The organism is Streptomyces sp. NPDC031445 (assembly GCF_055581365.1).
Window position 1 is genome coordinate 1 of sequence record NZ_JBVIJO010000022.1, and the last position, 57,037, is coordinate 57,037.

51 protein-coding genes (1 of these 51 cut by a window edge) are annotated in these 57,037 nt (G+C 71.1%); 36 read left to right on the plus strand and 15 right to left on the minus strand.

The genetic code is table 11. From position 1 onward, the window contains the following. Positions 1 to 119: 119 nt before the first annotated feature. Positions 120 to 554: a hypothetical protein gene (locus tag ACZ5DC_RS37645; RefSeq protein WP_468660485.1), complete on the minus strand. Its 435-nt coding sequence runs from the start codon at positions 552 to 554 to the stop codon at positions 120 to 122. A gap of 6 nt (positions 555 to 560) precedes the next feature. On the opposite strand from ACZ5DC_RS37645, the gene ACZ5DC_RS37650 reads away from it, so the two are divergent. The 11 genes from ACZ5DC_RS37650 (at position 561) to ACZ5DC_RS37700 (ending at position 12,221) form a co-directional block, all read left to right on the plus strand. Beyond that, positions 561 to 1,079, plus strand: a complete 519-nt coding sequence (locus ACZ5DC_RS37650; RefSeq protein ID WP_468660487.1) for a peptidylprolyl isomerase — start codon at positions 561 to 563, stop codon at positions 1,077 to 1,079. Positions 1,080 to 2,739: 1,660 nt separating this feature from the next. Continuing rightward, the gene (locus ACZ5DC_RS37655; protein WP_468660489.1) at positions 2,740 to 3,591 is read left to right on the plus strand and encodes an ABC transporter substrate-binding protein; all 852 of its coding nucleotides are present in this window, start codon (positions 2,740 to 2,742) and stop codon (positions 3,589 to 3,591) included. A 2-nt stretch (positions 3,592 to 3,593) separates the two neighbouring features. Next, a complete protein-coding gene (locus ACZ5DC_RS37660; protein ID WP_468660491.1) occupies positions 3,594 to 4,343 on the plus strand; it encodes an amino acid ABC transporter permease in 750 nt (249 codons plus the stop codon). Then, positions 4,340 to 5,110 (plus strand): amino acid ABC transporter ATP-binding protein, encoded by a 771-nt coding sequence (locus ACZ5DC_RS37665; RefSeq protein WP_468660493.1) that lies wholly within the window; start codon positions 4,340 to 4,342, stop codon positions 5,108 to 5,110. Before ACZ5DC_RS37660 ends, ACZ5DC_RS37665 begins: the two co-directional genes overlap by 4 nt. Further along, complete coding sequence (locus tag ACZ5DC_RS37670; protein WP_468660495.1) at positions 5,110 to 6,237, plus strand: LacI family DNA-binding transcriptional regulator; 1,128 nt, start codon at positions 5,110 to 5,112, stop codon at positions 6,235 to 6,237. Before ACZ5DC_RS37665 ends, ACZ5DC_RS37670 begins: the two co-directional genes overlap by 1 nt. 169 nt (positions 6,238 to 6,406) lie before the next feature. Beyond that, on the plus strand, positions 6,407 to 7,531 hold the full coding sequence (locus ACZ5DC_RS37675; RefSeq protein WP_468660497.1) for an NAD(P)/FAD-dependent oxidoreductase: 1,125 nt from the start codon (positions 6,407 to 6,409) through the stop codon (positions 7,529 to 7,531). Positions 7,532 to 7,560: 29 nt separating this feature from the next. Then, positions 7,561 to 8,571 carry a Gfo/Idh/MocA family protein gene (locus tag ACZ5DC_RS37680; protein WP_468660499.1) on the plus strand — a complete coding sequence of 337 codons (1,011 nt, stop codon included), beginning with the start codon at positions 7,561 to 7,563 and terminating at the stop codon, positions 8,569 to 8,571. 46 nt (positions 8,572 to 8,617) lie between these two features. After that, positions 8,618 to 10,654, plus strand: a complete 2,037-nt coding sequence (locus tag ACZ5DC_RS37685; protein ID WP_468660501.1) for an oxidoreductase — start codon at positions 8,618 to 8,620, stop codon at positions 10,652 to 10,654. Between the two features lie 91 nt (positions 10,655 to 10,745). After that, on the plus strand, positions 10,746 to 11,378 hold the full coding sequence (locus ACZ5DC_RS37690) for a M15 family metallopeptidase (protein ID WP_468660503.1): 633 nt from the start codon (positions 10,746 to 10,748) through the stop codon (positions 11,376 to 11,378). A gap of 51 nt (positions 11,379 to 11,429) precedes the next feature. Beyond that, positions 11,430 to 11,753, plus strand: a complete 324-nt coding sequence (locus ACZ5DC_RS37695; RefSeq protein ID WP_468660505.1) for a hypothetical protein — start codon at positions 11,430 to 11,432, stop codon at positions 11,751 to 11,753. A 69-nt stretch (positions 11,754 to 11,822) separates the two neighbouring features. Continuing rightward, positions 11,823 to 12,221, plus strand: a complete 399-nt coding sequence (locus tag ACZ5DC_RS37700; protein WP_468660507.1) for a DUF6234 family protein — start codon at positions 11,823 to 11,825, stop codon at positions 12,219 to 12,221. A 144-nt stretch (positions 12,222 to 12,365) separates the two neighbouring features. On the opposite strand, the gene ACZ5DC_RS37705 is transcribed toward ACZ5DC_RS37700, so the two are convergent. Continuing rightward, positions 12,366 to 12,554 carry a hypothetical protein gene (locus tag ACZ5DC_RS37705; protein ID WP_468660509.1) on the minus strand — a complete coding sequence of 63 codons (189 nt, stop codon included), beginning with the start codon at positions 12,552 to 12,554 and terminating at the stop codon, positions 12,366 to 12,368. After that, positions 12,551 to 12,817, minus strand: coding sequence for a hypothetical protein (locus tag ACZ5DC_RS37710; protein ID WP_468660511.1), 267 nt, complete (start codon positions 12,815 to 12,817; stop codon positions 12,551 to 12,553). The genes ACZ5DC_RS37705 and ACZ5DC_RS37710 overlap by 4 nt, the downstream gene beginning before the upstream one ends. Positions 12,818 to 13,440: 623 nt before the next feature. Between ACZ5DC_RS37710 and ACZ5DC_RS37715 the strand changes: the two genes are divergently transcribed. From ACZ5DC_RS37715 to ACZ5DC_RS37775, 13 genes are all read left to right on the plus strand, one after another. Continuing rightward, positions 13,441 to 15,585 (plus strand): DUF8189 domain-containing protein, encoded by a 2,145-nt coding sequence (locus ACZ5DC_RS37715; RefSeq protein WP_468660513.1) that lies wholly within the window; start codon positions 13,441 to 13,443, stop codon positions 15,583 to 15,585. Between the two features lie 113 nt (positions 15,586 to 15,698). Continuing rightward, positions 15,699 to 16,988, plus strand: a complete 1,290-nt coding sequence (locus ACZ5DC_RS37720) for an ABC transporter substrate-binding protein (RefSeq protein WP_468660517.1) — start codon at positions 15,699 to 15,701, stop codon at positions 16,986 to 16,988. A gap of 1 nt (position 16,989) precedes the next feature. Then, the gene (locus ACZ5DC_RS37725; RefSeq protein WP_468660521.1) at positions 16,990 to 17,925 is read left to right on the plus strand and encodes a carbohydrate ABC transporter permease; all 936 of its coding nucleotides are present in this window, start codon (positions 16,990 to 16,992) and stop codon (positions 17,923 to 17,925) included. After that, positions 17,925 to 18,788, plus strand: a complete 864-nt coding sequence (locus ACZ5DC_RS37730; RefSeq protein WP_468660523.1) for a carbohydrate ABC transporter permease — start codon at positions 17,925 to 17,927, stop codon at positions 18,786 to 18,788. The genes ACZ5DC_RS37725 and ACZ5DC_RS37730 overlap by 1 nt, the downstream gene beginning before the upstream one ends. Next, complete coding sequence (locus ACZ5DC_RS37735) at positions 18,785 to 20,884, plus strand: alpha-galactosidase (RefSeq protein WP_468660525.1); 2,100 nt, start codon at positions 18,785 to 18,787, stop codon at positions 20,882 to 20,884. Before ACZ5DC_RS37730 ends, ACZ5DC_RS37735 begins: the two co-directional genes overlap by 4 nt. Before the next feature lie 50 nt (positions 20,885 to 20,934). After that, on the plus strand, positions 20,935 to 21,705 hold the full coding sequence (locus tag ACZ5DC_RS37740; RefSeq protein ID WP_468660527.1) for an SDR family NAD(P)-dependent oxidoreductase: 771 nt from the start codon (positions 20,935 to 20,937) through the stop codon (positions 21,703 to 21,705). 109 nt (positions 21,706 to 21,814) lie between these two features. Next, a complete protein-coding gene (locus tag ACZ5DC_RS37745; RefSeq protein WP_468660529.1) occupies positions 21,815 to 22,549 on the plus strand; it encodes a FadR/GntR family transcriptional regulator in 735 nt (244 codons plus the stop codon). Next, entirely contained in the window at positions 22,546 to 23,691 is a 1,146-nt protein-coding gene (gene dgoD / locus ACZ5DC_RS37750) for a galactonate dehydratase (protein ID WP_468660531.1), read from the plus strand. The genes ACZ5DC_RS37745 and dgoD overlap by 4 nt, the downstream gene beginning before the upstream one ends. A gap of 5 nt (positions 23,692 to 23,696) precedes the next feature. After that, positions 23,697 to 24,581 (plus strand): hypothetical protein, encoded by an 885-nt coding sequence (locus ACZ5DC_RS37755; protein ID WP_468660533.1) that lies wholly within the window; start codon positions 23,697 to 23,699, stop codon positions 24,579 to 24,581. A 22-nt stretch (positions 24,582 to 24,603) separates the two neighbouring features. Further along, positions 24,604 to 25,236, plus strand: a complete 633-nt coding sequence (locus tag ACZ5DC_RS37760; protein ID WP_468660535.1) for a bifunctional 4-hydroxy-2-oxoglutarate aldolase/2-dehydro-3-deoxy-phosphogluconate aldolase — start codon at positions 24,604 to 24,606, stop codon at positions 25,234 to 25,236. Continuing rightward, complete coding sequence (locus tag ACZ5DC_RS37765) at positions 25,233 to 26,153, plus strand: SMP-30/gluconolactonase/LRE family protein (protein ID WP_468660537.1); 921 nt, start codon at positions 25,233 to 25,235, stop codon at positions 26,151 to 26,153. Before ACZ5DC_RS37760 ends, ACZ5DC_RS37765 begins: the two co-directional genes overlap by 4 nt. Beyond that, entirely contained in the window at positions 26,150 to 27,214 is a 1,065-nt protein-coding gene (locus tag ACZ5DC_RS37770) for a sugar kinase (protein WP_468660539.1), read from the plus strand. Before ACZ5DC_RS37765 ends, ACZ5DC_RS37770 begins: the two co-directional genes overlap by 4 nt. 1,295 nt (positions 27,215 to 28,509) lie before the next feature. Further along, entirely contained in the window at positions 28,510 to 28,734 is a 225-nt protein-coding gene (locus tag ACZ5DC_RS37775; protein ID WP_468660541.1) for a hypothetical protein, read from the plus strand. 285 nt (positions 28,735 to 29,019) lie between these two features. Here ACZ5DC_RS37775 and ACZ5DC_RS37780 read toward each other — a convergent pair whose 3' ends face one another. Then, the gene (locus tag ACZ5DC_RS37780; protein WP_468660543.1) at positions 29,020 to 29,529 is read right to left on the minus strand and encodes a winged helix-turn-helix transcriptional regulator; all 510 of its coding nucleotides are present in this window, start codon (positions 29,527 to 29,529) and stop codon (positions 29,020 to 29,022) included. A gap of 277 nt (positions 29,530 to 29,806) precedes the next feature. On the opposite strand from ACZ5DC_RS37780, the gene ACZ5DC_RS37785 reads away from it, so the two are divergent. From ACZ5DC_RS37785 to ACZ5DC_RS37830, 10 genes are all read left to right on the plus strand, one after another. Then, on the plus strand, positions 29,807 to 30,220 hold the full coding sequence (locus ACZ5DC_RS37785; protein WP_468660545.1) for an MFS transporter: 414 nt from the start codon (positions 29,807 to 29,809) through the stop codon (positions 30,218 to 30,220). Next, positions 30,217 to 30,831 (plus strand): NADPH-dependent FMN reductase, encoded by a 615-nt coding sequence (locus ACZ5DC_RS37790; RefSeq protein WP_468660547.1) that lies wholly within the window; start codon positions 30,217 to 30,219, stop codon positions 30,829 to 30,831. Before ACZ5DC_RS37785 ends, ACZ5DC_RS37790 begins: the two co-directional genes overlap by 4 nt. 502 nt (positions 30,832 to 31,333) lie before the next feature. Next, positions 31,334 to 33,253 (plus strand): WD40 repeat domain-containing protein, encoded by a 1,920-nt coding sequence (locus tag ACZ5DC_RS37795; RefSeq protein WP_468660549.1) that lies wholly within the window; start codon positions 31,334 to 31,336, stop codon positions 33,251 to 33,253. Next, the gene (locus tag ACZ5DC_RS37800; RefSeq protein ID WP_468660551.1) at positions 33,250 to 34,524 is read left to right on the plus strand and encodes an MFS transporter; all 1,275 of its coding nucleotides are present in this window, start codon (positions 33,250 to 33,252) and stop codon (positions 34,522 to 34,524) included. The genes ACZ5DC_RS37795 and ACZ5DC_RS37800 overlap by 4 nt, the downstream gene beginning before the upstream one ends. Before the next feature lie 12 nt (positions 34,525 to 34,536). Continuing rightward, entirely contained in the window at positions 34,537 to 35,241 is a 705-nt protein-coding gene (locus tag ACZ5DC_RS37805) for a GTP cyclohydrolase II (protein ID WP_468660553.1), read from the plus strand. Continuing rightward, positions 35,238 to 36,953 (plus strand): WD40 repeat domain-containing protein, encoded by a 1,716-nt coding sequence (locus tag ACZ5DC_RS37810; protein WP_468660555.1) that lies wholly within the window; start codon positions 35,238 to 35,240, stop codon positions 36,951 to 36,953. The genes ACZ5DC_RS37805 and ACZ5DC_RS37810 overlap by 4 nt, the downstream gene beginning before the upstream one ends. Beyond that, entirely contained in the window at positions 36,950 to 37,966 is a 1,017-nt protein-coding gene (locus ACZ5DC_RS37815) for a formylglycine-generating enzyme family protein (protein ID WP_468660557.1), read from the plus strand. The genes ACZ5DC_RS37810 and ACZ5DC_RS37815 overlap by 4 nt, the downstream gene beginning before the upstream one ends. A 94-nt stretch (positions 37,967 to 38,060) precedes the next feature. After that, positions 38,061 to 38,516: a luciferase domain-containing protein gene (locus ACZ5DC_RS37820; RefSeq protein ID WP_468660559.1), complete on the plus strand. Its 456-nt coding sequence runs from the start codon at positions 38,061 to 38,063 to the stop codon at positions 38,514 to 38,516. 537 nt (positions 38,517 to 39,053) lie between these two features. Beyond that, positions 39,054 to 39,197 (plus strand): hypothetical protein, encoded by a 144-nt coding sequence (locus tag ACZ5DC_RS37825; RefSeq protein WP_468660561.1) that lies wholly within the window; start codon positions 39,054 to 39,056, stop codon positions 39,195 to 39,197. 34 nt (positions 39,198 to 39,231) lie between these two features. Beyond that, the gene (locus ACZ5DC_RS37830; RefSeq protein WP_468660563.1) at positions 39,232 to 39,867 is read left to right on the plus strand and encodes a hypothetical protein; all 636 of its coding nucleotides are present in this window, start codon (positions 39,232 to 39,234) and stop codon (positions 39,865 to 39,867) included. Positions 39,868 to 39,919: 52 nt separating this feature from the next. Here ACZ5DC_RS37830 and ACZ5DC_RS37835 read toward each other — a convergent pair whose 3' ends face one another. Next, the gene (locus tag ACZ5DC_RS37835; protein WP_468660565.1) at positions 39,920 to 42,955 is read right to left on the minus strand and encodes an AfsR/SARP family transcriptional regulator; all 3,036 of its coding nucleotides are present in this window, start codon (positions 42,953 to 42,955) and stop codon (positions 39,920 to 39,922) included. A gap of 475 nt (positions 42,956 to 43,430) precedes the next feature. Between ACZ5DC_RS37835 and ACZ5DC_RS37840 the strand changes: the two genes are divergently transcribed. Beyond that, a complete protein-coding gene (locus ACZ5DC_RS37840) occupies positions 43,431 to 44,261 on the plus strand; it encodes a GNAT family N-acetyltransferase (protein ID WP_468660567.1) in 831 nt (276 codons plus the stop codon). Positions 44,262 to 44,876: 615 nt separating this feature from the next. Here ACZ5DC_RS37840 and ACZ5DC_RS37845 read toward each other — a convergent pair. The 7 genes from ACZ5DC_RS37845 to ACZ5DC_RS37875 form a co-directional block, all read right to left on the minus strand. Then, positions 44,877 to 45,902, minus strand: a complete 1,026-nt coding sequence (locus tag ACZ5DC_RS37845; RefSeq protein WP_468660569.1) for a JmjC domain-containing protein — start codon at positions 45,900 to 45,902, stop codon at positions 44,877 to 44,879. Positions 45,903 to 45,914: 12 nt separating this feature from the next. Further along, a complete protein-coding gene (locus tag ACZ5DC_RS37850) occupies positions 45,915 to 47,654 on the minus strand; it encodes an ABC transporter ATP-binding protein (protein ID WP_468660571.1) in 1,740 nt (579 codons plus the stop codon). Further along, on the minus strand, positions 47,651 to 49,420 hold the full coding sequence (locus ACZ5DC_RS37855) for an ABC transporter transmembrane domain-containing protein (protein ID WP_468660573.1): 1,770 nt from the start codon (positions 49,418 to 49,420) through the stop codon (positions 47,651 to 47,653). The genes ACZ5DC_RS37850 and ACZ5DC_RS37855 overlap by 4 nt, the downstream gene beginning before the upstream one ends. A 162-nt stretch (positions 49,421 to 49,582) precedes the next feature. Continuing rightward, a complete protein-coding gene (locus ACZ5DC_RS37860) occupies positions 49,583 to 50,842 on the minus strand; it encodes a lanthionine synthetase C family protein (RefSeq protein WP_468660575.1) in 1,260 nt (419 codons plus the stop codon). Beyond that, positions 50,839 to 53,976, minus strand: a complete 3,138-nt coding sequence (locus ACZ5DC_RS37865) for a lantibiotic dehydratase (protein ID WP_468660577.1) — start codon at positions 53,974 to 53,976, stop codon at positions 50,839 to 50,841. Before ACZ5DC_RS37865 ends, ACZ5DC_RS37860 begins: the two co-directional genes overlap by 4 nt. A gap of 69 nt (positions 53,977 to 54,045) precedes the next feature. Beyond that, positions 54,046 to 54,177 carry a hypothetical protein gene (locus tag ACZ5DC_RS37870; protein ID WP_468660579.1) on the minus strand — a complete coding sequence of 44 codons (132 nt, stop codon included), beginning with the start codon at positions 54,175 to 54,177 and terminating at the stop codon, positions 54,046 to 54,048. A gap of 361 nt (positions 54,178 to 54,538) precedes the next feature. Continuing rightward, entirely contained in the window at positions 54,539 to 55,312 is a 774-nt protein-coding gene (locus ACZ5DC_RS37875; RefSeq protein WP_468660581.1) for an ATP-dependent DNA ligase, read from the minus strand. Between the two features lie 131 nt (positions 55,313 to 55,443). Here ACZ5DC_RS37875 and ACZ5DC_RS37880 point away from each other — a divergent pair, with 131 nt between their 5' ends. Continuing rightward, positions 55,444 to 55,896 carry a hypothetical protein gene (locus tag ACZ5DC_RS37880; RefSeq protein ID WP_468660583.1) on the plus strand — a complete coding sequence of 151 codons (453 nt, stop codon included), beginning with the start codon at positions 55,444 to 55,446 and terminating at the stop codon, positions 55,894 to 55,896. On the opposite strand, the gene ACZ5DC_RS37885 is transcribed toward ACZ5DC_RS37880, so the two are convergent. The 3 genes from ACZ5DC_RS37885 to ACZ5DC_RS37895 all read right to left on the minus strand — a co-directional run. After that, positions 55,856 to 56,233, minus strand: a complete 378-nt coding sequence (locus tag ACZ5DC_RS37885) for a hypothetical protein (RefSeq protein ID WP_468660585.1) — start codon at positions 56,231 to 56,233, stop codon at positions 55,856 to 55,858. The genes ACZ5DC_RS37880 and ACZ5DC_RS37885 overlap by 41 nt on opposite strands. Continuing rightward, entirely contained in the window at positions 56,230 to 56,595 is a 366-nt protein-coding gene (locus tag ACZ5DC_RS37890) for a hypothetical protein (protein WP_468660587.1), read from the minus strand. Before ACZ5DC_RS37890 ends, ACZ5DC_RS37885 begins: the two co-directional genes overlap by 4 nt. A 281-nt stretch (positions 56,596 to 56,876) precedes the next feature. Then, positions 56,877 to 57,037, minus strand: the end of a protein-coding gene (locus ACZ5DC_RS37895; RefSeq protein WP_468660589.1) for an RNA polymerase sigma factor. The gene runs 430 nt beyond the window's last position; 161 of the gene's 591 nt are visible here — the last part of the coding sequence; its start codon lies beyond the right edge, outside the window; its stop codon occupies positions 56,877 to 56,879.

Below are 57,037 nucleotides of genomic sequence, written 5' to 3' on the forward strand. Positions count from 1 at the left end.
AGGCCCGCAGGTGAGGTGAGCGGCCGGCGAACGGTCCGCGCTCCCACGACCGCGGCGAAGGGCGGCCGCCGGTGCCCGTGGACGCGCGGCCGGACGGGCACATGCGGCTGTCGTCCAGGTCAGCTGAACCCGTGACCGATGTGGTCAGCCGAAGAGCCGGTGATGGTGATGTGGAACCGCCCCTGCCGGCCGAGGGCCTCCTCGACCGACGTTCCGTCGCGGGCCGCGGCCTGCGCCGCCTCTTCACCCAGCACGTCGCGGAACCAGCCGAGGACCGCGACCACTGTGCCGCTGCCGTCGGGGCCGGCAGCCCCCCGCCCTGGAAACCCGGCTGCCGGGTCGGCCCCGCCGGGTCGCGTGAGACGGGGTGAGGTGGCGATGACATACGGGCACCACCTCTGGTTGATCTTGCGGGTACCGTTCAACTCGGCGATGCCCGCACCACGCTGGTATCGCCGGCACGCACGCCGTGGGCATTCTGCCCGCCTGACCCGGAAGGACCTGCGACTGTGGAATTCCCCAGCATCGACGTGCCTGGAAGCGGACAGCTCCATGCCCGTATGATCACCTCTCTCGGCGAGATCGTGGTCCGCCTCGAGGAATACCGGGCCCCCAGCACGGTCAAGAACTTCGTCGGCCTGGCGACGGGCACCATCGACTGGAAGGATCCTGTCTCGGGTGAGTCGATGAAGGGCACGCCGCTGTACGACGGCACGCTTTTCCACCGGGTCATCCCCGGCTTCATGATCCAGGGCGGAGACCCCCTCACCCGTACGAAGGACACGGCCTCACGCTGGGGAACAGGCGGCCCGGGCTACACGTTCCCCGACGAGTTCCACCCCGAACTGCACCACAGCGGGGCGGGCGTGCTGGCCATGGCCAACTCCGGCCCCGCGACCAACGGCTCCCAGTGGTACATCACCGAGGGACCGGCCCCCCACCTGAACCGCAAGCACACCATCTTCGGTCAGGTCGTCAGTGGCCAGGACGTCGTCCACGCGATCGCCCACGTTCCCACCACGCAGGACCGCCCCAACTCGGACGTCGAGCTGCAGCGGGTGGAAGTCTTCCGGCAGTAGACCAGGCCACCGTGCTGCTTGGCGCCCCAGCGCGTCAGGCGGCTTCGCCAAGGCCACTCGGGCACAGCAGGCTGGAACCGGTGAGCCGACAGCTCCGACTCTGGGCTCCGGCGCCGCATCCGCCCCGGCCGCCCGGCCGGTCGTTCCGGGCGGCTTCCCCTCACCCGCCGCCGGCCCCGCCGACAGCGAGCACGAGCCCAGGTCCGCACGACGTTTCTCGCCGTGCCCCGCAGCGCACCCGCTCCCGATGCCAGAGGCAAGACCGCTGAGAGGGCCGGCGCACGCCTCTCGCAGCAGTCACGCTGCTGCTGTACGCCCTCGTGGGCGCCTTCGGAGATACGGGTGCGGGCCAGCGCCCGCGGGGTTCGGCGCACTGTGGACGACGTAGCCGTGGACCGCCCTGCCACCGGAGTACCGGGTCACCGTGCCGGGGTCCACCCAGAGGCGCCGGGGTGCGGGCGGGAAAGTCGCGGTGTGGAGCGTCAGAGCGACGGACAGCCCGCAGCGGCCGCAGCCGCTTGTTCACCGGGCCGATTGGCGGGCCGGGCTGTTACTCGCTTTCGGGTGAGTGCGCTCGTCACGATGGGGTGGCGCAGTCCGGCGATGCGTCGCTTGAAGGCCGGGGTTCCAGGGGCCCGGCATCTGATGCCTCACCGGTCCGCCCGATGCAGACGATCAATGTGCCCACCACCGGCCCGCCCCGACAATCCGGCCGCCGACGCACCGACATACGGCTCTCGAGGGGCGCTGCCGTTGCGGCTTGAGCGCGGGCAGACGGCCGCTCTTGTGACGTGCTTGTTCCCTGCGCTCTGCTGCTGGGAACGCCACGGCACCGACGGGCGTCTCCGGTGCGGCGGGCGCAGCGTGACGCTCTCGCAGACCGCGGGCCACGCCGCCGGGCTTTTCATCCCCACCGGGGACCACCCTGGCGCTGGCTGAGCGTTCAGCGCGGGTGGGGATCGCGCGAGAGTGCGCACGTCACCCTCGTGAGGTCGCCATGGTGGTGGAGGTTGGCGTTGACGTCGCTCGTGACAGGGCAGGTCGGTGGCGGCACCCCGCCCGGCGGCCCCGGGCGCGTCCGGGACTGTCACCCTCTGGCATCGTTCGGTCAGGTCGAGCGGCCGCCGCTCCGTGGCCGCGCCGCCGGGCGCGCCGGTACTCGGCTTGAGGGCAGGGCAGCTGCCGCGGTCTGCTGGGTTTGCCGCTCGGGAAAGGCCTCGGTGATCTTTCCCCGAGGGCGTGGAAGCGACGGACGCTTCCCTGCGGAGGGCGCTACCCGCGGGAAGTGCCGGGACCCGCCGACGAGTTCGCCGTGCCCGAGCGACTCTACGACGGCGCCTTGCGGCCGGGCACGTGCAGATCGAGGCCCACGGTTCCGGTTCGTACGGTCCAGAAACGGTCGGCGTGCCGGCCCTCCTCGAACAGGCCGCGCCCTCTGTCCCCAGGTTTCCGGACGAAGGTATTGACGCTCGCGACAGCCGGTGAGAACGTTCTCTCACTCCGCGATGAGAGAACGTTCTCTCGCGGCGTAGGGACGTGCTGCACGTGTCATCGCTTCGGCCCCGTCGGCATCCGTCCCACCTGTCCTCTCGTCCGGGTCGGCCAGTCGGATCCGGACCTCAAGCACACGCGCGAGTGTCTCGGCATGCATGGAGGAGTTATGGGGAAGGCCCGTCCAGCGAAGAGAGGGGTTGCCGCGGTGGCCCTGCTGCTGCTTGCGGTAACCGGCTGCGGTTCCGGGGAGACGCCCACGGGGGCGGGCTCCGGAGGGCAGGCACAAGGGGTCGGCCGAGCGGGCGTACTGAAGATCGGAACCTCGAACAACATGAAGCCATACGCCTACGAGGAGAACGGCAAGCTGACCGGCTTCGAGGTCGATCTCATCTCGGCAGCCGCGCGCGAGCTCAAGCTGGAGCCGCAGATCGTGTCCCTGGACTTCTCGGCGCTGCTGCCGGCGGTCAGCAACCGGCAGTTCGACGTGGCCGCCGCGGCGATCGGCATCACCGCGCCGCGCAAGAAGATGGTCGACTTCTCCGAAGGCTATCTCGCGGGCTACTTCGGCGTCCTGACCAAGCCGGACAGCGGGATCACCCCCTCCGTCGCGAGCGTGAAGGGCAAGCGGATCGCCGTACTGCAGGGGTCCATCGAGGATGCCAACGCCGGCACGTTCCTGCCGGGCGCGGACATCGTCCGGTTCCCCGACGACAACTCCGCCGACCTGGCGCTGAAGAACAACCGGGTCGCCGGATTCTTCAACGACTTCGGACCCAACCTCGGCATCGTCAAGAAGTACCCGGACCTGCACCTGAAGCAGCCCATCACCCTTCCGGCCACCGACTTCCCCGCCGGCTGGGCGGTCCGCAAGGGCAACACCGAGCTGGCCGGCGAACTCGACGGTGCGCTCCAGCAGTTGGTCGACGACGGCACCTGGCTGAAGCTGTACAAGGAGTACTTCCCGCAGGACCCGGTGCCCACCGGCAGTCAGCTGCCCCCCTACACCCCCAAGGGGTAGCCATGAACGCGTTCCTGCACAACTTCTTCGACTGGCGATTGATCGGCCAGGTGCTGCCGGACCTGCTCACCTACGGGCTGCGCAACACCCTGGTCCTCGCGGTGGCCTCCGCGCTGCTGGGCAGCGTCATCGGCATGGTCCTGGCGGTCATGGGCCTGTCGCACCGCTGGTGGCTGCGTCTGCCCGCCCGGATCTACACCGACCTCTTCCGGGGTCTTCCTGCGGCCCTGACCATCCTCATCGTCGGCGAAGGGGTGTTCTCCGCGCAGGTCAGCTGGCTGACCTCGCCGTACCCGGTGGCCATCGTGGCGATGAGCCTGATGTCGGGTGCGTACATCGGCGAGATCTTCCGCTCGGGCATCCAGAGCGTGGACAAGGGGCAGGGGGAGGCGTGCCGGGCCCTCGGGCTCACCCACGGCCAGGCGCTGCGCCTGGTGGTGGTCCCGCAGGGCGTGCGCAGGGTCCTGCCGGCCATGGTCAACCAGTTCATCGCCATCATCAAGGACTCCAGCCTGGTCTACTTCCTGGGCCTGGTCACCAGCCAGCGGGAGCTGTTCCGCATCGGTCAGGACGACGCGATGACGACCGGCAACCTCTCCCCGCTGCTGGCCACGGGACTGTGCTACCTGCTGCTGACCGTCCCGCTGACCCACTTGGTCAACTCCATCGACCGGCGGCTGCGCGAAGGCTCCCGCCCGGCCCCGGCAACCGACGAACCGTCGCTCGTGGACCCGAAAGAGGCGCTGGTATGACGACGCCGGATGTGGCGGCCCCCTCCCACTCGCACCGCTACGAGGGGACCTCGCTCGAAGCCCGCGACGTGCGGATGAGGTTCGGGCCGGTCGAGGTCCTGCGCGGCGCGGACCTCCTCGCCCCGGCCGGCGAGGTGGTGTGCGTCATCGGCCCGTCCGGTTCGGGCAAGTCGACGCTGCTGCGCTGCCTGAACGGGCTGGAGACCCGCTCGGCGGGCCGGATCCTGCTGGGCGGCGAGGACACCTCGACGATGGACGTCAACGTGCTGCGCCAGCGGGTCGGCATGGTCTTCCAGCACTTCAACCTGTTCCCGCACAAGACCGCGGCGCAGAACATCATGCTCGCGCTGCGGCACGTGAAGAAGATGCCGCAGGAACAGGCGGAGGCCATCGCCCGGCAGCGGTTGCGGGACGTGGGCCTGGCCGACCGCGCGGGACACCGTCCGACCCAGCTGTCCGGCGGTCAGCAGCAGCGGGTCGCCATCGCGCGGGCCCTGGCCATGGAGCCGCAGGTGATGCTCTTCGACGAGGTCACCAGCGCGCTCGACCCCGAACTGGTCAAGGGCATCCTCCAATTGATGGCAGACTTGGCCCGGGGCGGCATGACCATGGTCGTGGTGACCCATGAGATGGGGTTCGCCCGGAAGGTCGCCGATACGGTGGTGTTCATGGACGCGGGAGTCGTGGTGGAGTCCGGGCCGCCCGAGCAGATCTTCGACGCGCCCTCCTCGCCGCGGCTGAAGACGTTCCTGTCGCAGGTGCTGTGATGTCGGCCGGCACGGGAGCCGCACCGGGGCGCAGGCGTCCGACGGTGGCCGACGTGGCCCGCGAGGCGGGTGTCTCGGTGGCCACGGCCGGCCGTGCGCTGGGCAACTACGGTCGGGTCAGGGACGACCTGCGCGAGCAGGTGCAGGCGGCCGCAGAACGGCTCGGATACTCACCCAACGCCGTGGCGCGCAGCATGCGCTCCGGTGGCACGCGCAGCATCGGGTTCGTCGGCGCCGACATCTCCAACCCCTACTTCGCCACCGCGATGCGTGGCATCTGCGACGTCGCCCGCGAACAGGGCTACGAGCCGATCCTCGCCAACAGCGACGACCGGCTGGAGGTGGAGCGCGCCGCGGTCAGCGTCCTGCTGGACAAGCAGGTCGAGGGCATCGTCGTGGCGCCGACCTCGGTCACCGACGTCGCCCACCTGGAGCGGGCGAAGGAACTCGGCGTGCCGATCGTCCTGCTCGATCGGCACATCGGTGCGCTCGAAGCCGACAGCGTGGTGATCGACAACGAGGCGGCGGCGTATCAGGCGGTCGCGCACCTGCTCGGCCTCGGCCACCGCCGGGTCGGTCTGCTCGCGTGCGTCGACCCCGCGGAGGGCCCGGAACTGGTGGCGCGGACCGGCACCGGGCGGCTGACGGTCCGGGGCGCCGCCCGCCCGTCCATCGACCGTATCCGGGGCTACCTGGCGGCCGTGGACGACCATCGGGCGACCTCCTCGGCCGAGCTGATCCAGTACACGCCGCTCAGCGACGCGGCACAGGCCCAGCGGAGGGCGGAGGCCCTGCTGACGCAGCCGCAGCCGCCCACGGCCGTCTTCGCCACCGACAACGTCACCACGCAGGGCCTGTTCATGGCGGCACGCCGGCGTGGACTGGCGATCCCAGCGGACGTCTCCCTGGTCGGCTTCGACGACCTGGACTGGACCACGCTCGTCGATCCGCCGCTCACCGTGGTGGCCCAGTCACCGCTGGACATGGGCCGCGCCGCCGCGGTGCGCCTCTTCGAGCGGATCAAGGGCGACGACCGCCCGGCAGAGCGGATCGTGCTGCCGACCGAACTGGTCGTCCGCTCCAGCACCGCCGAGCACAGCCACGGCGTGCGCGAGCATTCCGGCTGAGCCGCTCCGGCCCCGGCTGATCGCGTAACGTACCGCGACCCCCGGCTGACATACGGCACCCGCGTCGTCGGCCGGAACACCTTCGGGGCACCGTACCCGACCCACGAGCAAGCGCCGTGCCCCGGGCGTCTCGTCCATGCCCTTCTCATGAACACCGAGAGGTCTCTCCATGCGTACTTCCCTTTCCCGCCCCCGCGTCGCCGTCCTGGGCGGCGGTGTCATCGGGGTGGCGACCGCGACGCGGCTCGCCCTCCGCGGAGCACAGGTCGTCCTGGTCACCGAGTCCGAACTGGCCGACGGGGCGTCGGGCCGCTCTCTGTCCTGGCTCAACTCCTTCGGCGGCATGCGCTCAGAGGCCTACCACCACCTGCGGGTCCTGGGCATCGACCGCTACCGCACCTTCGCCACCCGCGTGCCGTCCTCCGACTTCCTGAGGTTCGACGGCGGATTGACCTGGGCGGCGCCGGGTGAGGCTTCGCACCGCGTGGCGTTCGAGCACATGCGGCGCAACGGCTACGACGCCGTGTGGCTGACCCGGGAGGAGGTCCCGCGGTGGGCGCCCGGCGTGAACCCGGCCGCGGTCCCCGAGGAGGGCGCCATCTTCAACCCCGGTGAGGGCTGGGTGGATCTGGTCGCGCTCGTCCGGCACCTCGCCGGTGTGTTCACCGAGGCCGGCGGTGTGATCCGCGCCGGTGGCGGCGCCGCCGACGTGGTCGTCGAAGGCGGCCGGGCGGTCGCGGTGCGCACGGGCGCGGGGGAGCGGATCGACGTCGACGCGGTCCTGCTGGCGACGGGCGCCGACGTACCGCGCATGGTGCGCCCCTACGGGGCCCGGATCCCGGACGCGACGCCGCGAGCTCTGCTGGTACGCACCAAGCCGGTCGACACGGCCCTGCGCGCCACGCTGAACACCCCGCGTGTGGCGCTGCGGCCCGCGCCGGGCGGGGCGCTGGTGATGGACTCCGATGCCTCGGCGGCCGAGGTGGTCGACCACGGGGACGGCAGCTACGAGGTCGAGGACTCCACCGTCGAGCAATTGCTGCGCGAGGCGACGGCGGTGCTGGCCGGCGATCCGCGGCTGGAGCTGGACTCATACGGCGTGGGCCGCAAGCCGATTCCCGGCGACGGCGAGCCGGTCCTCGGTGAACTCGATGAGGTCCCGGGCCTGTTCGTCGCGTTCACGCACAGCGGCGCGACCCTCGCCCTCATCGCCGGCGAACTGCTCGCCGACGAGATCACCACCGGCGAGCGCAGCCCGCTGCTGGCCGCGTTCAGGCCCGGCCGCTTCCGCTGACCCCTGTCCCAGCACAGGAAGGACAACGCATGACCACGCCTGTGCGCATCGGCCTGGTCGGTTGCGGCTTCGGCGGCCGACACTTCCACGCGCCGCCGATCGACTCCGCGCGGGACTGTGCGTTCCTCGGGGTGGTCACTACTTCGCCCGAGCGCCGCGCCCAGGTCGCCCAGGACCTGGGCCGGCCGACGTACGCCTCGCTCGAGGAGCTGGCCCGGGCCGGCGCCGAGGCGGTCGCGATCTCCACTCCGGCGGCCACCCACGTGGCACTGGCGCGGCAGACGCTGAAGCTGGGCCTGGCGGTGGTCTGCGACAAGCCGTTCGCGCTCGACGCGGAGTCGGCGCGGGAGACCGTATGGTTGGTGGACCGGCTCGGTGTTCCGCTGACGGTCTATCAGAATCGGCGGCGGGACTCGGACTTCCGCACGCTGCGGCAGTCGGTCGACGACCGGAGGCTGGGCACGCTGATCCGGTTCGAGTCACGTTGCGAACGCTTCGAGCCCGAGCCGGGCCCGCCCGCCGCGGGCGGCGGCACCCTGCTCGACCAGGCGCTCGTACTGTCCGGGCCCGTTCAGCGGGTGTACGCGCGGACGCACCAACCGCGACGAGGCAGGCGGCCTCGACGACGACGTCTTCATCACGCTGACGCACCACAGCGGCGCGCCGTCACACCTGTGGGGAAGCTGGCGCCAGGGTGCCCCGGGCCCGCGCGTCCGGGCCACCGGCACCTCGGGCACCTACGTCGTGGACCGGATGGACGGGCAGGAGGCGTTGCTGGTCGCGGGCGCAGCCCGGCATCGGAGGGCGACCGCTGGGGTACCGAGCGCGAGGACCACTGGGGACAGGTGCTGCGCGGAGCGCACGCCGAGCCCGTGCCGTCCGCCCGTGGCGCGTGGGACCTGTTCTACCCCGCCTTCGCCGCGGTGGTCCGCGGCACCGGTGCGGTGCCCGTCGTTCCATGGGACGCGGTCGAGACCGCCACCGTGCTGGACGCCGCCCGTATCAGCGCCCACACCGGCCAGGCCGTACGCCTGCCCTGACCCCACACCCGTTGCCCCCATCGATCCGGCGAAGGAGTCCAGCCCCGTGCGTGTCAACGACCCCGTTCTGCAACCCCTGCGGATCAACAACCTGACCCTCAAGAACCGGATCTACAGCACCGGACACGCGCCGTCCGGCTACCTTGACGGCGGCGTGCCGGGCCTGCGGTACGAGCTGTACCACGAGGAGAAGGCCAAGGGCGGCATCGCCCTGACGATCATCGGGGGTTCGAGCAACGTCGCGGCGGACTCCGCCAACGTCTTCGACCAGATCAACGCCGGGGACGACGCCATTCTGCCGTTCTACCGCTCCATCGCCGGCCGGGTGCACCGGCACGGGACCGCCATCATGATCCAGCTCACCCACCTAGGCCGGCGCTCCAAGTGGGACATCGACCAGTGGCTGCCCGCCCTCGCCCCGTCCCCGGTGCGCGAGCGGGCCCACCGCAGCTTCCCCAAGCAGATCGAGCGCTTCGACATCGACCGGATCGTCACGGCTTACGGCACGGCCGCGCGAAAGGCACGCGAGGGCGGCCTGGACGGCATCGAGATCGCGGCCATGGCCGGCCACCTGATCGACCAGTTCTGGTCGCCGCGGACCAACCACCGCACGGACGAGTTCGGCGGAACCCTGCGGAACCGGCTGCGCTTCGGCCACATGGTGCTCGAAGAGGTCCGCAGACAGGTCGGCGACGACTTCGTCGTCGGCATGCGTGTCCCCGGCGACGAGGGCGTGGCCGACGGCCTCACAGCCGCCGACTGCGCCGACATCGCGATGGCCATGGCCGGTACCGGCAAGCTCGACTTCCTGTCCGTCGTCTACGGCTCCGGCAGCACCGACCGCGAACTGGCCGAGGTCATCCCCGTCTTCGGTCGGCCGCTGGGCGCCCACCTCCCGGTGGCGGCCGCGATCCGCGAGGCGGCCGGCGGCATCCCGATCTTCCACGCCGGCCGGATCGCCGACCTGCCCACCGCCCGGCACGCCATCGACGGCGGTCACGCCGACATGGTCGGCATGACCCGGGCGCACATCGCCGACCCGCACATCGTGGCCAAACTCCTCGCCGGACAGGAGGAGCGCATCCGCCCCTGCGTCGGCGCCACCTACTGCGCCTCCCGCGTGGAGACCTTCTGCCTGCACAACCCCGCCACCGGCCGGGAAGAGGTGATCCCACAGCTGGTCGGCCCCGCACCGGCCGCCAGACGGGTGGTCGTGGTCGGCGGCGGTCCGGCGGGACTGGAGGCCGCCCGCGTCTGCGCGGCACGCGGTCACCAGGTCACGCTGCTGGAGGCCGCCGACCGGCTCGGCGGCCAGGTGATCCTCGCCGCGCGCACCCCACGGCACGCCGAAAAGGCCGGCATCGTCCACTGGCTGGCCAAGGAGGTGGAGCACCTGGGAGTGACCGTCCGACGCGGCTGTCTCGCGGAACCCGCCGACGTCCTCGCCCTGCGGCCCGACGTCGTGGTGGTGGCCACCGGCGGGCTCCCCGACACCGCCGTGGTCCAGAACGGGGAGGAACTGGTCGACTCGACGTGGGATGTACTCGGCCGCAGGCCCCGGCCGGGCCACCGGGTACTGATCTTCGACGACCACGGCGGGGAGCAGGCCCTGACCGCGGCTGAGCACCTGACCACCGCCGGCGCGCACGTGGAGCTCGTCACCCCCGACCGGACGGTCGGCGCCGATGTGACCGGTACCCTCTACCCGGACTACCTGCGTGCCCTGTACGCACACGGCACGGTGCTGACCCCGGACCATCTCCTGCGCGCGGTCCGCCGCGAGGGCGGCGCGCTGGTGGCCACGCTGGCCAACGCCTACACCGACGCGGTGTGCGAGCGGACCGTCGACCAGGTCGTCGTCGAACACGGCACCACCCCGGCCGACGACCTCTACCACCAGCTGCGGGCGTGCTCCCGCAACCTCGGCGAGACCGACGTGACCGCACTGGCCGCGGGCCGGCCACAGGACCGGGTGACCCATGAGGGCGGTGCCTACCAGCCGTTCCGCATCGGTGACGCGGTGGCCCACCGCAACGTCCACGCCGCGCTCCTCGACGCCCGTCGGCTGTGCGGGTCCCTGTGATGGCCCCCTCGCACCGGGGCGTACCGACCGGCGTCCGGGGACGGCCAGCCGGGACTGCCGAGGACGTGTCGCGCGGCTAGTCTCACTCGGCATGATCTTGCTGAGCGATTCGCGAGTGATCGGCATCCCGGTGGCAGAGTGCGGTGAGCCCCTGGCGGAGATCGCCACGGCTACGACAGTCATGCTGGATTCGCGAGAACGCGACGAGCACGGAGCGTACGGACGTGTCAGGACGGGCGTGCTCCAACGCCTGCGCGCAGCCTCCGAGAGACTCCCTGCCGGTATCGGGCTCCTTGTGATCGAGGGCCATCGCAGTCCGGCCGAGCAGGCCCGTCGGTTCGCACTCTATGAGGACCGCCTGCGCCGCACGGGCATCAGTGACCAAGCAGAACTGCGGTGCCGGGCCAGCGCGTTCGTCTCTCCGGTGGAGGTGGCACCGCACTGCGCGGGCGCGGCAGTGGACCTCACGCTCATCGACGCCGATGGCGCGGAACTGGACATGGGCGGCGCGGTGAACGGACACCGCACGGGCGACGAGCGGTGGTGTCCCTTCGATGCTCCGGGCCTGTCGTCGACCGCGCGCGACAACCGCGACCTGCTGGCCTGGTGTCTGCGGGAGGAGGGCTTCGTCAACTATCCGAGCGAGTGGTGGCACTGGTCCTACGGGGACCGCTACTGGGCACTTCTCACTGGAGCCCCCGCTGCCGTCTACGGACCCGTATGACTCCCAACCGGACGCCCTCCGACGACGCTGCGGCATATGCTCTGGCGCACCATGACCGATCACCACACCTACGGCACCACTACCCACACCGTGAGCGAGCTGGTCCGGCTCGTCGGCGACCGCCTCGGGCTGGTCTTCACCGAGCGCGACAGCGACTACCGGGGCGTCTACCACCTCGCCGGCACCCGCAACGAGCGGATCGAGATCCAGCCCAACCCGATCCCCGGCGACGACGAGGAAGACAACCTCTACGCCCCGCAACACCCCTCGGTGCCAGTGCTGTTGTTCACCACCACACCCGCGCCCAGCCCAGCCCTGCAGGCCCGCCTGGACTCCATCGAAGGGCTCACCCGCCTGGACCACGAGACAGCGTGACCCGCCACCGAAGAAGAGCTGAGTACAGGTACTCATGCGTATCCCCGCCGGCGACGGCACTCTCCACCCATGACCGACACTTCTCCAGTCGCGGAACGTCGGCGCCCTTGGTCGCGCCGAACACGCCCTGGCGTGGATCTCGCCTTGGCCATCCCGCTGTTCCTGCTCGAGACCGCGTGGATGGTGCTGGACTGGATATACGGCCACGGTCTTCAGGTATGGGCAGCGCAAGGCGAGCGAGCACGGATCGACGCCGCCGATCTCGCTCACATCGGACGGTTACGGGTGCTGCTGATCGTCGTACTCACCCTGGCAGTCCTCGCTGCGATCTTCCGTGCCCGCTGGGCGGGGATCGCCCACCTGCTGGTTGCCCTCCTGGCGGCCGGATCGCTGACGGCCGCGCAGCACGAGTGGGACCACAGGCACACCCCGCCACCCGGATGCATCCGCTACAGCGCGAACTGCTGAGACCGCCGCAGGCCGATTGAGCCACCCTCGCGGGGGTGGGCCAGGAATCCTGGACCGACGGCACGCCGACGGCCTGCCGACTGCTGCGAAGCCCTGCCAGACGCACGGCTCACGCGTCGTGCTTACCGTTTTCGGCGGTGGATGTCAGGGGTTGGGGTGTGAGGCGGTCTTCAGTTTCCAGCCGCTGCCGCTGCAACTGTCGTGCAGGGGCCGGAAGCGGTGGCCCGTGACGTCGGCGCTGTTCTCGTGGCGTTGCCCGCCGTCGCACTCGTAGATCCCGGACCGGGGGACGATCTCGCCGGGATGGTAGGTCTTCGCGGTGCTCTCGCTCATGCCGTCCAGGGTCCACGACCGCACGGAAGGCGGCGGTGGTGATGCTGTCGGTGCCTCTTCGCCGGGCTTGTGCGCCATGCGCGCGAAGAATCCTGGCGGGTGGTGCGGGTGGTCAGGTAGAGCGCCGAGGCAGCCATCAGGATCGCCATCACGGCGAGCATGAAGCGGTAGTCCACCAGTGCGATCAAGCCGGCTCCGGCGGCGATGGCTGCGGTCTGCGGTGCCCCTATCAGCACGTTCAACGCGGCGTCGGTGCGTCCCATCAAAGCGGCCGGGGTGCGCCGCTGAACCGCCGCACCGCCGGGACGGTCGAGTCCAACAGCCCAACGGGCGCGCGTCAGCTCGCTGGTGTCATCGACTCCAGGGACGGGGACGAGTTCCCCGTGCGGTCCTCGTTGACCGGGCATCCGGGCAGTGTTTTCGCCGCCCGGTGGATACCGTCGCTCCTGGCCCGGGTGTGTCAGGACTGCGAGGTTGGGGGCGGCGGCCCCTTCTTGCTGTGCGCCCTGGGGCGGAGGCCCGCCCCGCCGGGTGCGCGCCGGTGGTTACCGGCCGGGGTGGACGGCTTGGACGTAGAGCGCGGCGACCGCCTCGTTGAACGGGTCCTTCGGGTCGTACAGCGCCGCGGCGGTCGTGTGGTCCAGAGCGACCGCGATCGCCGCCACTGCGCGGCCGCCTGCGGGTTGTGCGCAGTGGCGCCCAGGCGCTCCAGCAGGGTGCGGGCCTTCGCCTCTGCCTCCTCACTCGGCGCGCTGCGTGATACTAAATTAGTAATTAATATTGACAGGGTTTCGGTCACGGGCCACAGTCTTCGCCGTGACGTCGGCCTCCCGCAGGGACGCGCCCGGCGCACGTCTTCCCGCTTCCCAACCCCTGGGAGAGGCAAGTGACTTCCCAGTCGCCCACGCACAGCCCCCCGCGCCACCGGTCCGCGAAGCTGGCCCTCGCCGCCGCGATCACCGTCGTCCTCACCACGGCAGCGATCCCCCCGGCCACGGCTGACCCCGCGGTGGACCAGGGGGCGCCCGACTACTACGACAGCGGTCTCGCCCCCTCGCCCTACATGGGCTGGAACACGTACTACGGCCTCGGCGCCCCCACCGAGAAGGAGGTGCGCGCGGTCGCCGACAAGCTGGTCAGCAGCGGTCTGCGCGACAGCGGTTACGACATCGTCTGGCTCGACGGCGGCTGGCAGGCCGACAACCCCCGTGACGCGCAGGGCCGCTTGGTGGCCAACCCGGATCGCTTCCCGTCGGGCATCCCTGCCCTCGTCACCTACCTCCATCAGCGTGGCCTGCGGGCCGGCATCTACACCGACGCCGGTACCTACGACGGCGGCAAGAGCTGCGGGCTCGGCAGCCGGGGCCACTACGCCGAGGACGCACGGCAGTTCGCCGGCTGGAAGATCGACGCGATCAAGGTCGACTTCCTGTGCGGCATCGGCGAGAAGCTCGATCCGGGGCCGGCGTTCAAGGAGTTCAGCGACGCCGTCGCCAAGTCGGGCCGGAAGATGCTGCTGAACCTGTGCAATCCGCTCACCGACGACTGGGGCCTGCCGCATACGCCCGAGCAGGACGCGCACAACACGTACGCCTACGCCCCGACGATCGCGGACTCCTGGCGCACCGGCACCGACATCGCCTGGGGCACCCCGAGTCCGGGGCAGTGGCCCAACATCCTGCGCAACATGGACGCCAACGCCTGGCACCCGGAGGCCCAGGGACCCGGTCACTACAACGACCCGGACTACCTGATCCCCATGCGCCGCATGACCGACGGCTCCCTGGAGCTGACGCAGGAGGAGTCCACCACCCAGTTCGTGATGTGGGCCGAGATGGCCTCCCCGCTCGTCCTCGGTTCCGATCCGCGTACCCTGACGCCGCCGATGATCGAGACGCTGCGCAACCCGGAGATCGTCGCCGTCGACCAAGACCCGCTCGGCATCCAGGGCGTCCGGGTCGCCACGGACTCCGTAGGTGACGTCTACAGCAAGGTCCTGGCCGGACGCGGCGAGCGCGCGGTCGTCCTGCTCAACCGCTCCGGCCGGCCGGCCGAGCGCACGGTGCGCTTCACCGACGTCGCCCTCGGCGGATCCGTCGAGGTACGCGACCTGCGGGCACGCGCCGACCGTGGCGCGCACACCGGGTCGTACACCGTCGAGGTCCCCGCCCACGGCACCGCGTTCCTCAGGCTCACCGGGCAGGACGCGCTGCCCGGCACCAGCCTCGGGCGGAAGGCCTCGGCGAGCCCGGCCGTGGTGCGCGACGGCGACGCGCTGACCACCTTCTTCCGCGGACCGGGTGGCACACTCGTCCAGCACACGGCGGACGGCACGCGTCCGTCGCGGACCAGGGACCTCGCGGGCCCGGCCGGCGGACGGATCCTCGGCCAGCCGGCAGCCTACGCCTCCGCCGGCGGCCGTATCGACGTCTTCGTCCGCGGAACCGACGACCGCGCCTACCGCAGGATCTTCTCCGGCGGGCGCTGGGGCGACTGGCAGGACCTGGGCGGACGCCTGACCGACGCGCCGACCGTGGCCTTCACCGATCCCGCGCACTGGACCCTCGTCGCGCGCGGCGGCGACGGGAGCGTCGTGCAGCGCGGACCCTCGTCCGACTGGTCGTCACTCGGCGCGCCCGACGACCGGCCGGTGTACGGCAGGCCGTCCGCGGTCGTCGACGCGGACGGGCGTGTCCACGTCGCCGTACGCACCGCCGCGGACGACGTCTGGACCAGTTCGCGGGACGGGTCGGGACGGTGGTCGCCGTGGAGTTCGCTCGGCGGCACGGTGAGCGGCAGCCCAACGCTCGTCGCCGTGGGGGACGCCGTGGTGCTGTACGCGCGGGCGGGTGACTACACCCTGTGGCAGCAGCGGTACGACGGCGGCGCGTGGCGGGGCTGGACCAAGCGCGAGGAGTTCCCCAGCGCGGCCTTCGAGGGCTCGCTCGGCGCGGTCTCGGGCCCGGACGGGTCGGTTGACGCGGTGTTCCGCGGCGTGGACGGCTACGTCCACAGAACCCAGTTCAAATAAATTAGTAATTAATATTGACGTGGCGGGATCGCCACGCGACTCTGGATCCGCCGCGTACGGGGCCCGGCCGTCAGAGGGGCCGGCCCCGCCGCGCGGATCCACAGGGAGCCTGAATGACGAACCACCTGACCGGCCGTCGGCACTTCCTCGCCGGACTCGGAGCCGCCGGAGCGACAGCGCTGCTCAGCGGCTGCGTCACCTCCGCCTCCTCCGCCAAGACCTCCTCCAAGGGCCCGGTGACCCTCCAGTCCAACCTGTCCGCACCGCAGGCCAAGGCCGCGATGGAGGACCTTGTCGCTGCCTACGCCAAGAAGGGCGAGGGCCGCGCCCATCTGAACACGGTGGCCGCGGAGACCTTCCGCACCCAGCTGCCGACCTACCTGACCTCGGCCAATCCGCCGGACGTGTACACCTGGTACCCCGGTTCCGTGGCGGACACCTACGCCAAGAAGAACCTGCTCCTGGACCTTGACGACGTCTGGAACGCGTCGCCCGACCTCAAGCGGTACTCGAAGGCGCTGGACAGCCTGTGCACCGCGAGTTCCGGCAAGAAGGTCTTCGTCCCCACCACCTACTACTGGTGGGGCATGTTCTACCGGAAGTCGAAGTTCGCCACGTGGGGCGTGAGCGCGCCGGCCTCCTGGGACGAGTTCCTCGACCTGTGCGACAAGCTCAAGTCCAAGGGCGTGACACCGATCGGACTCGGCGCGGGGGGCAACACCCCCTGGGTGGCCTCGGCGTGGTTCGACTATCTCGACATCCGCATCAACGGCGCCGCCTACCACCGCCAACTCCTCGCGGGCAAGCGCCGCTTCGACGACCCCGAGGTGCGCAAGGTCTTCGACCGCTGGCAGGAGGTGCTGCCGTACTTCGACCCCGACGGCACGGCCGTGGCCTTCCAGGACGCCAGCACCGCCCTGCTCAACGGCCGCACCGGCATGATGCTCATCGGCACCTTCTTCGCCGACGCCGCCCCCAGGAACGCCCTCGACGACATCGACTTCTTCCCCTTCCCCGTCATCGACCCCAAGATCCCTCTCGCCGAAGAGGCCCCGACCGACGGCTACTTCGCCAGCGCCCGCAGCGGACGCCGCGACCAGGTCTTCGACCTGATGAAGTACCTCGCCACCGCCGAGGCGCAGGAGATCTACGTCAAGGGCTCGTCCGGAACCGTCCTGCCCTGCAACCCCGAGGCGGAGGACGCGGGCACGGCGCTGGTGAAGAAGGGCCGCGAGCACATCGGGCGGGCGGCCGAGCTGACCCAGTTCTTCAACCGCGACTCCAGCGACGCCCTCCAGCCCACCGCCGACACCGCGCTCACGAAGTTCATCGCCAGGCCGAAGGAGATCGGCGGCATCCTCCGGGACTGGCAGCGCGACGCCGAGAAGATCTGGAACGCCTGACATGGCCGTCCTGACCGCCCCGCACCGCGAGTCCCCGGTCCCGGCGCCGCCCCGGGGCAGCCGGGCCCGGGGCCCTCGCCGCACACCCCCGCTGGTCCTCGCCTTCGTCCTCGTCCCCCTGCTCGTCGAGGCCGTCTGGGTCTTCTGGCCCGCGCTGCAAGGCTTCTACCTCGCCCTGACCAGCTGGGACGGCGTCTCCGCGCCGACGTTCGTCGGCCTGGGCAACTTCCGCGAGATGGCGGGCGACGACGTCTTCCGCAGCGCCGCCGGCCACACCGTCCTGTGGCTGGTCCTCTTCGGCGGCCTGTCCGCGCTACTGGGCCTGGCCGCCGCCCTGCTGCTCCAGCAGGAACGCCGGGGCATCGGCTTCTACCGCGCGGCCCTCTTCCTGCCCGTCGTCTTCTCCCTGGTGGCCACCGCCCTGGTCTGGCAGGCCATCTACCAGCCCGACGGTGTGCTCAACCGCGTCCTGGAGGCCGCCGGCCTGGACAGCCTGCGCCACGCCTGGCTCGCCGACCAGGACACCGCCCTGTACGCGGTGATCGTGCCCGCCCTGTGGCGGCAGATCGGCTACGTGATGGTCCTCTACCTCGCCGGCCTGAAAGGCATCGACCCGGCACTCTACGAGGCGGCCAAGGTCGACGGCGCCGGCCGCTGGCAGCGCCTCCGTCATGTGACACTCCCGCAGCTGCGCAGCGTCAACGCCGTCGTGCTGTCCGTCATCGTCATCGACTCGCTGCGCTCCTTCGACGTGGTCTGGTCCCTGACCCGCGGCGGCCCCTACCACTCCTCCGAACTGCTGAGCACGTACATGTACTCCACCGCCTTCCAGTCCCTGCGCCTCGGATACGGCTCCGCCCTGGCCGTCGTCATCTTCCTGCTGGCCTTCGGGGTCATCGCCTCCTACCTGGTCCGAGCCTTCCGGGAGGCCGACTGATGTCCGCCGTGGACCCGCACACATCAGCCCGCGCGCTGCGCCGCCGGCGGGCCGCCACCGCCGGCTTCCACCTGGGCGCCGGAGCCCTGGCCGTCCTGTGGCTGCTGCCCATCCTGCTGGTCGTGGTCACCAGCCTGCGGTCCTTCAACGACATCGCCGCGCACGGCCTCGGCAGCCGGCCCCGCTCCTTCACGCTGGACAACTTCCGGCAGGCCTGGGTCGACGGCGGCCAGCAACGCGCCCTGATCAACAGTCTGATCGTCACCGTCCCCTGCGTCCTGGCGACCCTCGCCCTGGCCGCCATGGCGGCGTTCGCCCTCAGCCGCTACGAGATGCCCTTCCGCCGCTCCCTGTTGCTGCTCATGCTCGGCGGCAACCTGCTGCCCCCGCAGATCCTCCTCATCCCGGTCTCCAGGCTCAGCGAGATGATGGGCATCTACGACACCCTGCCCGCTCTGATCGGCGTACAGATCGGCTTCGGCGTCGGCTTCTACGTGTTCGTCCTGCACGGCTTCATGCGCGCGATCCCCGCCGAGATCCAGCAGGCCGCCGTCGTCGACGGCGCCGGCCCCTGGCAGATCTTCTGGCGCGTCATCCTCCCGCTCACCCGGCCCGCGCTCGCCGCGCTCAGCGCGCTGTCCTTCACCTGGATCTTCAACGACCTGCTGTGGGCGATCACCGTCCTGCGCAACGACAGCAAGATGCCGATCACCGCCGCGCTGATCGGCCTCCAGGGCCAGTACGTGTCCATGTGGAACGTGATCGCCGCCGGATCCGTCATCGCCGCCGCACCGACCGTAACCGTCTTCCTCCGCTTCCAGCGCCACTTCGTGGCCGGCCTCAACCTCGGAGCGGTGAAGTGACCCCGCACCAGCGCTGGACGCTGCGCACCGAGCACACCAGCTACACCGTCCGGCTCTCCCCGGACGGCCCCTGGGCGGAACTCCACGCCTGGGGACCGCACGGCGTCGAGGACGGGCCGTCGGCACTGGACTGGTCCCACCGCACCCACTTCATCACCCCGGCGGACGCCGCCCCCGCGGAGTACGTGCCGCACGGACTGCGCCCGTTCACCGGCGCCGATCTCGTCGCCGCCCGGCCCGGCTCCGAGCGCGGCGTGTGGTGGAGCTTCGAGGGCGCCGACGAGGAGCCCGGCACGCTCCGGCTCACCTTCACCGACGACCTCCTCGGCCTGCGCACCACCCTGTGCTACGCCACCGTGCCCGGCACCGACGTCCTGCACCGCTGGACCGAACTGACCTGCACGGGCGAGGAGGAACTGCGGCTGGAACGGCTGGACTCCGCCGCCGTGAACATCCCGGTCACCGCAGCCGCCCGGCTGACGTACCTGACCGGCCAGTGGTCCCAGGAGTTCCAGCACACCCAACTCGACCTGACCCGGGGCACGTTCACGATGGGCAGCACCCAGGGTGTGCCCGGCCACGCATACGCTCCCTGGCTCGCCGTCCAGGACGCGACGGCACCCCCCGACGCCCCCGCCCCCGCCTACGGCATCGCCCTGGAATGGCCCGGCAACTGGCACATCACCGCGCAGGCCGAGCCCGGCGGCACCGTACGCGTCCGTGCCGGACGCGTACCGCACGAGGGCGCGGTACACCTGTCTCCCGGCGACACGCTGACCACCCCCCGCCTCGCCTGCGCCTTCAGCCCGGACGGACTCGACGGACTCTCCCGCGTCTGGCACCGCTACGAGCGCCGCCTCGCCGGCGAGCGCCTGGACCGCCCCCGCAAGGTCCTGTACAACTCCTGGGAGGCCACCGGATTCGACGTCGGCGCCGAGAGCCAGCTGGAGCTGGCCAAGGCGGCGGCGGACCTCGGCGCGGAGCTGTTCGTGGTGGACGACGGCTGGTTCACCGGCCGGGCCGACGACACCGGGGGACTGGGCGACTGGCACCCCGACCCGGTGGCCTTCCCGCACGGCTTCGACCGGTTCGTCGACGACGTCCGCGCCCTCGGGCTGGACTTCGGCCTGTGGATCGAACCCGAAGCCGTCAGCCCCGGCAGCCGCCTGCACGCCGAACACCCCGAGTGGGTCTACCGGATCGAGGGCCGCCCGGCCCGCCGCGTGCGCAACCAGCTCCTGCTCGACCTCGGCCGCGGCGACGTGCAGGACTTCGTCCTCGCCACCCTCGACCGGCTGCTGACCGGCCACGCCATCGACTACCTGAAGTGGGACATGAACCGCCCGCCGACCGAGCGCGGCCGGCCGGGCGCCGGCCCCGCGGACCGGCTGGACCTCGACGCCGAGCACGTCCACGGCTACCTCCGCGTCCTGGACCACCTGCGCACCGCGCACCCCCACGTCACCGTCGAGGGCTGCGCGGGCGGCGGCGGCCGGATCGAGCACGCCACCCTCGCGCGCACCGACGTCGTCTGGCCCAGCGACAACACCGCGCCCCTGGACCGGCTCCGCGTCCAGTACGGCTTCCTGCACGCCCACGCCCCGCACGTGCTGAGCTCCTGGGTCACCGACGCCCCGGGCGTCTTCGACCCCCGCCCGCGCAGCCTCGCCTTCCGGTTCGTCACCGCCATGTGCGGCGTCCTCGGCATCGGCGCCGACCTGCGGACCTGGACGCCCGGACAGCGCGCCGAGGCAGCCGGATGGATCACCCGGTACAAGGAGGTCCGGGACGTCATCCACCACGGCGACACCCGCCTGCTCGGCTCCCTCGGGGACGCCACCTGCGGAGTGCAGTACGACGCCCCAGACGGACGCCGTACCGTCGTAGCCGCCTTCAACACCGGCCCGCTCGACGGCGCCCCGCTCGTACCGGGCCGCCCCGCCCGGCTGCGACTGCGCGGCCTGAACCCCACGGCGGCCTACCGGGACGCCGCCACCGCGACCACGTACAGCGGCGCCCATCTGCTGCACTACGGGCTGCCCTGCGCGTGGACCGCCGACCACGACGCCGACCTGGTCGTCCTGACACGGCACTAGCCCTCCAACCGCACGCCGCAAGCCACCCAGACGACAAGGAGCCCCGCCCCATGGATCCCGCACGACGGCACGGCGCCCGCTTCACCGGCCGCACGGCCGTGATCACCGGAGCCGCCTCCGGCATCGGGGCCGCCACAGCCGAACGCCTCGCTCAGGAGGGCGCCGCCGTGATCCTGGCCGACATCGCCGAGGAACCCGGCGAGGCCGTGGCCGCACGCATCGCCCAGGATGGTGGCCGGGCTCACTTCGTGCCCGCCGACGTCTCGGCCGAGCGGGACTGGCAGCGGATCGTCTCCGCCGCCCACGCCTACGGGCCCGTCGACGTGCTGGTCAGCAACGCCTACACCGTCGACGTCACCCCGGCCCACGAGATGACCCTCGCCTCCTGGCAGCGACAGCTGTCCGTCAACGTCACCGCCGCCTTCCTCGGCTTCCGGGCGGCCCTGCCCGACCTCCGCTCCCGTCGGGGAGCCGTCGTGCTCACCTCCTCCGTCCACGCCCACGCCGGCATCCCTGGCCATCCCGCCTACGCCGCCTCCAAGGGCGCGCTGCTCTCCCTGTGCGGCCAACTCGCCGTCGAGTACGGTCCCGAGGTGCGCGTCAACGCCGTCCTGCCGGGACCGGTGCTGACGGCGGCCTGGGACCGGGTGCCGCCCGAGGAACGCGAGCTGAGCGTCGCCGCGACCGCCGCCCGCCGCTTCGGCGCCCCCGAGGAGGTCGCCGCGGCCATCGCCTTCCTCGGCGCCGACGAGGCCTCCTTCATCACCGGCGCGCACCTCGTCGTCGACGGGGGCTGGAGCGTCACCAAGGCGTCCGCATGACCACCGCCGTCCGCTCACGCGACCCGTGCGCACCCGGTCATACTCGTCCGACACGTGCGCATCCGGACCCGTCCGACCCGTGCGCATCCCGAGAGAAAGGCTGTACGACATGACGCCCTACGCCCGCCGCGGCGTGCACGGCCAGACGGTGGAGGCGCTGGCCCGCCGCATCCTGGGCGGCGAGATCCCCGAGGGGGCCACGCTCGACCTGGTGGCGTTGCAGAGCGAACTGGACGTCAGCCTCACCGCCCTGCGCGAGTCCCTGAAGGTGCTGGCCGCCAAAGGCATGGTCGACGCCCGGCAGAAGCGCGGCACCTTCGTCCGGGCCCGCGCGGACTGGAACCTTCTCGACGCCGACGTCCTGCGCTGGCAGTTCGAGGGCGGCGCCGGCGAGACCGACCGGGCGCTGCTGCGCAACCTCGCCGAGGTGCGGGCCATCATCGAGCCGGCCGCCGTCCGCCTCGCCGCCGAGCGCCGCACCGACGACGACCTCGCGGCCCTGGACGCCGCCCTCGCGGCGATGGGGGAGCACGACACCGACCCGGTCCACGCCGTCGAGGCCGACCTCGCCTTCCACCGTGCCCTGCTCGCCGCCACCCACAACGAGCTGCTGGAACGCATGGAGATGGTGATCGAGTCCGGCCTCGCCCACCGCGACCGCCTGGTCCACAGCTCCCCGCACAGCGAGGACCCGGTTCCCGCCCACCGCGCCGTCCTGGACGCCGTACGCGACCAGGACCCGCGGGCCGCCGAAGCCGCCATGCACGCCCTCCTCGAACAGGCCGGGCGCGACGTGGACCGGATCGACGGCCCCGACGACACGAAAGGCACCGGCGGCAAGTGAAGATCGCCCGCATTGAGACGTTCCTGGTACCGCCGCGCTGGCTGTTCTGCCGGATCGAGACCGACGACGGCGTGGTCGGCTGGGGCGAACCCGTCGTGGAGGGACGCGCCGAGGTGGTCCGCGCCGCCGTCGACGTCCTGGCCGAACACCTTCTCGGAAAGGACCCGCTGCGCATCCAGGACCACTGGCAGGTGCTCACCAAGGGCAGCTTCTACCGCGGCGGCCCCGTGCTCTCCAGCGCGGTCGCCGGCCTCGACCAGGCCCTGTGGGACATCGCCGGCAAGACCTACGGCGCCCCCGTGCACGCGCTGCTCGGCGGGCCCGTCCGCGAACGCGTCCGGGTCTACGCCTGGGTCGGAGGTGACGAGCCCGCCGAGCTGACCGACCAGATAGCGGCCCAGGTGGAGGCCGGGTTCACGGCGGTGAAGATGAACGCCGCCGGGGCCACCTCACCGATCACCACCCCGGCCGAGACGGCGGCCGTCGTCGCCCGGGTCGCGGTGGCCCGGGAGGTGCTCGGCCCCGACCGGGACGTCGCCGTCGACTTCCACGGCCGCTTCACCGCCGCCAGCGCCCGCCGCGCCCTCGCCGAGGTGACGCCGTTGCACCCCTTGTTCGTGGAGGAGCCGGTCCTCCCCGAGCACAACCACCTGCTGCCCGGCCTCGTGACCGCCGGCCCGGTGCCGCTGGCCACCGGCGAACGCCTCTACTCCCGCGGTGAGTTCCTGCCCGTCCTCACCGCAGGGATCGCCGTCGCCCAGCCCGACCTGTCGCACGCGGGCGGCATCTCCGAGGTGCACCGGATCGCCGCACTGGCCGACACCTTCGGCGCCCAGCTCGCCCCGCACTGCCCCCTCGGTCCCATCGCCCTCGCCGCCAGCCTCCAGATCGCCTTCGCCACCCCGAACTTCCTCATCCAGGAGCAGAGCCGCGGCATCCACTACAACAAGGACGCCGACCTCCTCTCCTACCTCGCCGACCCCGAACCGTTCCGGTTCGTCGACGGTCACGCCCGCCGCAACGACGCCCCCGGCCTCGGCATCACCCTGGACGAGGCGGCCGTACGCGCGGCCGACCGGAGCGGGCACGCCTGGCGTAACCCCGTGTGGCGGCACCCCGACGGCTCTTTCGCGGAATGGTGACCCGCATGCTCGACGTCGCCACCGACCCGGACCGCGGCGGCCGTTGGACGTCGTTGCGCGCGGACGGCCGTGAATGGCTCTGGCACCGGCACGCACCGGAGCGGGACGACGCCGTCCCCGGCGACGCGTTCGTCGACGCGGGCGGACTCGAGGAATGCGTGCCCACCGTCCGGGGCCGCCCCGACCACGGCGACGCCTGGTCCCGCCCGTGGACCCGGGACGGACACACCGAACGGGTTGACTGCGCCGCCTTCACCCTGACCCGCACCCTCCGCGCCACGCCCGACGGAGCGGAAGCCGACTACACGCTGACCGCCGAACCCGGCTTCCGCTTCCTCTGGGCGGCGCACGCCCTGCTCGACCTCTCGGAGCACGCCACCCTCCACATGACCGGCGGCGCGACCACCCGCCTGTTCCCCGAAGCCGCCCCCCTGCTGAAGGAACCGTGGCCCGACGGCGCGCCCTGGGTCGCGGGTTCCTGGCCCGCTCCGCGCGGACTGGCCCTCGACCGGCTCGGCCCCGACGACGGCACCGCGGTGGGAGCCGTCGTGGACACACACCTGTGCTGCGTGCACGACGACCACGACCGGCTGTCCCTGAGCGTACGGGTGACCACGGACACCGTGGCCGGACACCCGGTGGCCGATCAGCACGCGGTCGCTCGACCGGCGGGCCGGCACTCCGGAGCCGGGCAACCCGTGTCGATCGCCCTGTGGCGCAACCTCGGCGGTTTCCCCGAAGCGAACCCCTACCGCAGCACGGGCGTCGAGCCGATGCTCGGCCGCGTCTTCGACCTCGCCGACGCCGGCCCCGGGGACGCCGCCGAGGTGCCCGCCACGGGAGAGGTGCACTGGCGACTGACGCTCAGCACCGCCTGCCGCTGCCCCTGACCCCCAGCAAGGAGACCCGTTCGTGGATCTGCCCGCCGCCCTCGCGGCCCACCGTCTGCTGGCCATCGTCCGCGGACGCGACGCCGACGCCGCGCTGCGCACCGTACTGACCCTGGCCGAGGAGGGCATCGACCTCATAGAGGTGTCGCTCACCGGCACGGACGCCCTCACCGTCATCGCGCGGGCCCGGGAACTCCTCGGCCCCGACCGCGCCGTGGGCGCGGGCACCGTCCTGACCGCCGACGACGCGCGTGCCGCCCACCGCGCGGGAGCGGCGTTCGTGGTCACGCCCGGCCTGGGCGAAGCCGTACCCGCCGCACACGACCTGGGCCTGCCCACGCTCGCCGGTGTGTTCACCCCCACCGACGTGATCGCCGCCCGGAGCATGGGCGCGGTCGCGCTGAAGGTCTTCCCCATCGCCCAGGCCGGGGGGGCCGCGTATCTGAAGGCCCTGCGCGGCCCGTTCCCCGACGCCGCGTTCGTCCCCGTGGGCGGAGTCGACGAGGCTGTGGCCCGCGCCTGCCTCGCCGCGGGGGCGACGGCGGTCGGTGTCGGTTCCCCGCTCGTCGGCGACGCCGCCGACGGCGGCAGCGTCGACGCGCTCAGGACCCGCGCCCGCGCCTTCCGCACCGTCGTACGGGGGGTGGCGCCGTGACCGCGGAGCCCCGCCCCACCCGCCCCGACCGCCTTGAACTCGGTGAGGGCATCCGCTGGACCGGTACCGGTGTCGTCCTCGTGGACCTCCTCGCCGGTCGCCTCCTCGCGGCCCCGGACGACCCCACGGCCCCGCTGCGGACCGTCGCGCACCTCCCGGTTCCGCTGGGGGCGGTCGCCCCCGTGGCCGGTCTCCCGGGCACCTGGATCGCGGCTGCGGGAACCGGCGTCTGCCTCCTCCACCCCGACGGCGCCACCCGCTGGCTGGCCCGCCCGGAGGACGGCTCCGTACCGCGCAGGCGCATGAACGACGCCGCGGCCGACCCCTCGGGCCGGTTCTGGGCGGGCAGCATGGGCTACGACGCCGACGAGGACGCCGGTGCCCTCTACCGCGTCGACCACGACGGCACGGTCGAACGGGTCCTGGACGGCATCACCGTGCCCAACGGCCCGGTGTTCACCCCGGACGGGCGCTTGATGTACCTGGCCGACAGCGCCCGGGGCGTCGTCCGCCGCTACCCGGTCGACCCGCGGACCGCCCGGCTCGGCACCCCCGAGGTCTTCGTCACCGTGGACGACGGCAGCCCCGACGGGATGGCGATCGATGCGGAAGGCGCCGTGTGGATCGCCGTCTGGGGCAGTGGAACGGTACGCCGTCACCTTCCTGACGGCACGCTGGACCGCACCCTGCGGCTGCCCGCGAGCCGGCCGGCCGGCGTGTGCCTGGAAGGAGACGTCCTGCACATCACCACCGCCCGGCTGGGCCTCGACCCGGCCGGGCCGTACGACGGCGCCGTGTTCAGTGTCCGGGTCGAGGTGCCGGGCGGCCCGGCCTCGTCCTACCGGCCGACCGTCTCCGCCCTGCCGGTGACACCGGCGGAGGCCCGGGGCGAGGCATCCGGAAGGGGACCCGCATGACCGGAGCCGGCACGGAAACCGCGACGGGACAGCCGTGGCGCCCCGCCGCCGGGCACGTGGTGTGCGTCGGCGAGACGATGGCGGCCTTGGTGCCCGATCCGCCCGGACCGCTGGAGGGGGCCCGGCGGTTGGGACTGTCGGTGGCGGGCGCGGAGTCGAACGTGGCCATGTACCTGGCCGACCACGGCATCCCGGTCGCCTGGATCTCGGCCCTGGGGGACGATCCGCTGGGCAGACGCGTGCGCGCCACGGTGTCCGCCGCCGGGGTCGACGTCTCCCGCGTGCGCACCGACGCCCGGCACCCAACGGGTCTGCTGGTGAAGAACCCGGACCCCGCCACCGGCACGCGCGTGCACTACTACCGAGCGGGTTCGGCGGCTTCCACACTCGGTCCGGAACTGCTGGACGAGGAGTCCGTCCGCTCGGCGGCGCTGCTGCACTTCACCGGCATCACCCCGGCCCTGTCGCCCTCCTGCCGGGAACTGGTCACCAAGGCACTGACCACTCCCGTGGAGGCGCGCTCCCACGCGGTCAGCTTCGACGTCAACCACCGACCCGCTCTGTGGCCCGACGGCACCGCGGCCCCCGTGCTGCGCCGACTGGCCGACCGGGCGGATATCGTCTTCGTCGGCCTCGACGAGGCGCAGGGCCTGTGGGGCGAGGACCTGACGGTGACCGACGTACGGCACTTGCTCCCGCATCCCCGCATCCTCGTGGTCAAGGACGGCGCCCACGCCGCCACCGCCCTCACCGACCACGGCGTGTACGCCGTGCCGGCGCTACGGACGGCCGTGGTCGAACCCGTGGGCGCCGGCGACGCCTTCGCCGCGGGCTTCCTCGCGGGCCTGCTGAGGGGCCTCACGACGACGCGGGCGCTCAGACTGGGACACATCACGGCGGTGTCGGCGCTGCGGGTGACAGGGGACCACGGCCCATTGCCCGCCCCGGCCCACATCGAACGGCTCCTCGCCCTGCCGGGCCCGGAGTGGGAGGCAGCCGGCCTGATGCGGGAGGGAACTCCTCCCTGTACGGGGTACGCGCCAGGCGGAGCCGCCCGCTAACCGGCGCGCCGCCGCTGCCCCGGAGAAGACGGACGCACCGGCCCGCAACGCCCTGGCGGGCCTGCTGCACCGCGACATCACCGCCCCTGTCAGGCAGTCCTGGCACGCCTCCGGCTCCGTCGATCCGGACGAGGTCCGCGTCCTGGACGAGAGGGTCTTCCTGGGCCCGGTCCTCGAGATGGGCCCGCTCTTGGCCCGCACGGTCCTCGACGTCGCCGCGGCGGACGCCGCGGCCGGCCTGCCGCTCGCCGCCGGCACCCACGTCGCGGACGTGGGGGAGTGGTGCAGCGCTCACCTGCTTCAACGGACGCCCACGACTTCCTACGGTCGTTCTCATCCCTGGGAACCGAGCCTACGCGGGAGGCCGGCACAGATGGGCTCCATCCAGCATGTTCCACCTCCCGACGGTGTCACCGCCGGCTCGCCCTGCTGCGCTGCGGCGGCGTGTTCAGCGCCATCCGCCTCAGCGCCCACCTCATCCATGCCGCGGCCGCGACCGACGACCTCCACGCCGTCGACCGGTTCCTCCCCCAGGCCCTGCAGGACGGCCCGGTGCTCATGGACCAGGTGACCCGCCGCCACCATCTGGCAGTCCCGGGCCGTCGACGCCACCCACCCGGGCGGCGCCCGCAGATACTGGTGTGTGCGGATGGGCAGCCCCGGTGAGCTGGCCGAGCCGGGCCCCGTCTCACAGCCCGTCCAGCTGGGCCGCCCATCGGCTGAATCCCCGCCTGCTCGGGTGTGATGCGCGCCCGCCGGGTCCGCAGAAACTCTCGAAGATCAGCCTGAGGCCCACGCTCACTCATGAGCACCACGCTCTCCGCGCCACCACGGCACGCCGCTCAAGACCGAACCTCGCGGTTCGCTGGCCTGCGTCGCCGACGCCGCGTGGCGAAGGGCCTTTCCTCCTTAGTGCAGTGCAGCACGGGTGGTGCACCGCGAGGTGGTGCGGAACAAGTTCCCTCGCGGGACCGGCCCCGGCGGCTGCGGCCTGCACGGTGACAGCCGCCTGCACCTTCTCGGACACCTCGCGCCAGCAGCGCCACTGGGCCTCGTAGTCGTCGCCGGTCAGACCGGCGAGCTTCCGCGCGCTCTTCTTCAGCGGATCGCTCCAGTTTGATCAACTCATCGGGGACCTGGACCACGGCACGGATCGTCAGCGGCGCGCGCCGTGCGTCGTTGATCGCACTTACCGCCCGATCGGGTTGAGCCGCTGCCGGTTGCCGGGCGGGTCGTCTGTGGGAGCCGCTACGAAGATCACGGGCTGTCCGTGATCTTTCGAGAGGATCCCCCTCGTGCGCTTCTCCCGTACGGCTGCCGTGGTCGCCGTGTTCGCCGCCCTGATCGTCCCGACGACCGCGCACGCCGCCCCGGCCGCCACCGCGCCGGGGGACACCGTCACCCTGCCCCTCCAGGATGCCCTTGCCCGGCTGCCGGTGCGCAGCGAGGACCGCACCGGGTATGAGCGCACGAAGTCAGAAAGACCGGCGTCACACGAGAGCCGAAGACCTCACCTGTAGGCGGTGAACGGCGGCAGGGGCCCGCCCCACCTTCCAGGAGCATCCTGTGGCGAGCACCGCGGACGAGCCCGAGCGGCCCCACCGGACCGGACAGGCTCCCTCTGCGGACCCCTCCGTCACCCCCCGTCGCAGGTCCGACAACCCTCATGTCCCAAGGCATCCTCCTCACAGGAAGAACTCGACAGAGCCTCGGCGGAGGGAGCTGCTGCAAGCGCTGGGGATTTCCCGGAGGGCGACGCCCGCGCGAGGCCTCCGCTCGCGACCGGGCACGCGAAACCTGACCCCTCACGCCTGCCGCTCGCCCGCGTGGCCGGGTGAGCCCGCGACCGGCCCCGTCAGCGTCCAGCCCTCCGCGGTCACTTCTGCGTGCACCTCACCCTCGGTGACCGGCTCGCCGCAGTGGGTGCAGATCGGACGGGGGGTGAAGTCGTGGTCGTGGTGCCGTAGCTTCATCGGCGGGGAGGGCGTCAGCCAGCGGTCCCCCCAGCGCAGCAGTTCGCACATGACGCCGAGCAGGTCGCGGCCGGCCTCGGTGAGGTAGTAGCCGTCGTGGCGCGGCTCGTCGGGCAGCGGACGGCGCTCCAGGATGCCGTCGGCGACCAGGCTCTTGAGCCGGGCGGAAAGGCGATCGGTGGGAGCGCCGGTGTTCTTGGCGATCTGGCGGAAGCGGTGGTTGCCGAACGTGACCTCGCGGACGGCGAGCAGCGACCAGCGGTCGCCCACCGCCTGCAGGGCGGCGGCGATCGAGCAGGGGCGGCCGGGGATCTCGTACGGGTCGGTGCGTCGTGTGGTCATGATCCGAGTGTCGCGTGTGGACTTTGATTGCCAAAGCTTGGGCGATGCCGAGGCTCCCACATCCGTTGTGGTTCGAATCTCGAAACGCGTCGCGCTTCGCTGGTCCCATGAGCCCATCGGTTCGGTTTTAAGGAACATTGCTCGGCGTCGACCGTCATCCTCCTGGCGGTCTTCATGACGAACCTCGATCCGTGGATCGTCAACGTGGCGCTCCCGCCATGGACTCGTCCTTCGCCTCCTCCTCCGCCGGGCGGCCACGCTGGGCTCCTCGTCCTGGGTGCTCAACGCCTGCGCCATCGCCCTCGCGGCCCTCCTCGTCGTCGCGAGCCGCATAGGCGACCGGATCGGACAACGGCCGGTGTTCCTCACCGGCGTCACCGTCTTCGCCCTCGCCTCGTTCGCCTGCGCGCTGACACCGGACCTAGCGACCCTCGCGGCCGCCCGAGCCCTGCAAGCGGTCGGCGCCGCCGCCCGGTTGCCCACTCCTGTCGAACGTCCTGTGGTGCCGGGAGATCTGGCATCGGAGCGCCCTGCGCACCGGCGTGGCCGCAGCCTTCGGCAGGTGTGTGCACCCGTACCAGCCCGCCGGTATCGGATCGGGATCGCGTCGGGAACCCACTGCGGCACTCTGAGGTCATCGGAAGGCGGGGCCCGGTGGGGAACCGTCCGAAGGACAGGGAGTCCGGGGTGACCACGATCGTACTGATGTCGGGCAGTCTGCGGCGCGGCTCGGTGAACAGCACCGCCGTCGTGACGATCGGCCGGCTGCTGGCGCGGCGGGGTGCACAGGTGCGCACGCCGCTGCTGGATCTGCGGACTGTGCCGTACTACGACCAGGACCTCGACACGGCCGACGGCCCGCCCGCGGTGGTACGGGCGCGGCGGCTGCTCGGATCGGCGGACGCCCTGGTGATCAGCACCCCTTCCTACAACGGAGGTGCTCCAGGTGTCCTGAAGAACGCTCTGGACTGGCTTTCCCGGCCCTGGGGCGACAGTGCCCTGACCGGCTTGCCGACGGCGCTGATGAGTGCTTCACCCGGGCCCCGCGGTGCGGCGGACGCGCAGCCGGGACTGCGGGTGAACCTCGAACGCTCCGGAGCGGTCCTCATCGACCACCGGCCCCTGGCGCTCGGGGACGCTGAAGCCGTGCCGCGTACGGGTCAGGGGTTCACCGATCCGTCGGTCCTGGCCCTGCTGGAGGAACTGGCCGACGCCGTATGGGCGGCACGGCGCGGCGCGGCCGACGCCGAAGTGATCCGCCCGGCCGGTGACGGTGGGCTGCACCCCGCAGGCGTCGCCTGAGACCTCCGCTCCCGGCGCGGTGCCGTGATGCGCCGCGTCCTTCACAGACTTGCCCCCGTGCATGGTGCCTACAAGGTACGCGTCGGTGGCAGGAACGCCCGTCCGGCCATGGACGGCACTTCGCTTCGGCTCCACGCCACGTGGAGCCCGGATTCAGGAAAGGGGGTGCCCCTCATGACGAAGCTCGTCCGCCGCGTGACCCGCCCCGCCATCTGAGGCGCCCTGTCAGTTCCCCAGCCATGAGGTACGAATGCGAAGGAGGTGCAGTCCCATGACGAAGCTCGTCCGCCGTGTGACCCGCCCCGCCATCTGAGGCGTCCTCACCCTGTAGCGCTGTGAGGAATCGCCCCCTGGGGCCGGGGTCACCCCAGCCCCGGGGGGCACGTCCACGTTCATGCGGCGCGGCTCGTGACCCGCCGGCGCGTTCTTCTTTCTTGCTTCTCATTTCCTTGCTCACTTTGTGTTGCCGCTTCAGCCCGTCCGACAGGAGTGGAGTCTCACCATGGAGATCCCCGAGATCCCCGAACGGATCACACGGATCGTCAGCCTGCCCGGCCGCGGGCTCTTGGCCTGTGACGTCCGAGGCGGCCTGCACCGCCTCGACCACGACCTGACCCTGCGCCGGTCGTCCGGTCTGCCCGCCGTGGCGCAGGACCCGGCCGGCTGCCCGGTGTACGGCGTCGCCCTCGCCGGCGACTGGATCATCACCCGGGACAAGACCGGCACCATCTGCCGCTGGCACGCCGACACGCTGCGCCTGGCCGACCGCCTGGACGCCCGCGCCACCGCCGACCGCTCCCTGCTGCTGGAGGGCGAACAGCCGTCTCCCACGATGCTGCGCGGCATCGGCGTGTGGAACGGCAAGGCGTACGTGGACAACGGGTACTTCCAGGTCGCCGTACTGGACGTCGAGACCTTCGCCGTCGAGCGCATCGTCCCCTGGCCCCACGGCTACGAGATGCTCGAATGGTTTTGCACCGACGCCCCGGGCGTACACGCCGTCGCCGACCGGCACGGGTGCGTGCACCTCGGCTCGCTGGAGGAGTTGTCGTTCCCCACCACGGTGCGCATCGACACCTCCAACGTGCACCGCGTCGTCTACGACGCCCGGCACCACCGCTTCTGGGCCATCGGCGACGCCGGCATCGGTGACACCCGCAACGTCTCCAACGGCGTGGTCACCATCGGGCTCGACGGCACGGTCGACCAGCGCATGCACTTCGCCCGCAACGACGTCGAAGGACTCGTCTTCTCACCGGACTTCGCCACCGCCTACATCGGCGGCTTCGACGGGGAACTGCTCCTGTTCGACAACACCACCCCCGAACTGACCGTCCGCAAGCGGGTCACCGGCTTCAGCCACCAGATCATCGACGTCACCATCGACGAGGAGGGGCGCGTCTACACCCTCACCCAGGACGGCGAGATCACGGCGCTGTCCCCGGAGGGCGAGATGCTGCACCGGCTCGACTACTCCCGCCAGTGCGTGTGGGATCTGCGTCCGCTGCCCGGCGACCCCGCCACCGTCCTGGCCGCCACCGACGACGGAACCGCCGTGGTGCGCCTTGAGACCCGCGGCGACCACGCCCGGCTGGACCTGGTCGAGGAGTATCACGGCGCGCCGGGCTTCGCCCGCCGGGCCGAGCCGTGTGGCGACGACCGTGTGGCGATCTTCTGGCCCGACACGGTGCGCCGGTTCACCCCCGACGGCACCACCGTGTGGGAGGCCCGCCTGCCCGGCATCGTCCACACCGTATCGGTCTCGCCGGACCACGGCCGTGTCCTGGTGGCCTGCAATGCCGGCGGCTTCGAGTTCGACGCGGCCACCGGCCGGCAGCTGCTGCACGTGGACGGGCTGCCCGCGAGCGCGTGGGCGTCGGCCTATCTGCCGGACGGCCGGCGGGTGCTGGGCTGCCGTACCGGCCGGCTCGCGGCCTACGACGAGAGCGGTCGCGTCTCCTGGGAGACGGAACTGGAGAGCTACCCCAAGCGACTGCTGGCCGACGGCGACCGGCTGCGCGTCACCGGGGGCGGCGGCGTCAAGGAACTGGTCGTCGGCGAGGACAAGCCGCGGCAGCAGTTTGTGGAACTGCTCGACAACACGGCCGAGAACTGCGCGCTGATCGACGGCACGATGTGCGTGGTCACCTACGGCATGCAGATCGCCGCATACGACCACGACAGCGGCGAACTGCTCGCCCTGCACGAGGACCTGCCCGACTTCCCCAAGGGGATGACCGCGCTGCGCGGCGACGACGGCCGGGCGTACGTGGTGGTCGGCGGCCGGGGCGGCTATCTGCGCCTGTACCGGCTGGACCGGAGCGGCGAGGGTCCGGTGCTGACCGTGCTGCGCGACCTGTGGCTGCCGCGCTCCTGCGGCGCCCGTCCCTTCCCCGCCGCGGCCGGCGCGGCCCGGCCGTGACCACGGCCGGCCGGGTGCGCGCCGGGCGCGGCACCGCCCGCGGCGACGAGGTGGTGGAGCCCTCCCCGTTCACCGAGCGCCCCTTCCTCGTCTTCGCCGCCGGGAACGCCGTCAACAACGTCGGCGAGGCCCTCTACGCGACCGCGCTGCCGCTGCTGGCGTACCGGCTGACCGGGTCGCTGACGGTGATGGCGTGGCTGGCCGCCGCCGTGCCGATGAGCATGCTCCTCGCCCCCTGGTTCGGCTCGGTGGCCGACCGGCGCGGCACGTCGGGCCTCGTCCTGTACGGGCTGCTCGCGCAGGCGTCGGCGGCCCTGGCGATGAACCTGCTGCTGTGGAAGGGCCATCTGCAGACCTGGACGCTGTTCGTGTGTGCCCTGGTGGTGGCGGCCGGCGGGGTCGCCTACCGGACCGGCTGGATGACGGACGTACCCATGATGTTCCCGCGCTGCCCGGCGCGGGCCCGCGGCACCCTCAACAGCCTGTTCCTCGCCACCACCCTGGCCGGGCCGGTCCTGGTCGCGGCGACCCTGCCGTGGCTCGGCTACCTGGGCGTGCTGTGGCTGAACCTGCCGACGTTCTTCGCACCGCTGGCGGTGTGGGCGGTGGGCGTGCGCCCGCTGCGCCGCGCCGCCGCGGGCGCCGGGCGGCGCGAACCGGCGGGACTGCGCAAGGTCTGGCACGACGTCACCGCCGACCGGCGCATCGCCGTCACGCTCGTCCTGCAGATGGTGCTGGAAGCCGTCTGCGGCACCGGCCTGACGTCGCTGGTCCTCTTCGAACTGCGCCACTCCTGGCGGTTGTCCGGGCAGCAGGCCGGCTGGGTCGTCGCCGCCGTCAACCTGAGCCTGCTGACCGGCAACCTGCTCGTCTCGCAGCGCCGACGGCTACGCCCCACAACGCTGCTGCCCGTGGCCCTCGCCGCCCGCGCGGTGTCCCTGGCCCTGCTGGCGTTGCCGGTGTGGCCGCTGTTCCTCACCGCACTGGTCCTCGGAGCCGTCGCCCAGGGCGCGCTGCTGGCCGCCGTGGTCATGCTGCGGGTGCGCTACCTGCCGCAGGCCGTCATGGGCCGTGCCTCGGGCCTGATGTGGCTTTTGACCGGATCCGCCGCGCTGCTGTCCCCTGTTGTGATCCCCCCGCTCGACCATGTTGCGGGCCCGCACGCCACGTTCCTGGCGCTCGGCGCCGTCTCGTCGGTGGTGATGGTCCACCTCTACCGCGCCCGCACCGCCTGGACCCCGACGAACCCGGCGACGACCGAGCCGGCCTAGGAGGAGGAAGACATGCCCCACATATCCGGCGACACCCGCACCACCGGCCTCCGGGCCCCCTCCGCGCCCGCCCTGCGGCACCGCGACGGCGCCGGTGACCCGCCGCCGCGGGCGGAGGTGCGCCAGAGCGTGCGTATCCCCCTCTACCCGGCGACGGGAGAGCCGATCACCGCCCGAGTCATGACCTTCCGCGGACTGGTGGACGGGCGTGAGCACCTGGCGCTGCGCCTGGGGACCGTCCAGGACGGCGTGCCGCTGGTGCGGGTGCACTCCGAGTGCCTGACCGGCGACGTGTTCGGCTCCGCCCGCTGCGACTGCGGCCCCCAGCTGCGCGAGGCCCTGCGCATGATCGACACCACCGGCGGGCTGCTGCTGTACCTGCGTCAGGAAGGGCGCGGCATCGGCCTGTACAACAAGCTCGACGCGTACGGATTGCAGGACCGCGGCCTGGACACCTACGAGGCCAACCGGGCCCTGGGACTGGGCGAGGACATGCGCGACTACGCGGCGGCCGCGCAGATGCTGCTCGCTGTGGGCCACGAAGAGATCGACCTGCTCACCAACAACCCCAACAAGTGCGAGCAGCTGCGCCGTTACGGCATCCGGGTGCGGCGCACCGTCGCCACGGGCGTCTTCGTCAATCCGCACAACACCGGCTACCTGACGGCGAAGGTCGCCCGCACCTCGCACACCATCCGACTGGAGGAGTCAGCGTGATACGCCATCACGGGCCGATCAGCGGCGTCGCGGCCTTCGGCGGCGCGTACGTGGCCACGGCCGGCTACGACAACCAGGTCATCCTGTGGGACGTGGCGGCACGGGTGCCGCTCGCCCGCGCGGTCCACGACCACCTGGCCAACCAGGTCGCCTTCAGCCCCGACGGGACGCTGCTGTTGACCTCGTCGAGCGACTACACCGCCCGGCTGTGGTCGGTGCCCGACCTGAAGCTGCGGGCCGTCCTGAGCGACCACAAGGACGACGTGGAGATGTCCGTCTTCCACCCCACCCGGGACCTGGTCGCCACCGCCTCCCGGGATCATCTGGTGCGGGTGTACGACCTCACGGGCACGCTGGTGGCCCGGTTCGAGGGACACACTGCCGACGTCATCTCCGTCGCCTGGCTGGGGGAGGGCGACGAGCTGCTGACCTCCAGCGACGACGGCACCGTCAAGCGCTGGTCCCTGGCGGCCGGCGGCATGGTCGGCGAGGTCGACCTCGGCGGTGTGGAGACCGACACCATCGCGATCACCCGGGCCGGCGTGGTCTACGCGGGCAATGACGACGGCGAGATCATCACCATCGCCGACGGCCGCACCGGCAAGGCGCCCGCCCACGAGGCCGGCATCAAGCGTCTGGTGTACAACGCGGCCACGGAGTCCCTGGTCAGCCTCAGCTACGACCGCACCCTGCGGGTGTGGGACGCCTCCGACGCGGAGGCCGGGCTCCGGCTCACGCACACCGCCGAGTTCCCCGCCGAGGTGTGGGCCCGCTCGTGCGCCTTCCTCGACGACTCCACGCTCGTCTTCGGCACCTTCGGCTCGTCCTACGCCGTGTACAGCGTCACCGACGGCACGTGGGACCTGACGGCAGTGGAGCCCACCGCGTGTGTCAACGCCGTCGTCACCACCGCCGATGGCGCGGTCTGGACGACCGGCGACGCCGGAATCGTATGGGTCGACGGACAGCAGCGCGCCGCCACCGCAAGCCTGTGCAACTTCCTCGTGGAGGTCGGCGACCGTGTCCTGACCGGCGGCCAGCTCGGCCGGGTCTTCGACGCCCGCGACGGCCGCGTCCTGCACCAGCACCGCTCACCGCTGAACTGCGCGGCCGCCTTCGCCCGCGACGGCGTGCCGCACGTGGTGGTCGGCGCCTACACGGGAGAGGGCCTGGTGTTCGCCGTCCGCGAGGGACAGGACCCCGAGCACGTCGCGACGCTGCCGCTGCACACCAACGCGGTCAAGGGCGTCGCGGTCTGCGGTGACACGCTGTTCGCCGTGTGCGCGGACGCCTCGGTGTCCTGGTTCTCCCTGGAGACGTTCACCGAGACCGGCCGCGTCGACGAGGCCCACGCGCGCATCGTGAACGGCTGCGCCCCGCTGTCGGGCGGCCGCTTCGCCAGCGTCAGCCGGGACCTGACCCTGCGGATCTGGGACGGCCGCACCAGCCGCACCGTGCCCACGCCGCACGACCACTCCGTCAAGTGCGTCGCCGCCTCCACGGACGGCCGCCTGGTGGCGACGGGATCGTACGCGGGCACGGTGGCCGTGTACGACGTGACCACCGGCAACTGGCCGCACGTATGGCGGCCCACCACGGCGGGCATCTCCAGCCTGCACTACGACGCCGCCCGCGGCCGGTTCCTCGCCTCCTCCTACGACGGCCGGGTCTACCCGCTCCAGCCGCAGCCGGAGCCGGAGCCCGCGCCATGACCACGGCCGACACCCTCGCGGTCAACCCCAACGAGCTGGACGACCGCACGGCGATGGGGCTGCCCGCGGCCTTCACCGACCGCGTCGACCAGGACCGGCTGCGGCAGCTGACCCGCTCGCTCGCGGGCAAGGACCCGCGGGAGCTGGCCGCGCGGGTGGCCGACCCGGAGGCCGACTGGCTGCTCCGGCTGGCCGCGGGCCAACTCCTCGCCCTGCTGGGCGATCCCCGCATCGACCCGGCGGCACCGGCGATGGCGGACGTCCCGGCCGCCCGGGTGCGGCTGGGCCTGGCGGCCGACCGGGTCGACGCCGTCGCCGCCGCCTGGCGGCACGTGGGCGTCACGCGCGCGTGGATCGCGAAGGAGGCACCGGAGTACGACGCCGACATCGCCGCCTTCCGCATCGCCCGCTACCCCGTCACCAACGAGGAGTACCGGCTGTTCCTGACCGAGAACCCGGAGGCCGGGCTGCCCACCTCCTGGCGCTTCGGCGTGTACCCCGCTCACTTGGCGAACCATCCGGTGTGGAGCGTGTCCCCGCAGGACGCCGACGCGTACGCGGCCTGGCTCGCCCGCCGCACCGGGCGGCTCTTCAGGCTGCCGACCGAGGCGGAATGGGAGTACGCGGCCTCGGGCGGTGACGGGCGGGCCTACCCGTGGGGCGAGGAGCCCGGCGAGGACCTGGCCAACACCGTGGAGTACGGGCCTCTGGCCACCACCCCGGTCGGAATGTACCCGGCAGGACGCAGCCCGTTCGGCGTGTACGACATGGCCGGCAACGTCGAGGAGTACGTCGCCGACGACTACCGCCCCTACCCGGGCGGTCAGTACGTCGACGACGACCTGCACGCGGACACCGACGCCACCTACCGGGTGGCCCGCGGTGGCAGCTTCACCCGCTACGCCGACCTCGCCCGCTGCCGCCGCCGGCACGGCTGGTACCGGCGCGACATCTACGCCATGGGCTTCCGCCTCGCCGAAACGCCGCCCGCCCCGGGCGTCGCGGCGGGGTGAGGAGCGTGAGCCGCCATCCGTGTCCGGTGCCGCGCAGGACGGCGATCCGCAGGGTGTCGCCGTGACCGGCAGCCGGACGGGAAGGTGAGCGGGCATGCCTCTGCCGTTACGCCGGGGCGCCGCCCCGCTGGTCGTGACCGGTGATCCGGTGGAGCAGCTGACCGACCCGGCACCGGTCGCGCTCAGACAGCGGCTCGTCGACGCCGTCGCCGCACTCGACGGGGTCCGCACGGGTCCCTCGTACGTCTGCGTACGGGGGACCTGCGCGTTCCATCTCGCGCCGGTCCTCGCCCATGGGCCGGCCGAGGCGTTCCTGGCCGGTTCGGAGTTCGGGCACGTGCATCCGCCGTACGACGGGAGCGTGCACCTGATGCTGCCCGGCCGGTGGGCGCGGTGGGCGGTCGCGGCGGGGTGGGGCGTGACCGTCGTACCGCGCGGTTCGCTGCTGGTCTACGGCCCGCGTGACGATGAGGAGTCAGCCGTCGTCGAACTCCTTCTGGCACAGGCGTACTTGTTCGCACGCGGGCAGGCGTGCCACCTGCCGCCCTGACTCAGCTCCGGTGGTGGGGCAGAGCCCGGTGCCGGTCGTCGGGGGTCGGTTCGGTTCATGCCGGCGGTGAAGACAGGCACGCGTTCGCCCACGTAGACGGGCAGGAGTTGCGGCGCCGAAGGCACCGGACATCCGCGCGGTGAGCTCGAGGAAGCCGTCGTCGTCGGTGACGGCGCCGAGGACGCGGCCGTCCTCGGCCTGCCAGAGACCGCGGGTAACAGCCGGAGGTCGCCGGTTTTGGCCCACCGCCTGCGCACACGGCCGGCTGCTGCTGCCGCAGACGTACGGCCAAGCGATCGATTCCCGCTTCCCTGGAGAACGCCGCCACTGCCCGCAGACAGGCCGCCTCGACCTCGCCGTGATGGCTGACGATGTCCTTCGTACCGGTGCAGGAACCGCGTTCATCGCGGTCGGACACCGTCAGCCAGGGACTCTGGTCCGCCGGGTAACCGGGCGGTATCGGACCGGGATGTCGTCGGGATCAGTCGGTTGCACGGTGGTGGCACATCGAGAACGGGCCGATGAAAGGAACGCGACATGCGGTGGTTGGGACGTGGAGCACTGGCCGTGCTCATGGCGGCGGTGATCGGCTGGGCGGGTGCCACGGCGGGATCCGCCGGCGCGCACACCGTCGACGGACGCAGCCTGGTCCTGGCCACCGATGTCGGCCCCACTCGCTGACAGCCGTCGTGCCCCGCGCCGGGAGGAGACCGTGATGACGGTGCACCAACAGCGGTTTCCGCTGGTTCTCCTGCCGGGACCGGACACCCCGGTGGCGGAGGTGAGCGGTCTGGTCCGTGCCCTGCCCGCCGCCCTCCGGCCGGTCGTGCTGCGCCCCGGCACAGGGGCGCCCACCTCGCCCGGCCTGCCGGAGGTCCTCGCCCGTCAGGCACGCGACGCGGGCGTGTGCGGCCCCTTCGCGGTGCACGGCTGGGGAACCGGCGCCCATCTGGGCCTCGCGCTGGCAGGGGTGTTCGAGCGGGCCCTCGGGCACGCCGTCTGCACCACCCTGTTCGTGTCGGACGCGGCCGCCCCCGGCCGTGCCACGACGTCGCCGGTCCCGGACGACGTACGTCGCACGGTCACCGAGAGTCCACTCGTGGTCTGCACCGACCGGACGTCGGAGCGGTTCGACGGGTCCGCTCTGCAAGCGTGGTGCCGCCACTCCACGTCCGGCACGGAGTTCGTCACGCTGCCGTCGAGCCCGCGGGCGGCCCGTGCGGCAGCCCTGTCCCGGCTGATCGCCGCACGGCTGCTCCCGGCCGCGGGCCGCCCGTCCGCGGCACGGGCGGCCCGGACGGCGACGGCGCACGTGCCCGGCGGTGACGCCGTGGCCGGCTCCGCGCCCTGACCGGCCAGATCCGTCACCGCCCGCCCGCTTCCGGCCGCCGCGCCCTGACGCGTCACACCCAGGGCCCGGCGGCCGGGTCCATTTCCGGCCTCGTGCCCAGCGCCATCGCTGCGGCGTGCTCCTGCGCCGCCAGGACGTGTCCGTCGGCGGCGGTCCCGTCGCCCAGGGCACGCAGTGACCGGGCCAGCCCCTGGTGCGCCCGGACCATCTCCGTGCGCAGCCCGATGCCCGTGGCCCGCTCCAGCGCGGCCCGGTGGCGGTCCACGGACCGCCGGTGCTCCCCGCGCGCACCGTCGATCCGGCCCAGCACGTTCTCGGCCGCGGCCTGTCTGGCCTGCGAGCCGTGGCCGCGGGCCAGGTCCAGCGCGTTCACCGCGTGCTCGTGAGCCGTGTCCGGGCGTCCCGACCGCAGTTCCGCCTCGGCCAGGTTGCACAGCACCAGCGAGGTCAGCGCCGGCGCGCGCAGCGGTTCGCACAGCGTCCGCGCCCGGTCGAGGCACTCGGCCGCCGCATCGAGCCGTTCCAGGCCGAGATGGGCGAGCGACAGATTGGCCAACGCGGTCACCTCGATCCCCGCGTCACCTGTGTCGCGGGCCAGTGCGGCGGCTCGCTGTCCGGCCTGCACGGCCTCTTGCAGACGCCCCATGCGCTCCCTGGCGAAGCACAGGTTGGCCAGGGCCTGCGCCTCCTCCCGGGCGGAGCCGAGCGCGCGATGCGCCTCGCTTGCACGCGCCAGGTATCCGACGGCCTCCCGCAGGCGTCCGACGCTGGTGCACAGCACACCGAGCCGGCTCAGGCAGGCCGCCTCGGTGCGGGGGTCTTCCAGGCCGGCGGCGATCTCCAGCGCCTCCTCGGCCGAGGCGATGCCCTCCTGGAACAGGTCACGATGCCACTGGGCGACCGCCTGGTTGATCAACGATACGCACAGCAGCTCCGGATCGCCCTCCTTGCGGGCGCTGGCCACGGCCAGCCGTGCCGTGTGCTCGAAATCGGAGAAGTGGTTCTGGGCATGCAGATGGAAGCCGACGCCGCGACTGAGCCACGCGGCGTGCCGGTGCAGGCCGTGCTGGTCGGCGAGATGGACGACCGCCACAACGTTTCGCCACTCCTGGGCGAACCACCGCTGCGCCTCCTCGGGCCGCAGGGCCGGTGCCGCCGCTGCCTCGGTCGGCGGGGCGCAGCCGTAGCGCACCCGTCCGGGAAACAGGGCGTCGCACGCGCGTTCCAGGTCGGTCACCATGCGGGCGGCCAGTCGCCGCACCGCCGCGGAGCGCTGTGGGGTGTCGTCGGCCGGCAGGGTGAGGGCGAAGCTGTGCACCAGGTCGTGGAAGGAGTACCGGCCGAACTCGAACTCCTGCAGCAGATGCACGTCCAGCAGGTACTCCAGGACCCGCTCGGCGCTGTGCGGATCGGTGTCCAGGAGGGCGGCGGCGACCGACACCGCGAAGTCGACTCCCGGATACAGGCTCAACAGCCGGAAGTGGGCGCGGTGTTCGGGTTTCATGGCGTCGTACGACATCCGCAGGGCCGTGGCGACGCTCCGGTCCCCGGACTCCAGTTCGCCCATGATGCGGGAGTCGTCGCCGAGCCGTTCGGTCAGGTGGCGCAGCGTCCAGTGGGGACGCTTGCGCAGGCGGGCGGCGGACACCCGCAGGGCGAGCGGAAGCCGGCCGCACAGCTGGACCAGGTGCGCCGCGGCGTCCGGTTCGGCGGCCACCCGGTCGGCGCCGAGGATGCTGCGCACCATCTCGACACCGTCCTCCTCGGACAGCAGCCCCAGGGAAAGCGCTTCGGCGCCCTCCAGTTCGGGCAGCCGGACCCGGCTGGTGATCAGGACCAGACTGCCGGGGGAGGCGGGCAGGAGCGGGCGTACCTGTGCCGCGTCGACGGCGTTGTCGAGGACCAGCAGCAGCCGTCGGCGGGCGCTGGTGACCCGCCACAGTGCCACACGGCTGAGCACGTCGTCGGGCACGGAATTACCGGGCACCCCCATCGCCCGCAGCAGTACGCCGAGCGCCGTCGCCGGGGAGAGGGGTTCCTCGCCGGGGGTGAAGCCGCGGAGGTCGACGTAGAGCTGCCCGTCGGGATAGGCGTCGGCGAGGCGGTGTGCCGCGTGCACGACCAAGGCCGTCTTGCCGCTTCCGCCCATGCCGTCGACGAGCAGGATGTGCGGGCTGGTGCGGTCGCCAGTGGGGGACGACGCGGTGACGAGTCGCTGGATCTCCTCATGGCGGCCGGTGAAGTCGGCGAGGTCGTACGGCAGTGTGCAGGGGAGGGTCCCGGTGACCGCGAAGGGCGGCCCGGCGGTGTCGCGGGCGACCAGTGGGGCGTCCAGCTCGGGATCGGCGCGCAGGATCTGCTCGTACAGGGCGGCCAGTTTGGGGCCGGGGTCGATGCCTAGCTCCTCCGCCAGCGAGGTCCGCAGCCGCGTGTACTCCTCCAGCGCCTCCGCCTGTCGTCCGGCGCGGTAGAGGGCGAGCAGCAGGTGGCCGCGCAGCACTTCCCGGTAGGGGTGCGCGGTGACGGCCTCGCGCAGTTCACCGATGAGCCCGCTCGACTCACCGAGTTCGAGACGCAGTTCGAAGCACTGCTCGGTGGCGGTCAGGCGCTTCTCGTCCCACGCGGCCGCGGCGGCGTCGATGAGGGAGCCTCCCGTGCCGCCGAGGATGGGGCCACGCCAGGCGTCCAGTCCGGCTTTCAACTGCATGACAGCGTTTTCGAGAAGGCCCTCGGCGCGGGCTTCCTGCGCGCGCCGCATCCGGATGTCGAACATCCGCAGATCCCACTGACCGTCTTCGAGCATCACGCGGTAGCCAGGCGGCGCGGTGACGATGAACTCGTGCCCGGACGGTATCCGCCGGCGCAGATCGGCGACCGCCTTGCGGACCTGGTGGACCGCCGTGGGCGGCGGCTCCTCCTCCCAGACCGCCTCGACCAGCCGCGAGACGGGAACGATCCGTCCCGCCTCAAGCAGCAGCATGGCGAGTACGCGTTCGTTGATAGGGCCACCAGGTCTGATCCGCCGGTCTCCCGCCCAGATCTCGAGGGGGCCGAGTACGTGGAAGCGCACATGAAGGGTGGAGTGCATGGCCGGTGCTCCAACTTACGGTAGGTGCCACTGATTCCCCCGCAGGCCAGGTGCCTCATATGTCCGAACTGATTGCCCGTTGAACATGCTTACCTTTCCACGCCCCTGCCTCGGCCATGCACCGAAACCAGGCGGGGCGCACCTTGGGCGATGACCGGGATCATGGAAACCAACCGCCCTGCCACTTAATGACGTTGGGCCGGTCCCGACCTCGGAGCAGCGGTCCGCCGTCGACCGGTCGAGCCCTTGTCGCGCTCGACGAGGCCATCGGGCAGGCCAACCGGGCCGACACCCGCGTGGCGCGCGCCCGGCACCGGGCCCCGCAGCCTCCTTCTGGCATGGCCGCAGCCTCCCGCCACGCGCTGACCCCCAACTGCCTCCGGGTACGAACGCCCCGACCTGGGCGCTTCGTTCGGCCAGGCCGTCGCCACCGGCGTTACCGAAGGAGAACGCCGCCGAAAGCGCGCTGCACCTGGTGGCCAGCCAGAGCGGCGACGCCGTCCATCCGGGCCTGCCCGCCCTCGTCCGCCGGCTGTACAGCGGCGACATCACGGCCGTGTACCAGGATCCGCACTGGCTGCCGGCATGGGCCCGGCACCTGCCGGCCTCCTGTGAGCCGCCGATAGTGGCGGCCGAGGTCGGCGGGCGGCCCGTTGCGGCTCTCGCCCTGGCCCGCGAGGCGGACCGCACCGGGTGCACGCGCCTCACACCGCTGTCCTGGCCCGCGTGTGAACAGTTCCGGCCCGTCGGCGAGAGCGAGGAAGCGATGAGCGTCCTGGTCCGGCCCCTGCCCGGTCTTGCCGACGACGTACTGGTCGCCGACCTGGCAGCAGACTCCCCTCTGGACCGGCAGGCATACAGCCGGTGGGGCGATCCGCAGACGCAGACCCTCTGCGCCACGGTGCCGCTGCCGGTGGACCTGGCCGGCCTGTCCCGCTCGACCCGGCGGGACCACACACGCCGCCGCAAGGCCGTGGAGGCACTGGGCGACCGCGTCGGATACCACCGCACCCGCACGGCGTCCGAACTCCTGGCCGCCTACGACGTGCTGGAGATCTTGTCCCGCCGCCGCAACGCCCTACGGGCCCCCGCCGCCGGGACAGCCGACCTCGCACGGCCCTGGAGACCGGTTCTCGCCCAGCGCGCTCCCCTCGCGTTCGTCGCCCCCCTGACCCTGGACGCCCGTCCCGTCGCGGCTCAGCTGTGCCTGAGGTGCGGGGACCGCGTCTGGTCACAGCGATGGATCCCGCACAGCGCGACCTGGCGCCGGGACACGCCCTGCTGCACAGGCTGTGCGAGGACCTGACGGACGAGGGGTGCACCCTGATCGACCTCGGCGGCACGACAGCCGAGGACGGCCAGCGCGCCTACAAGGCGCCTTCGTGTGGGTGTGACCACCACCCACACCCACACAGCCCCTCCGAACGGCCACCCCCTCGCGCGACAGCCCGCCGCAACAGCTCACCTGATAGCGGTGGCCCCGCGCTGATCATGGGGAGATTCAGAGAGCGCCATCACCCTTGACGCCGTCGTCGACCACGCAGCACACCGCGCCGAGTATCAGGCGGTGACAGTACCCCTCCGGCCGCCCGCCCCGGCCCTCCAGCCAGGCCGGAACCGGCAGCACCGCCCGGATGACCTGCCACTCCGCCTCCGGCGTGTCGGAGGCATAACACGCCGTATGGTCCGGCCGGTCTGCCGCATTGCCGAACCTGAGCGCGAGGCAGTCACACGATGGGGACGGAGTGTTGGACTCCACGCACACGAGCGCGAAAGACTGCGGCAACAGGACCTCCTGGTGCCTGGTTTGGTTCGCACCCCCTAGCTACCAAGAGGCTCTGCTGCGCCGACTCTCGCGCGATCACCGATGAGGAACCCAGCTCAACCAGACCAGCCCCATGATCGATAAGCGGATGGCGTCTCAGGACCGGTCGACCGAAGGCTGATTGGTGGGCCCAGGTTCGACCATGCCCGGAGGCTGCCGGACTACGCCGCACGTGGTGGTGTCTGCAAGCTTGCTCAGGGACAGTCCCGTGCGCGGTCCGGGACGCTGCCCGCACTGTGCCCGGCGCGCGGCGCGGACCAGGTCCTCGGAGGTGAGCTCATGGAATCTCGCTCGGACCAGGTCGAGCATCGATGCGGCAGTGTGAGCGATCGCATTGTCCCCGAGGGGGCGCTGCACCAGCTTCCGGAGATCTCCGATGATCTCCTGTTGCAGCGCCCGGTAGAGGTCCTGCACCGCGACGTCGCGGATGGTGAGCGACAGGTGGGCGGACAGCGTGTCGTCGCTGGTGGCACGGTGGGCGAACGCCCGTGGAATGTACAGGACCTCTCCCGCACGGAGAGTGGTGTGGAGCAACAGCGGTGGATTGTCGTCCTCGGCCACCTTGTCCGGTGTCCAGTCGCCCTCGGGACCCCCGTGTACGTACCAGGTCTTGCTCCCGGACACCTGCACGACGAACACGTCTGCATCGTCCCGGTGCAGTGAGAGTCCCTGACTGAGAGGGGGCGTTACGAAGAAGAATGCCTCTACGAGTCGCCCCAGATCTTCGATCAGCTCGGCCACGAGATCGCGGGTAGCCCCGTGCCACTGGTCAACGTTGCGCAGCAGCAGTGTGTGGCCGGTCTCCAGCATCGACGCTATCTTGCGCTCGTCTGCATAGCCGTCATATGCGGTCTGGGCGATCGTGCGCGACGAGCTGTAGGACCGCGGATCGATTCGTTGGCCGGCGCGGGCCATCTCGAAATGGGGCACGCGCAGCATCCCGGTCGCCAGAGCGCTGTCGATGTCCCGGAGTCCGAAGGGGGAGGCCGCTTGGGGATCCGGGCGGTACACCCGAGGGCGCGTTTGCCAAGAGTCCGAGACGAAGCCGGACCAGTCCCCCACCCACCGGGCGAGTGAGCTGGAATTTCGGTGTGTCATGTCCATTCCTTTCGTGTCCGACATGGCATCGGCTCCTCATGTCCAACTTCTCCACAAGTCGGCGTAGGCGCCGCCCGCATCAAGCAGTTCCTGATGCGAGCCGGTTTCGATGATCCGGCCGGCTTCGACGACGGCCACCCGATCCGCGTGACGCGCGGTGTGCAGATCGTGAGCGATGGCTATGACGGTCCTGCCCTTGAGTGCCCGCACAAGGTCACGCTCGAGTTGGGCGGCGGTTCGCGGGTTGAGCGACGCTGTCGCCTCATCGAGGATGAGCACTGCCGGATCGATCAGCAGCAATCGGGCCAGTGTCAGTTGCTGCGCCTGCGCGGCACTCAGGTTTTCGCCTCCGCTGCCTATACGGGTCTCGAGCCCGTTCGTCAGGGATCGCGCCCACTCGGCCAGCCCCACGTACCCCAGAGTGCTCCACAACAGTTCGTCAGAGGCGTCGCTCGCTGCCAGGCGGAGATTCTCGCCCAGGGTCGCTGCGAAGACGTAATGGTTCTGTGGGACGAGAACCATTGCTTTGCGCAGGTCCTCGGGGGGGATTTCGTTCAGCGGAACGCCGCCCAGGGTGATCGACCCTTCGCCCGGGTGGAGCTCTCCGGCGAGCAGTTGGCCGAGCGTCGACTTGCCGGCACCGGACGGCCCGACGATAGCCAGTCGTTCGCCCGGCTGGACCACCAGATCGACTCCGCGGAGTACGTCCCTGCCCTCGCTGTAGGCGAAGCGCACGTCCCGGACGGCGAGTTCGGGTGGGTTGCGCAAGGCGAGGGAAGCAGTCGGTCGATCTGCTGATGTCCAGGCCACCCCAAGCAGCCGTGCGAGTGACGCACCGCTGGACTGGAGGGTGTCCAGCCAGTCCAAAAGCGATTCGAGGGCGGTGGTGAGTTGCCGGATGTAGAGGATCACGGCAATGACATCGGCGAGATTGGCCCACCCCCGGCTGTGGGCAAGCCCACCGAGCAGCAACGCGGCGGCGACCGGAAGCAGGAAGAGGAATTCTTGCAGCGGGAAGAGGACGGATTTCAGTCGCAGGGTGTATCGCACTGCGGCGTAGGACGTGGCGATGACCTTGTCTGCCGTCTCGGCTCGCTGACGCTGCAGTCCGTAGGCGTCAATGGTCGACGCCCCCATCACAGTGGCGGTCAGGTTCTCGTTGATTTCGGCGTAGGCGGCCGCTTCGCGCAGGTATCCAGCCGGGGCGCGGCGCAGATACCAGCGCGAGACCAGAACAATCGGTGGGAGCGAGATGAGCAGGGCGAGCGCTGGCAGCGGGGCGGTGATCACTGCCGCGCCCGCGGTGAACAGGATGGTCACTGCCGACACAGCGATCTGCGGTATCGCCATCTGTGCGGCCTGCCGCAGGGAGTCGACATCGCGCGAGACGCGGGTGACCAGGTCGCCCTGGCCCGCACCCTCGACGGCGACTGCCGGCAACGCAAGCACCCGGCTCGCGAATTCTTCGCGTAGTTCCGCCATGAGGACGGCGCCGAAGCGGCCTGCGGCGCCGAAGGCATAGTAGGTGAGCACCGTCTGGGCGAGGAACGAGCAGGCCAGAGCCGTGATGAGCAGGTTGAGCCGTTGTCCCGTGGCGTTGTGTCGAGCACTCTCCACGATAGCGCCGATGAGGCGTGGACCGGCCAGTCCGGTCAGGGTGGCCAGCACGTACAGAGCCAGGTTGACTGCGATGTGCCGGACGTGACGGGCCATCAAAGCGCTGAGAAAGCGACGGACGGTCTGCCCGTCTGCCACCGGAAGCTGCGAAGGACTCATATGCCGCTCTTCATGGCCTCGCCACGCGTCACCAGGGCGCGATAGGCCGGAACGAGGGACAGCAGTTCTCGGTGTGTTCCGACCGCCTTGACCTGCCCGCTTTCCATGTAGGCGACCTGATGGGCTTGGTCGAGCAGCGGGGTGCTGGACGTGAAGACCACCGTCGTTGGGCACAGGGTGGAGGTGTCCGGCACACGCTCGCGTCCGCCTGGGACTCGGTGCAGCCCGGCGAGATTCCTCGCGATACGAATTTCGGTGTGAGCGTCCAGTGCATTGGTCGGATCGACGAGCACGGTGACAGGGGCCTTCCTGAGCAGGGCCCGGGCCAGACGCAGGCGTTGCGACTGACCGCTCGAGAACGTCCGCCCGTCGTCGGTGATCACCGTGTCCAGGCCGTCGGGCAGCACGGTGAGGACATCCTCGAGACTGGCGGTTCGGACGGCTTGCATGATCTCCTCGGCATTCTCGATGCCCTCCGGCGCCAGGACGTCACGCAGCGCTCCGCCGAACAGCCTGTCGTCGTTGCGTGCCAGCAGCACGCGAGAACGGAGTTCGGCGACGGGGAACGAGCGAAGAGGCCGGCCGTCGAGCGCGGGTTCGCCACTGTCCTCCAGGCGCGCCAGCCGTAGCGGCAGTGCCGCCGCGTCTTTGTCATCCGCGCAGGCCACCGCGTAGAGCGAGCCGGTGGGGATGGCCAGTCCCGAAGTGCGGTCCGTCAGGCCGACCACGGACTCCGCTCCGGCAGCCGGTCTTGTGATCGGCGCAGCAGGCTCGAGGAGTTGCTGCACCTCCGGTTCGAGGCTGAGCACGTGCACCACACGGCGGGCCGCGACCAGTCCTTGGGTGATACGGGCGACAGCGTTCACCACGGTGGTCAGCGGCGTCGAGAGGAAGGCTGCGTAGCTGGTGAACGCGAGGACCTGGCCGACGGTCAGCTGGCCGGAGAGGGCTTGGCGCGCGGCGACGAAGGTCACTGCCGTGATGAGGACGCCGGGGAGCAGTACTTGCGACGCGTACAGTCCCGCCTCGGTCCGGGCCACGGAGGTGTCCGCGTCCCGAAGCTCCGCCGAATCACGGCGGAGGCGTGCCAGGAACGTCTGCTCGGCCCCGATGCCGCGCAGGACGCGCAGTCCCGAGCCGAGGTCGAGTGTACGGCCGGTGAGCTGACCCTGGATGATTCGGTAACGCTGCTGTCGACGGTGCAGGGGCCTCAGCAGAAGGCTGGCCAGAGCGCTCAGCGCCGGAACGGCCAGGAGGACCGAAAGTCCCAGTGACAGGGACGTTCTCAACATCATGACCACGGCGACAACGGTCGCGACAGCAGATCCCGCAAGCCGTGGTGTGACGGACAGCGCGCTTCCGATCCGGGCCATGTCCGATGTGCCGATTGCGACTACATTGCCCGCTTCAGTGTGCCTCGGGAGGGTTGCCCCCAGCCGACCGACCTGCCTGACGACGGTTCTCAGGGTCAGATATCCACTGACTGAATGGGTGATCAGCGCGTTGCGGTACAGCAGGACGGTCGAGACAGCGATGACGGCCGCGAGCAAAAGGATGGTGAGGGACCAGCGAACCAGAGCAGAGGTGTCATGACCCACGACGCCTGTGTCGATGGCCCTTCCGATCGCTGTGGCGAGCAGCACCCGCGAGACCAGCCACAGCGTGCCGAAGAGTATTCCGAGCGCGAGGGTGGCCTTCTGGCGGCACGCCAGCCACAGCAGATACTTGCCCGCCGACGAGGATTTGTCGCGGAGAGGGCGGAACATGGGTCTGGATCCAATTCCTTGAGCAGGTCTGGCAGGGTGTTTGTGGATCTGCTGTCCCTGTAAGGCCGAGCGGAGTCCGTCGCGACGCAGCGGTGGCGAAGGTATGCGGCTCCGGGGGAGCAGGCGGGGCGTCGTGGGGCCGCCACGTCGGTCCCCTAACGGTCACGCGAGCATGAGAGCCCGGTCCCAGCGCGAGGCCGGGGGGGCGGCGGTTGCAAAGGCATGCAGCGCCAGAGCGACGCCAGCGGCACCCTCCAGGAAGCCGATCCGGTCCTCGTCGGCCGCCGGTCGGGCAGCCCCGTCCTGTCCGCACGAACCCATGGAGTCGGCAGCCTCCAGGACTCGCTCCACGATGCCGGGGAGCGCAGCGCTGAGCTCCTCGTCCGAGCTTTCGAAAGCTGTGAGCCACGCGGCATGAAGCAGGCCGGCCCAGCCATGGCACAGTCCGGCCGACTTGGGCTCCGGCACAGGATCAGCGACCATGGATCTGAAGACGGTGAGAGCCTGTGCCTGCCAGTCGTCCACCGAGAGTGCTCGCCCCGCGAGATAGAGGGCTCGTGCAACTCCCGGTGTGCCGTGGCACCATGAGTGCCGGGGTGGCAGTGAGCTGCCGTCCGCGCCGACTTCCGCGGGCCAGAGCCCGCAGGAGGCACCGGGGAGGCGGCGGTCGAGCAACCAGCCCGCAAGGGTGTGTATCGCCGTGTCCATCCCGCTAGTCCGCTTCCCCTGTTCCCAGGCCAGCGCGAGGAGTGCCAGCGGCCCGGCGACGCCGTGCGCCATCCCGATGCGGACGCGCCACTGTTGGGAGGGTGAGGGGGTGCGGGCTGTGGACGACACGAGTGCCCGCCGGTCGGGCGCGGTCGCGTGTCCGGCTCCGAACGGTCGGGTCAGTGCCACGAGCGACTCGAGCACAGGGTGGAGCAGATCCTCCCGATGCGGGGCCGCCCACAGCAGGTGACCGCCCAGTCCTGCGAGGCCCGATACCACGTCGTGTTCCTCGGCCGGCATACGGCCGCCGTCGGTCGCACGCGAGCTCGACACTGCGGCGACCCTCGCCTGGATCAACTCAGCGACCTTGTCATCGATGCGGGAGAGTGCCTTCGCGTAGTCGCCCGGCTGCCATACAGCGCGGTGCACGGCGAAGGAGAGGGCAGGCGCACCGTAGAAGAGGCCACGAGTGTCGCTCATGCCACCCGCCTGGGAGGCCTTCCTCAGCCAGGCGTGCGCAACCGACCGGTACCGCCGATCACTGTGCGCCAGTTCACAGTAGAGCAACGCCATGCCGGCGTGACCGCTGCCGAGGCTGGCGGGCTCCTGGGCGACGGATGGCTGGGTCCGTCCCATCGCCGCTGTGGCCTCCGGGTCTGCGAACCGCGCGGCGACAGCTGTCACGGCCTGCGCGGCGCGCTCTCGTGGTGTCATTTCGCCTCGCCCCCGATGTGGCGCCGTGTGCGAGCCGCGTCCTGGGCCATCCACAAGGCCTGCCTTTCCCGCTGCGGATCGATTCCGACCAGGCGGTTGTGATGCATGTGAAGAAGCGAGGCGAGGGCGTCCTGGGGACCGACTGCCGAAACGTGTCCCAGTTCCCGCAGCGTGCGTCCATAGTGCTCGACCGCCGTCGCCCGGCGGTGCCAGATGTCGTCCAGCTCCGGGCCGGCCGGCAGGCCCGACGCAGGACGTTGAGCCAGGGCGGACCCGATGACCTCTCGAGCCTCCCTGCGCTGGATCGGGTCGAGTTGGGGGCGGGCTCCCGGGACACGCGCGTTCAGCAGCCAGGCCAGCCCTGCTTCCTGGCCGAGGAGACGGCAGGCGAGGTCGGCATAGTTGGCTGCCGCGAGGACCGTCGGGTCGATGCGCAGGACGCGTCGGCCGAGCAAAGACCGCTGTTCCAAACAGGCCTGGCTGTCCGCCTGGAATGCGGCTTCGGCGGGGGCGATGGCGTGCTCACCGCCATAGCGTTCGTATTCCGGATCGTAGGTGTCCAGGGTGAGTCGCCCGCCGAGGCCGGCCCTGGCCAACCCGTTTGCCCAGGAGCCGAGCGCCGGCAGGAGCCGACCAGTCAGAGTTTCCGGTTCGCCGTGGAAGCGGAGGCGCAGATGGGCGGCGTCGTCGCGATACCGGATGAAGAACCAGCGGTCCACGGCACCGGGGAGAACATCCAGGAGTGTGTGCAGTCTCTCGGCGATGATTTCGTCGAGCTGCTCCTCAGGGCAGTACACCTTCGCGTACAGCCATTCGGAACCGGGGGCGAAGACCTTGCGTTCGTCCGGTGCGGGGCGAGTGAGCAGTGGCGGTGCAGCCGATCGGGGCTGGGCCGACGCGTCCGGGGTCAGGGAGAAGCCGAGCTCGTTGACGTGGCCGGCGCCGCCGGAGCCTCCCGACGACAGCCAGCCTGTGCCGTACTCACCTCCTGCGGGCATCTCCATGAGGTACGAGTGGGGCTCACGCACCAGTTCGTTTCGTAGCACATCGAGATGGGACGCCGATCGCAGGTCGAGTGCGATCCGCTGATCACCGACGACGACCTGCACACTGTCCGGCACGTTCCACTGCTCGCGCCACCGCTCGAAGGCTCTGCGCCAATCGGCCGGCGACGCCTTCACCGACCGCAGTTTGGGCTCGTTGGGTGTCCATTGCGCAGAGGACAGGATCACGCGGCCGTACCGTACGCGGGGCAGGTAGGGAAGCGATTCCGCGACCCCCCAACTCCATCCCGGCTGGGTGTCGCTGCTGTGCGCGATGTCCAGCAGCAGCCGGGCCGCATTGGGCGCGTAGTTTTCGACGGTCAGTGCATGTGGCAAGACCGCGACGACTTCCTCTCCCGAACGCACCGAGACAACGGCCATGCGGTCTGAGTCCGCCACCACAGCCAGATCCGACATGCCCAGGACATCGTCCCGGCGGCGTTCGGCGAAGGTGCCGAACGAGACGACATGATCGGTCCAGACGGGCACCTGCGCCACGTTCGCGGCGCGAACATGGCGAGCAGGGAACAGCAACTGCGCGCGAACGGCGTCGGGATTGGCGGCGGGAAGTTCCCTGACCGTCGCGCCGATGCGCTCACCGGCGTCACCCAGCAGGCGAGCGAAGCGTCCGGCGATTGCCCCCGCTCCTGATCGGCCGCCGCACATCACCAGACGGAAGTATCCTTGTGCCGCGCCCTCCAGCGAATCCGCCATCAGATGGGCGAGGACGTCGAACGACGCGGGTGGCGTGCCAAGAGAGGCTAGATATTCCACCATGGTGCGATCGAGTTCGACCTCGCGGGCCCGGTCGAACGCTGCCGCGTAAGCCAGCGAAAGCATTCTCTGGTCGTAGTCCGTGGTCGGCGTCGAGCTGCCCCGCAGCCGGCGCGGGCTCGCGGGCATTTTGTAACCCGCCGGAGCGCCGAGGCCGCTGGCAGGGTTGAGCAGCTCGCGCAGGGGCACGACGCGTCCCTCTCCGTACCGCTCCAGGAAGTCCGCGTGGTACTCGTCAAGGGCCGACTTCGAACGGCCGAAGGGCGTGCACAGCAGCCTTGCCGCTCGCTCGATCTCCGTTCGTACGATCTCGGGCAGCCGGGCTTCGACGTCGAGGGCGAGGTCCACGTGTACCATCCGGTCGGTGGCCTTGAGTCCGGACATCCGCTCGGTGAGCCGCATCAGACTGTCTCGTCCTTCGCCCACAGCAGCTGACTGGTACTCGGCAAGGCCACGACGTACGGCGGTCAGCTCCTCCACCACGCCGCGGACTTCCGGCGAGAAATGGTCTACGTGCTCGGTCAGTAGCTCGAGAACGTGGGTTAGAGCGTCCGGCGAGCCTGCTGGCGGGTGCAGTTCGGAGAGCAGGAACCCGGCTCTCACCATGTCCGTCAGAAACTTGGTCAGGACCTTTTCGGAAACTCCAGGATACTCGGCTGAGAGTGCCTTCTCGAGATCCGCGTACATCACTGGATGCTCGGCTTCGGCCAACACGAACTCGGTCACCGGAGTCCGCCGTACTGAAGTCTCCCGCGAGCCGCGTTCGGCTGCGGTGTTCAGTGGATAAGGCATGACTACTCGATTGCCCCGGACGAAGGAGAGATCGTTCGCCACCACACGCAGCCTCCGCAGTACCTCCGTTCGGAGTTCAAGCCCCACGACGACTTCGAAGAGCCATTCCATGTCGACCCGCGCGGATTTCGTGTGCGCCGACCCAAGGTCGACGCGTGGCGCCGGCCCGAACGTGGCGGAGCCGACTCCGGCGAAGATACCGAACGGTGTGGCCCGACTCGCCATGCGCAGACGGTAGCGGTCGACCGCGCGCGCTGCTCGGCGGACCTTTTCCGCCGGGAACCGTCCGGTAGCCAGCGCATCATCGATCGCCCTGCTGAGCGTGGGAGTGGCGACCGCCAACGCCTCCCGCAGGAGCGGGTCCTGCGCTACCGTCTGCAGTACCTCCGCCCCTGTTTCGTCAGTGCGGACGGGCAAATGCAACTCGCTGTTTTCACGGAACTCGACGCCAGGCCGGATTGCGGCTCTCAGTAGAACGACGTCAGAACATCGATACGTTCGGTCGTGTCCGGCCGGTGCAGACATGCGCATATCCCTTACCCAGCCGACTGGCCAACTCAATTACGGCAGGCCAGTCGGCCGGTGCTACTTACATCAGATGATGTGGCACTTCGGCAGGCTGCTGTAGGTCGGGCCTGCGACGCTCATGGCCGAGGCGGTCGAGTTATCCGCCTCCTCGAGCTCCACGACGTCCAGCTCGAAAGCCTGCTCCATGCTGTTGTCCATTGTGACTCCCTTCATCATTCGGCACACCCCCCACCTCGGGCCGCACGGAAGACGACCGAGTGCGCGGTGGCCACTTGAGCAATGATTGCTTGGACAAGTAGATCACATGCATTCGTCGTTGTGCCAAACGAGCCCGGACGCCGGACCTGCGGTAGGCAGCAGCGTTTACCCCGGTGCCGGCGCTGTCACGTGGATGTGTGTGCACGCGCCTGACGGCAGTTCGGGTTGACTGACCCGGATTTTGTAGCGGCCCGGAAGCCAGGCGTGATCGCCTCGGCAGATGGGCGAACACAGGTCCGATGTCTGCCCCACGGAAGTACCCCGACGAACTGTGTGAGCGAGCGATCCGTGAGGTTCGGACCTAGGGCCGTCCGGTCGCGCACGTCGCCCGGGATGGGGGCATCCAAAGCAAGCCCTGCGGCAATGGGTCCGCCAGGCCGAGGCCGATCAGGGCCACCGGACCGACCTGCTCAGCACGGCCGAGAAGAACGTAATCGCCAACTCCGCAAAGAAAACGCCGAGTTGCCTCGCTCGTCTCGCGGATCTTGTATTTCTGCCAGCCCCTCACCGATGGGCGGTAGGCGTCGTTGAGCCTCTTGAAGACCACTCCCTCCATCCCGACCGACGCCCACGTCAGCCACTCGCGCACGACGTCGGCCTCGGTGGTCGACGGACACAGCGTCCACGGCGCCGACAGCTTTCGGGCGGCGAACACGGACTCCAGCGCGGCCCTGCGCCGCCGGTACGGCCAGGAGGTGGTGTCCGTCCCGGACAGCCGCAGCAGATCGAACGCGACGAAGTGGGCCGGCCACTCGCCAGCCGCCCGGGCCGCCCCGGCGCCGCGCCGCTGAAGTCGGTTCTGCAGCCGATCGAACGCGAGGCGGCCCGCGGCGTCCCATACGACCAGCTCGCCGTCCAACGAGGTCGCGTTCGGCAGCTGCACGGCCCCGGCCACGACCTCTGGAAATGACGGCCCCATCTCGGTGCCGCGCCTGGAGCGCAGCACCACCTGGCCCGCGGCGACGGAGACGAGAGCCCGAAATCCGTCCCACTTCGGCTCCGCAGCACAGCCAGGCCGCAGATCAGGCACGGACACAGGGGTGGTCAGCATTGGCTCCGGCAGCGTCCATGTCACCTCCCATCCCTCCACCCGCACGGTCCGCCACCCGAGTGACTGCGCATAGCCCGGCGAGCGACGTACAACTCCGCTCGCCAACGACACGAGGGCCCCGGCCGCATTCCCAAAGCGTGGGCATACTGCTGGCCATGACGACTCCGCTCCTTACCCGCGTATACGTGATGACCGTCGCGGTGCTGGTGTCCGTGGTGGGCAGCGGAGCCTGCTTCGGCTTCGTCCTGGACGGTTGGGTGGGCGCCGTGGTGGGCGCGACTACCACCAGCCTGGGCGCGGGATTCGGCATGCTTGTCCGCCCTCGGCCCGCGGTGACTTCCGTCCAGGCCGTCAGCGGCGACGGCTATGCGGAAGGGATCGCCGACACGGTCCTGTTGAGCATCGCGATGTACGAGGCAGCGGTCTTCCCACTGACCCCTGACGGGGCCAGCGACGAGGAGCAGGAGGCCCGTCGCACCGTCGCGTACCGGCTCTCCGCCTACGACGGCCTGCCTCGCATCCGAGGTCAGCGAAGTGCACGCTGGCACAGGGAAAGCGCAGCCGGTCTCATGCCCTGTCGTACCAGATGGCGATACGGGTCACGGTGACTGTGACGGTGACCCGCTCGGCGGCATCAAGGGCGGCGAGGTGGGAGGTGACGGCGGTCGCCACGTGGTCGTGGATGTCCTGGGCGACGTCCAGCGCCCGCCGGCCCTCGGCCAGGACGCAGCAGACCTCGATGTGCCATCCCGATCCATCGGGTGCTCGGTCGGCGCGGATACCCGCCTCGGGCGATGTGTGAGAGGGCGCGGCGTCCGTCGGGGTGGGGGCGGCGGCTGCCGCGAGGCGGCGGGAGAGACGGGGATGCAGGCCCCTTACGCCGGGAACCGTAAGGGCCGCTTCGGCCGCGACGCCGAGGAGGGTGGTCGTGCGGTTGACGGTCATGGTGGACCACCGCCCGGCGGGAGGAGCGGCTCCGGTTCCAGGATGTCGGCCACGGTGATGTCCACGGCCGTCACGGAAAGACCCAGGTCCTGTACGGCCGCGCGGAGGACGCATCGGCGCACCTGGTGGACCCGGTCGGGCAGCGGGGCGTCGAGGGCGGCGGCCAGGGTCATGGTCACCCGCACGTCGGTGCCTTCGCCCTCGGGTGTGAGCCGGCAGGTTGCGGCCCTGGCACCGGGGACCGTGTCCGCGGCCTGCCGCAGTACCTTCGCCGCAGCGCTCTCGGAGATCCGCAGGCCCCGGTCGGGGTCGGCCAGAGGCAGCAGCCGCCCGAGCCGTACTTCTGCTCTGACGATGTTCATGACGCGGTCGGCGAGTGCGTGGAGGCCGGGAGCGTCGTCGCACAGCGCCCGGGTGGCCGCGTTTAGCGTGGCCAGTCCCTTGACGGCCTCGCCGCAGTGGGGACATGAGAGGGTGTGCGGGTCCGCGGTGGGTGCCGCGTCCCGGGCCTGTTCCCATGCCCGGCTGAGCAGTCGGCCGCAGGGCAGTACCTCATCACCTGCGAACGGGGGGAGGCCGGCGGCTGGGCCGGTATGGGGCCCGTCGGCTCCGGAGGGTTCGGAGGGCCGCGTGTGCGGGTCGTCTAGCGCCATGGGCGCATCGCCTCCTGCAGGGATCGGCGTGCCCTGAACAGTCTGCCCCGCACCGTCTGTTCGCTGCTCCGCGTCACGTGGGCGATCTCCTTGTAGGTCAGGCCCTGCACTTCTCTCAGGATCCAGCAGAGCCGCTGGTCGGCGTCCAGTT

Bases quoted from the DNA above. Each gene is read 5' to 3' on its own strand.
- ACZ5DC_RS37645 (WP_468660485.1), bottom strand. From the start codon at position 554: ATGGAGCTGTCCGCTTCCAGGCACGTCGATGCTGGGGAATTCCACAGT.
- ACZ5DC_RS37650 (WP_468660487.1), top strand. From the start codon at position 561: ATGATCACCTCTCTCGGCGAGATCGTGGTCCGCCTCGAGGAATACCGG.
- ACZ5DC_RS37655 (WP_468660489.1), top strand. From the start codon at position 2,740: ATGGGGAAGGCCCGTCCAGCGAAGAGAGGGGTTGCCGCGGTGGCCCTG.
- ACZ5DC_RS37660 (WP_468660491.1), top strand. From the start codon at position 3,594: ATGAACGCGTTCCTGCACAACTTCTTCGACTGGCGATTGATCGGCCAG.
- ACZ5DC_RS37665 (WP_468660493.1), top strand. From the start codon at position 4,340: ATGACGACGCCGGATGTGGCGGCCCCCTCCCACTCGCACCGCTACGAG.
- ACZ5DC_RS37670 (WP_468660495.1), top strand. From the start codon at position 5,110: ATGTCGGCCGGCACGGGAGCCGCACCGGGGCGCAGGCGTCCGACGGTG.
- ACZ5DC_RS37675 (WP_468660497.1), top strand. From the start codon at position 6,407: ATGCGTACTTCCCTTTCCCGCCCCCGCGTCGCCGTCCTGGGCGGCGGT.
- ACZ5DC_RS37680 (WP_468660499.1), top strand. From the start codon at position 7,561: ATGACCACGCCTGTGCGCATCGGCCTGGTCGGTTGCGGCTTCGGCGGC.
- ACZ5DC_RS37690 (WP_468660503.1), top strand. From the start codon at position 10,746: ATGATCTTGCTGAGCGATTCGCGAGTGATCGGCATCCCGGTGGCAGAG.
- ACZ5DC_RS37695 (WP_468660505.1), top strand. From the start codon at position 11,430: ATGACCGATCACCACACCTACGGCACCACTACCCACACCGTGAGCGAG.
- ACZ5DC_RS37700 (WP_468660507.1), top strand. From the start codon at position 11,823: ATGACCGACACTTCTCCAGTCGCGGAACGTCGGCGCCCTTGGTCGCGC.
- ACZ5DC_RS37705 (WP_468660509.1), bottom strand. From the start codon at position 12,554: ATGAGCGAGAGCACCGCGAAGACCTACCATCCCGGCGAGATCGTCCCC.
- ACZ5DC_RS37710 (WP_468660511.1), bottom strand. From the start codon at position 12,817: ATGGGACGCACCGACGCCGCGTTGAACGTGCTGATAGGGGCACCGCAG.
- ACZ5DC_RS37720 (WP_468660517.1), top strand. From the start codon at position 15,699: ATGACGAACCACCTGACCGGCCGTCGGCACTTCCTCGCCGGACTCGGA.
- ACZ5DC_RS37725 (WP_468660521.1), top strand. From the start codon at position 16,990: ATGGCCGTCCTGACCGCCCCGCACCGCGAGTCCCCGGTCCCGGCGCCG.
- ACZ5DC_RS37730 (WP_468660523.1), top strand. From the start codon at position 17,925: ATGTCCGCCGTGGACCCGCACACATCAGCCCGCGCGCTGCGCCGCCGG.
- ACZ5DC_RS37740 (WP_468660527.1), top strand. From the start codon at position 20,935: ATGGATCCCGCACGACGGCACGGCGCCCGCTTCACCGGCCGCACGGCC.
- ACZ5DC_RS37745 (WP_468660529.1), top strand. From the start codon at position 21,815: ATGACGCCCTACGCCCGCCGCGGCGTGCACGGCCAGACGGTGGAGGCG.
- ACZ5DC_RS37755 (WP_468660533.1), top strand. From the start codon at position 23,697: ATGCTCGACGTCGCCACCGACCCGGACCGCGGCGGCCGTTGGACGTCG.
- ACZ5DC_RS37770 (WP_468660539.1), top strand. From the start codon at position 26,150: ATGACCGGAGCCGGCACGGAAACCGCGACGGGACAGCCGTGGCGCCCC.
- ACZ5DC_RS37780 (WP_468660543.1), bottom strand. From the start codon at position 29,529: ATGACCACACGACGCACCGACCCGTACGAGATCCCCGGCCGCCCCTGC.
- ACZ5DC_RS37795 (WP_468660549.1), top strand. From the start codon at position 31,334: ATGGAGATCCCCGAGATCCCCGAACGGATCACACGGATCGTCAGCCTG.
- ACZ5DC_RS37805 (WP_468660553.1), top strand. From the start codon at position 34,537: ATGCCCCACATATCCGGCGACACCCGCACCACCGGCCTCCGGGCCCCC.
- ACZ5DC_RS37815 (WP_468660557.1), top strand. From the start codon at position 36,950: ATGACCACGGCCGACACCCTCGCGGTCAACCCCAACGAGCTGGACGAC.
- ACZ5DC_RS37820 (WP_468660559.1), top strand. From the start codon at position 38,061: ATGCCTCTGCCGTTACGCCGGGGCGCCGCCCCGCTGGTCGTGACCGGT.
- ACZ5DC_RS37825 (WP_468660561.1), top strand. From the start codon at position 39,054: ATGCGGTGGTTGGGACGTGGAGCACTGGCCGTGCTCATGGCGGCGGTG.
- ACZ5DC_RS37830 (WP_468660563.1), top strand. From the start codon at position 39,232: ATGACGGTGCACCAACAGCGGTTTCCGCTGGTTCTCCTGCCGGGACCG.
- ACZ5DC_RS37835 (WP_468660565.1), bottom strand. From the start codon at position 42,955: ATGCACTCCACCCTTCATGTGCGCTTCCACGTACTCGGCCCCCTCGAG.
- ACZ5DC_RS37845 (WP_468660569.1), bottom strand. From the start codon at position 45,902: ATGTCGGACACGAAAGGAATGGACATGACACACCGAAATTCCAGCTCA.
- ACZ5DC_RS37850 (WP_468660571.1), bottom strand. From the start codon at position 47,654: ATGAGTCCTTCGCAGCTTCCGGTGGCAGACGGGCAGACCGTCCGTCGC.
- ACZ5DC_RS37855 (WP_468660573.1), bottom strand. From the start codon at position 49,420: ATGTTCCGCCCTCTCCGCGACAAATCCTCGTCGGCGGGCAAGTATCTG.
- ACZ5DC_RS37860 (WP_468660575.1), bottom strand. From the start codon at position 50,842: ATGACACCACGAGAGCGCGCCGCGCAGGCCGTGACAGCTGTCGCCGCG.
- ACZ5DC_RS37865 (WP_468660577.1), bottom strand. From the start codon at position 53,976: ATGTCTGCACCGGCCGGACACGACCGAACGTATCGATGTTCTGACGTC.
- ACZ5DC_RS37870 (WP_468660579.1), bottom strand. From the start codon at position 54,177: ATGGACAACAGCATGGAGCAGGCTTTCGAGCTGGACGTCGTGGAGCTC.
- ACZ5DC_RS37880 (WP_468660583.1), top strand. From the start codon at position 55,444: ATGACGACTCCGCTCCTTACCCGCGTATACGTGATGACCGTCGCGGTG.
- ACZ5DC_RS37885 (WP_468660585.1), bottom strand. From the start codon at position 56,233: ATGACCGTCAACCGCACGACCACCCTCCTCGGCGTCGCGGCCGAAGCG.
- ACZ5DC_RS37890 (WP_468660587.1), bottom strand. From the start codon at position 56,595: ATGAACATCGTCAGAGCAGAAGTACGGCTCGGGCGGCTGCTGCCTCTG.